We start from the raw sequence: 51,782 nt of genomic DNA on the forward strand, positions 1-51,782 counted from the left end.
AACCCCTGCCAGCGATGGCGGGGGTTTTTGCTTCATACGGCAGGTTGAAACACAGAGCAGATGAATGACTGTCCACGACGCTATACCCCACAAGAAAGCGGCTTAACGGTCAGCTTCAACTTTCTACAAAACCCCTGCCAGCGATGGCGGGGGTTTTTGCTTCATACGGCAGGTTGAAACACAGGGCAGATGAATGCCAGTCCACGACGCTATATCCCAAAAGAAAGCGGCTTAACGGTCAGCTTCCTCATTTAAAGAAAACCCTCGTCAGAAATGGCGAGGTTTTTTGCTTCATACGGCAGTTTAAAACACAGGACAGATGAATGACTGTCCACGACGCTGTACCCAAAAGAAAGCGGCTTAACGGTCAGCTTCAACTACTTCTAAAACAATACGTTGGTATGTCTCAGACCTTTAAAGGTGAAAATGCGACACAAACTGTGATACAGACGAGGCATACCAACGGCTGTTCCATCTCTAATATCCGTGGCGATTCATCGCATAGGTCTAATGCTTATTGAATATGTGGCTATTGTTTGTAAAATGACCAGTATGATTTTTTTCATAAAACATAGAGGGACTTATGCAGCAATATACCAACGAGATCGCCCCCGAAATCCCGGAAGGATTCCTGAACATACCAAGGAGCAAACGTTAATGGGGGTCAAAGGTAATTATCTGTTCAGGGGAGACAAAACTGCCTGTGGTGGCGTCATCATTGATGGATGTCCCGATCATCAGCATTTTGGTAAAGCCATGGCCTGCGAAGGCCACAGAGTAACCTGCGGCAAGCATGAAGGGCTTTACCGTATTGCGGGAGGGATTCGCGACACTATCCACGGTAAGAGAATTGCTGGTACGTTGCACAGCCGCAGTTCTTGCCCATGTAGATCGCGCCTTATACCCTCAAACTTCGATGATGATTACGAGCTTGATAATGAAGTCACTCCAACCAATATTGACTCACAGCAGATTGCCAATCTTCCTGAACCCGTCCAGCACTCACAATCTACAAAAAAAGAGCCAAAATCTGATAAACCCAAAGGTATCGACGCTGGTTTTACCATTATCCCGTATGGTGGCACGACAGAAGCCTGGCAACGTCTGTTATTCACAGAGAGCACGCCAGCAGGTGTGAAAGAACTCTTTGCCACGTTGAACGGCCCAGATGAAAGATACCCGGCCGGTTCTATTATGCTGGTAGTTGATCCTGATAAGCAGGACAACGAACAGATTGCCCACATGCAGGCCGCGAAAGCGCGGATTGATGCAGCATTAGCCCCTCTGTCTGTCAAACAGGCCAATTTTCTCTATAAGCATAAAGACACCATTGAGATGTTCGCCGCTGCCGCCAGTAAGGCGAGCGATGCCTATGGATATTCAGGACAGGCGACCGAAGCTGCGAAGGGATATTTTGAACAGGTAGAAAAAATCCTTGTCGAGATCGAGAAAACCTACAAGAACCAGTACATCACCAACGGCACACTCATTGGCGAACAATTCTTCGTTGAACGCCGTCGCCTGTTTGCTCAACTTGATAGTGTCCTCAAAATGTTTATGAAGCATCGGTTCATGTTCAACGAGTACACCGAACTTAAAAGGGCCCTTGGCCTCTCCAGCCGTTCAATTACTCATCGCTGGAACGAGACTGGCGTTAGCGATATTGAAGGTTACGCCACTCATATCGAAAAGCTGGCGAAATACGTAAAGCTGATGGAAACCGCAGGAAAGATAGGCCTTGGCTTGTCTGCCCTCGATACCGCGGCGAAAATTACAGAAGCCTGCACCGTTGGTCGCGATTGTGCCAAAACCTCGTTTACTTCCATTGGTGAGTTTGCGGGCAGCTTAGCTGGGGGCGCTTTAGCAAGTAGAATTCTTCAAGGCAGCGCTGCAAGTTCAATCTGCGCAGTAGTACTGGGAGCGGCAACCATAGAGGCTGGTGGTGCAGGTGCTTTGCTCTGCACGATCGGCGTAAGTGGTGGTATAGCATACGGGAGTGATAAAGCATTATCTGCCGTAGGAGAGTACTCCGGTGAACTTTTATACAAGGTAAGCAGCAATGATTAATACTCCAGATAAAGTATTCCTTGTGGCTACTTGCCTTGGTACTGTGTTCATCATTGCCAGTGTCATTGTCTCACTTCTGAACAGAAAGAGATTTAAGGAGATCTGCCAGCTATACAAAGAGAAGTTCGGCAGCCTTCCCGATGCCGTATTATTGTTCGAGAACGTTAACTCACTTTACTTCAAGGGCGCATACGGCATAAAAACGCAGTTTATATTTATGCCGCTATTGTGGAATAAAAGCTCAATACTGACCAAAAATGATGATAAAGATTTCATCCGGGGATTACCGAAACGGATTATCAGGCCATTTTATGTAGAGGCACTTCTTGGTCTGGTTAGTATAGTATTTTTTGTAATTGCAGGGATTTTGATGCTGGCGATAAAACACGGTTGGGTGTGAAAGACACGTACCTGGCGGGCTTTACCCTGCCATACAAAGTGAGATACGGTCTGCGACACAATCCCCAGCGCCGCAGATACCTGACGTATGGTTGAACGAAGCCGGCTGAGCGGTCCGTTTCAACTTATTAGACAACCCCTGCCAGCAATAGTGGGGCTTTTGCTTTGGGTTGTAGCAACGGCGCGGGTGTAGTCGATCAGGAAAGGCGTCAGCCGCCACCTGACAAGAAAGCGGCACAATGGGGGAAACAGGTCTGCCATCAACCGCATTATGATTCATACGGTTATGCGTCCTTCTCGCTTAATTAATATATTTAAAATAAATGAATTCAATTATGGCATTCATGTTTATTATGTATCTCCTGATTTAACTACATTTATGCGAACTATTTTTTACATTTCGTCATCGGCTTATGAAAAATAATAGCCAGCCACATCGGTGATAATTAATCAGGATAAAACAAAAAATGAAATTAATGACTCGCATTGCAGTGACAACCGTCCTCGCTACGGGCTTCTCAATGGCGGCACAGGCTGCGGATGTTAACGCTGCGCCAGCCCCGGCGCAGGATCCGATTGTCCAACACTTAAAACTGACCCAGGATCAGGTAACGAAAATTAAAAGCCTGCACCAGCAGCTGGAAAAAAACGTTCAGCAGATCTCCCAGAAAGATATTAAAGACGGCGTATTATTTGATGTGATTGATTCCGGAAAATGGAATGAAAAAGCGGTCAAAGATCAGCTGGCGGCGTTTAGTAAAGTCGAACAGCAGGTCCGCTATTATCGCGTGAAGTACTATTTTGATGTGAATCAGGTCCTGACGCCAGAACAGCGTAAGCAGGTCCAAAAAGATTTAGCTCAGGCGCTGAGTGAGTAAATCTATCGGCCCCGGCCGGGGCCGATATTGACGTCAGGCGACGCTTTCTTCTTCCTGGAGCCGTATCTCCGCTTCTGCGACGATCGCCTCCAGTTCGCTCAACATCTCTTCATAACCAAAGCTAACCGTTGTTATGGTTTCTGGCTGCGGCTGCGATGCTGCCAGCACCGCTTTTTTTGTTTTCTTCTTGCCCACTGACACACTCCCTTACTGCCGTTGTTACACAGGTAAATCTATCAGCAAAGCGCGCAGCGGCGTATCGGCAACGAGGGTAATGTTAGCTTCGTCACGAATAAACGCGCCATCACCGCAGGTCAAAGCCTGTTTCTCTTCTTCCTGCACTCGCGCATGTACCGTGCCGTGAATCGACTGCAGGTAGGCGCGCGGGCCGTGGAGCTGCACGTTAAGCTGCTCGCCTTTCGCCAGATTGATATGGTGGATCCATACCTGCTGGCGCAGCTGGAGACTGTTCTGGCTGCCGTCCGGCGAAGCCAGCAGCTGCTGCGCTCCCTCGGCGATAGCGATTTTTTGCACCAGCGGGTTTTCATGCTGCGGGCAGGCGTCCAGCCACAGCTGGATTCGCGTCAGCGAGCTCTCTTTGCTCAGGTTGTGCTCGCTGTAGCTCACGCCGGGCTGGGTGGATATCAGCAGCGCTTCGCCAGCTTTAGCCTGGATATGGTTGCCATCGCTGTCGCGGTATTCCGCTTCACCTTCCAGTATCAGGTTCAGAATGTCGACTTTCGGATAGGTACGCGGCTGGAACGACGCGCCGGGCGCCAGGACTTCTTGGTTGAGCACGCGCAGCGACGCGTAACCTAGCAATTTCGGGTCGAAGTAGTGGCCAAAGGAAAAGGTGTAGCGGGCCTGCAGCCAGCCGAAGTCGGCTTGACCGCACTGTTTGGCTGTTCGGGTTGTAATCATCTTCTTGACCTCTCTTTACACTAAATCAATGGTAAAGGTATGGACGCTGTATTGTTAGCCAGATATTCTGCCCGGTATGTTCAAATTTCCTGAATGAGAGAACGATGGCTAAAGAGAGAGCATTAACGCTGGAAGCGTTACGCGTTATGGATGCGATTGACCGGCGCGGAAGCTTTGCGGCGGCGGCTGATGAGCTTGGTCGGGTGCCTTCAGCGCTCAGCTATACCATGCAAAAGCTGGAAGAAGAGCTGGATGTCGTTCTGTTTGACCGTTCAGGTCATCGAACAAAATTCACCAACGTTGGCCGAATGCTGCTCGAGCGCGGGCGCGTTCTGCTGGAAGCGGCGGATAAGCTGACAACCGATGCTGAAGCGCTATCGCGCGGCTGGGAAACGCACCTGACCATCGTCACCGAGGCGCTGGTACCCACCACCGACCTGTTTCCGCTAATTGAAAAGCTCGCGACCAAATCGAACACCCAGCTGTCGATTATTACCGAAGTGCTGGCCGGGGCATGGGAGCGCCTTGAGCAGGGGCGGGCGGATATTGTCGTTGCGCCGGATATGCATTTTCGTTCCTCCTCGGAAATTAACTCCCGTAAGCTCTACTCGGTTATGAGCGTCTACGTTGCCGCCCCCGACCATCCCATTCACCTCGAGCCTGAGCCGCTTTCTGAAGTCACGCGCGTGAAGTATCGCGGCGTGGCGGTGGCGGACACCGCCCGCGAACGTCCGGTGCTGACGGTGCAGCTGCTTGATAAACAGCCGCGATTAACCGTGAGCTCGATCGAAGATAAACGCCAGGCGCTGCTGGCAGGGTTGGGCGTCGCCACGATGCCCTATCCGCTGGTTGAGCGGGATATTGCCGAAGGGCGCCTGCGGGTGGTCAGCCCGGAGTACAGCAACGAGATCGACATTATTATGGCCTGGCGCCGGGACAGCATGGGTGAGGCAAAATCATGGTGTCTGCGGGAAATCCCGAAGCTATTTATGGCAAGATAAAACAAAATGCGCCCCTTTTTGACGAGGGGCGCATAGTTAGTAAGAGGTCGGTTTCGGGTCCGGCCCGAAGCGGTTATTGCCGGGAGTGCCGTTCTGGCAATTGAAGACCAGGATCACCAGCCAGCCGATCACGGGGATCAGCAGCAATAACAGCCACCATGCCGAGCGGTCGGTGTCGTGCAATCGACGAAACTGCACCGCCCACCACGGTAAGAATATCAGCACGCCATAGATGGTCGTCAGAATGCCTTCCCCTCCGGCGCGCTGCCATCCGAGCATTTTATCAATAATGCTGAGTACGCCGGTCAGGATGATGTTGACCAGAATAAACATCCAGTACTCTTTGCGCCGGGCGCGGCCGCCAAATCCAATGTAGTTTTTTAATACTTTAAGATACCAGTCCATTTTTACGCCTCGATTAACCGTCAATCACTTGTTTTTAAAGCGATCGAAATAAGAATAGACGTGAATGAAATGCTGGTAAATATTTGTTTTGTGAATTATTGGGCGCGGTAAATGGCGCCCAACGGATTAGCGGAAGCGAAGATCGCGGCCGTGCGGTTCGTTAAGATCCTGCTGCGGGCCGACGGAGATAATCCCGGTTGGGTTGATCGTCTTATGGCTACGGTAGTAATGGTTGCGAATATGGGCAAAATCCACCGTTTCCGCGATGCCCGGCATCTGGTAGATATCGCGCAGGAAGCCATAAAGATTGAGATAATCGCTGATGCGGCGTTTGTCGCATTTAAAGTGGGTCACATACACCGGGTCGAAACGAACCAGGGTGGTCCACAGACGAATATCGGCCTCCGTCAGCTGGTTACCGGTCAGGAAGCGGTGTTGACCAAGGATTTGTTCCAGACGCTCCAGAGACGTAAATACCCCATCGACCGCTTCGTCATAGGCCTGCTGGCTGGTGGCGAATCCGGCTTTATAGACCCCGTTGTTGACGTTGTCATAGATCCAGCCGTTCAGCTCATCAATTTGCGCGCGCAGCTCAGGCGGATAGTAATCTCCAGCGCGGGCACCCAGTCCGTCAAATGCGGTATTCAACATGCGGATGATTTCCGCCGACTCATTGCTGACGATGGTTTGCTGCTTTTTGTCCCACAATACCGGCACCGTGACGCGCCCGCTATAGTGGGGATCGGCATGCAGATAAAGCTGATAAAGAAATTCGTGCTGGTAGAGGGTATCGCCCGTCGCTGCCGGGAAGCTATCGTCGAAAGTCCAGCCGTTCTCGAACATCAGGGGGTTGACCACGGAGACGGAAATAAACGGCTCCAGTCCTTTCAGGCTGCGCAGGATCAGGGTGCGATGCGCCCATGGGCAGGCCAGAGAAACGTACAGATGGTAACGGTCTTTTTCCGCAGCGAACCCGGCTTCGCCGCTTGGGCCCGGCGCGCCGTCGGCGGTTAGCCAGTTGCGAAAGGCGGACACAGAACGCTTAAATCGCCCTCCGGTGGATTTGGTGTCATACCAGGTATCGTGCCAGACGCCGTCAACTAATTGTCCCATTATTTCCTCCTTCAGATAGCAAAAGCGAGGAGAAGTCCCCTCGCTTTTTTATTTACTAGTATAGTGCGCTTACCACTTTTTATTCAGGACGCGGTCAATACTAAAGGCGCCTGGACCGGTGATAGCCAGCAGCAGGAAGCCGCCTGCGATGCTCAGGTTTTTCATGAACATCAGCGAGTTCACGCCCTCAGCAAAGTTGCTGTGGAACAGAAACGCGGTCAGCACGGTGAAGCCTGCGGTGAACAGCGCGGTGGTGCGGGTCAGGAAACCGAACAGAATCGCCAGACCGCCGCCGAATTCAAGCAGGATAACCAGCGGCAGCATAAACCCAGGGACGCCCATGGCTTCCATATATTGTTGAGTACCCGCATAACCGGTGATTTTTCCCCAACCTGCGGTGATAAACAGAATGGGCATCAGAATGCGCGCTACCAGTACACCAACATCTTCTAATTTTTTCATTTCTTACTCCAGAAAACCCAAAGGGCGGCGATTTTGTTTTTTGGTGCAATCCTGCGTAGTTACGCGGGATTGCTGTCGATGGAGAGGATATTAGCGAGGATGAGATGTGATTGTTAGCAAGGAAAACTGTAGATCTTCTTCAAAGTTTCTGAGTAATTATTGATAAAGGACATGAATGTAAGTGGGGCTGTAGCGGGTCGTACAGGCGGTGCTGCGCAAAATGACGGTAGACGCTGAAAGGCGAAAGCGGTCTGCTGGTGAGCAAGAAGAGGGGCAAACCTGACGGGGACAGTGGGGCGAGAGGGATGCCGGGCGGCGGCTGGCGCCGGACCCGGTCATTACCCTTAGCGCGATGCGGACTGCTGCAACAGCTTGCGGGCCATCCGCCAGGTGCTCCAGATACCGAGGCTGCGTTTTGCCCAGCGCATCAAAAAGCGCGGATGGCGAACGGACCATATTGCCACGATGCCGCTGCCGACCATTGCCCATGAACGCAGATTGAGGAAGGTGTTCCAGCCGCGATCAATGGGCGCGGTCGCTTCAATCCAGTGGCGGTGGCTGGCGCTAAGGTCCAGCCGCTGCTGTTGGATCAGGCGCAGCAAAAGCGCTTTTTGTCGTTCGCGTTCCTGCTGTTCGCGGCTCATGGCTTATCGTCCTCCAGCAATGCGCGGTCGTTAGCCAGCTCCTGACGCGTGAAGCGCAGGAACGTTGAACGTCGGGCTTTGCGTAAGGTCCAGATACCGCCAATGAGCGCTGCCAGCAGCAGGATAGCGGTGGTGGCGATCATCACGTTGAGCCGATACTGCGCATCGACGGCCCAGATGATGAGCACCAGCATGCTCATCAGCCCGAACGCGGCAAACAGCAGCGTCAGCCCGAGCATCAGGAACAGCTGGAAGAGATTGGCTTTCTCCTCTTCCAGCTCCACGACGACCAGGCGCAGGCGCGTTTCCACCATCTCGACCAGCAAAGTGACTATTCGCTGTCCGATGCCGAAAACGCTTTGCCCAGGCCCTTGCGTGCTTTTAGAGTTCGCCATAATTAACGACGCGTCAGCAGGACACCCAGTACCAGCCCGACGGCAGCACCAATTCCCACGCCGGTCCAGGGGTTTTCACGGACGTATTCATCTGCACGCGCAGCGGTTTCTCGCGTTTGCTTCAGGAGAGCATCGCTGGTTTCACCCAGGCGAACACGGCTTTCCTTCAGCGCGCTTTCGGCTTTACTGCGCAGCTTACCAATCTCTTCTTTCGACTTATCCGTGGAGGAGTTCAGCACTTCTTCCAGGGTATCAGCCAGCGTCTTCAGTTCCGCACGCAGGTCTTCTGCAACGTTATCTTTAGCCATGTTTATCTCCTGTTAAAGTGGTCCATATTGGTCTTGCTTAATCGATTAGTACTCGCGAGACTGCAGCTCTTTCAGTTCCTGCTGCGCTTCATCAAGTTTACGTTGACGCTTGCTGATTTTGTCAGCATCGCCTTTCTGTTCGGCTTCGCGCAGGTCGTTCCGACGTTCGGTAATTTCTTCCTGCTGTTTGGCGATTTTTTTCTGGTGATCGGCTTTGAGCTGGCTGTCGCTGCAGTGCGCTTTTACTTCGCTCAGCGCCTTTTTCAGACCGTCAATACGGTGCTGGTTATGATGCTTTTCTGCGTAGCTGATCTCCCGCTGGATATCCTGCTCTTTTTCCTGGCAAGGGGAGATGGCAAAGGCGCTGGCGCTCAGTGATGACAGAACCAGGATCAAAGCGATGCGGTGTTTCATGGATACGACCTTCCATTGTGTGGGGGAATATCTCAGGATATCCCCTATCCAGTTGAGTAACGTGAGTCTGGTGACGCCCGCAAACTTAATGATAGTAAGTAAACCGGGAAATCACCAAACAGGGTGAATATATTCGGAATTTTCGTGGATTACCCGAATCTGTGCGGCGTATCGCGCAGGCGCGAAATCCAGGCGGTAGGCGAATCATCGTCTTCCACTAAAGCGATAATATAACCATGCGGTAGAGCGCGGCCCAAAACTTCTTTTGCCGCAGCGCCCTGAGCGCTGGAGTCAAACTTGATAAGCAAACCGTCATTCTGCGGCGTAATGCTTTTAAAACCGATACCGTTAGCGTCGAGATGGTGCCAGACGGAAAAACCGTCCGGCATGCTGATACCCTGGCTAACGGGACGAATAGCCAGCGTGGATTCCTGCTGTTGCACGGTGAGCCAGAGCCAGAACAGGCCGCACAGGAGTAGCGAACCGCCCAGCACCCAGCTTATCTGACGCAGAGAGGAGCGTGTCATCTCCATTGTTAGCCCCGGCTTCTGTATTTTTTCTTCCACAGGACAATCAGCGAACCTATCAGGCCAAACACCAGCAGCGCGACGGGCAGCAGCATCAGGCAGGACATCAGCTGATCTTCATACTTCAGGAATACCGGCGTTTTCCCCAGCAGGTATCCCAGCGAGGTCAGGATCAGAACCCACAGCAGCCCGCTCATCCAGTTAAAAAACTGGAAGCGTGCGCTGCTCAGGCCTGATAGCCCGGCGATGGTCGGCAGCAGCGTACGAACGAAAGCGATAAAGCGGCCAATCAGCAGTGCGGAAAGCCCGTGCTTATGGAACAGGTGATGCGCGCGCTGATGATAGTGCGAAGGGAGGTGCGATAGCCAGTTTTGTACGATTCGCGTATTGCCAAGCCATCGGCCCTGAATATAGCTCAGCCAGCAGCCGAGACTTGCCGCCGCGGTGAGCAGCAGCAGCGTTTCCGGAAAGCCCATCGCGCCTTTGGCTATCAGGACGCCGACCAGCACAAGCAGGCTATCGCCGGGCAAAAAGGCGGCGGGCAGCAAACCGTTCTCAAGGAACAAAATCATAAATAAGACAAAGTACAGCATGCCAATCATGGAGGGATTAGCGAGAGTTTCGTAATCCTGAGCCCACAAGGCGTTCAATAATTGGGTTAATAGTTCCATTCACGATTCCTGGTACATCGGTTAACGGCACGTCTGAACGCGGTATATGCACGGCGACATAGCTTTTTATTAGATTATGGTCGCTACTGCGCTCTGAACGGTTCCCTGTTTAAAAGTGAAGTAAGCCAAAGCTAACTCTCAGAACGACAAAATGCATCTAATTGTAACAAACCCGCTGACTTTACGTCATAGAAATTGCAGTTTGTTGCATTCTGATTTTGCTGATTGCGAAGGAGGGTGGCGAGTGTATTTACACAGGCTGACACTATATATGCTTTGCTTACCCTGAGGCTTTACGGGCAGCGGAGGAATCGCTGCCCTGCAGAAGGAGAACGTCTATTTTACGCCGTTGGCGGCCGTATCGAGATGAACCACGGGATTATCGGCAAACAGGTAGCGATCGGCATTGAATTCAAAGTCGTCGCTGGTTTCGTTGAACAACATCAGCTTGGTATTTTCCAGATGCTGCCACATCGCCAGCTTAGCCGCATGCGGATCTTTGCGAATCAGCGCTTTAAGAATTTGGTCATGATCGTCGCACCAGTTATCGACGGTACGTGAGTCGATATGGTCGTGCAGTTTTTTCCAGTACGGGTTATGCACGCGCTGGGTCCACATTTTTTCGACGATAGCGGCTAACGCCGTATTTTGCGTCGCCAGCGCGACCTGGACATGGAACTGAAGATCCCATTCGGAATCGCGGAAGCACTTCTCTTTACGCGCTTTTTCCTGGATTTCCATCAGCTTCATGATGTCCTGCTTGGTCACCTGAGTCGCCGCGAATTCGGCAATATTGCTTTCTATCAGCTGACGGGCCTGCAACAGCTCAAAAGGACCATAATTGGCAAATTCCAGCGATTCGTCGGCAATTTGCTGATGTTTTGGATGATTAGAGATGACGTGGATGCCGGAGCCTTTGCGGACCTCAACGTAGCCTTCAACTTCCAGCATAATGATGGCTTCGCGAACCACGGTACGACTTACGCTTTTTTCATCAGCGATAAACCGCTCTGCGGGTAGCTTATCGCCCACAAGGTAGACACCTTGTTCAATGCGCGTTTTAAGCTCAGCAGCAAGCTGCTGATACAGACGACGCGATTCAGTGATTTCCATATTCGCTCCCGGGAGATGGCGACAATATTGGATTTGTTATACCACTTTTACGCGCTTCTCACCATAAGAAGAGACGAAAAAGCCGCCTTAATCAAGGCGGCTTTCGGAGGGGATAACTCGCGTGCCTCTAGCTTTGCGTGGCGGGTTTACTCGTTTCCAGCGGTGTCGTGTCGTCATCCGCCGATTTATTTTTCAGCACGGTCCAGATAACCACGGCGCCCAGCACATCGAAAACCGCCAGCACGGCGAACAGCGGGCTAAAGCCGATAGTGTCCGCCAGCGCGCCAACCACCAGGGCAAACATCGTGCTCGCCAGCCAGGCGGCCATACCGGTCATGCCGTTCGCCGTCGCTACTTCGTTACGCCCAAACACGTCGGAAGAGAGGGTAATTAACGCACCGGACAGCGCCTGGTGAGCAAAGCCGCCGACGCACAGCAGGGCGATAGCGACAAACGGGCTGGTGAACAGGCCGATCATCCCCGGGCCAATCATCAGCACCGCGCCCAGGGTGACGACCATTTTGCGCGAAACGATGAGGTTAACGCCAAACCAGCGCTGGAACAGCGGCGGCAGATAGCCCCCAACGATACAGCCAAGATCGGCAAACAGCATCGGCATCCACGCAAACATCGCGATCTCTTTCAGGTTAAAGCCGTAGACTTTAAACATGAACAGCGGGATCCAGGCGTTGAAGGTCCCCCACGCCGGCTCGGCGAGGAAACGCGGCAGGGCGATACCCCAGAACTGACGGTTGCGCAGAATCTGCCACGGCGACATTTTCTTGCCGTTGTTGGTCTGATGCTGAGATTCCTGGCCGCCGATAATGTAGTCGCGTTCTTCTTCAGTTAATTTTTTCTGATCGCGCGGGTGTTTGTAGAAAATCAGCCACGCCATCGCCCAGGCAAAGCTCAGAACGCCGGAGATAATAAACGCCATCTGCCAGCTGTGCATCACGATGGCCCAAACCACCAGCGGTGGGGCAATCATGGCGCCGATCGAGGAGCCGACGTTGAAGTAGCCAACGGCGATAGAACGCTCTTTTGCCGGGAACCATTCGGAGCTGGCTTTCAGGCCCGCAGGGATCATTGCCGCTTCGGCGGCACCCACCGCGCCGCGCGCCAGCGCCAGACCGCCCCAGCTTCCCGCCAGCGCCGTAGAGCCGCAGAACACCGCCCATGCGATAGCAAAGAAGGCATAGCCGATTTTAGTGCCTAAAACATCCAGCACGTAGCCGGCAACGGGTTGCATAACGGTATAGGCAGCGGAATAGGCCGCGATGATATAGGAATACTGTTGGGTGGAGATGTGTAACTCTTCCATCAGAGTCGGCGCAGCTGCCGCCACAGTGTTACGCGTCAGGTACCCCAGCACGGTACCTAACGTCACCAGTGCGATCATGTACCAACGTAACCCTTTAATTTTACGCATGTAAACCTCATCGTTTGTTATATATCCGCAGCGGGTGCGGCTATCTTCCAGCCCTGTAACTGAGGCGAAGAAGGTGAAACGGAGGGTTCAGGAGAGGAAACCTCGTATGGCCCGAACCTTGCCATTAACTGTTGTGTCTAATTCGGTGTCCATACCGGTAAATCCGACGTGATAGTTCGTCGGTAATGCATTCCGTCGGTTTATATGTTTCGACGGCAGCAAGATAACTTGTCATACAACTTCAAAAGTTGAGTGACGTCACAAAAGTGGGAAAGTTTGTGTGGGCATTCGTTCATGCGAAAAAGGCCAGAGCTGGCGCGCTCTGGCGGGGCGTTTACTCCTTTGATGGTACTTTTTTTGTCATCGTTTATTGATCTAACTCACGAAAAATACTTCGGCCTGTGGAAATTGGTGTGATAACTTTGTCAGCATTATAGTCAATCATCTGATGGGCTCCCCAGGGGGCGAAGAGGACACGAAAATGACACCGTTTATGACCGAAGATTTTCTGCTTGATACCGAGTTTTCCCGCCGCCTGTACCACGATTACGCGAAAGACCAACCGATTTTTGACTATCACTGCCACCTGCCGCCGCAGCAGATCGCGGAGAATTATCGTTTCAAAAATCTGTATGACATCTGGCTGAAAGGCGATCACTATAAATGGCGCGCGATGCGTACTAACGGCGTAGCCGAGCGTTTGTGCACCGGCGATGCTTCCGATCGCGAGAAATTTGACGCCTGGGCGGCCACCGTACCGCATACCATCGGTAACCCGTTATACCACTGGACGCATCTTGAGCTGCGCCGTCCTTTTGGTATTACAGGTAAGGTTCTCTCTCCGGCGACGGCGGATGAAATCTGGAATCAGTGCAACGATCTGCTGGCGCAGGATAGCTTTTCCGCTCGCGGCATCATGCAGCAGATGAACGTGAAAATGGTCGGCACCACCGACGATCCGGTCGATTCGCTGGAGCATCACGCCGCCGTCGCTAAAGACAGTTCATTCTCCGTGAAAGTACTGCCGAGCTGGCGCCCGGACAAAGCCTTCAACATCGAACAGGCCACCTTCAACGACTACATGGCGAAGCTGGGTGAAGTGTCTGACACCGACATTCGCCGCTTTGCCGACCTCCAGTCCGCGCTGACCAAACGTCTGGATCACTTCGCCGCTCACGGTTGTAAAGTGTCTGACCACGCGCTCGACGTGGTGCTGTTCGCCGAAGCCAACGAAAGCGAACTGGATAGCATCCTGGCGCGTCGTCTGGCGGGTGAAGCCCTCAGCGAGCATGAAGTCGCGCAGTTCAAAACGGCGGTTCTGGTCTTCCTCGGCGCGGAATACGCCCGTCGCGGCTGGGTGCAGCAGTACCACATCGGCGCGCTGCGCAACAACAACCTGCGCCAGTTCAAACTGTTAGGGCCGGATGTAGGGTTTGACTCCATTAATGACCGCCCGATGGCGGAAGAGCTGTCCAAACTGCTCAGCAAACAGAACGAAGAAAACCTGCTGCCGAAAACGATCCTCTACTGCCTGAACCCGCGCGACAACGAAGTGCTGGGTACCATGATCGGCAACTTCCAGGGCGAAGGCATGCCGGGCAAGATGCAGTTCGGTTCCGGCTGGTGGTTCAACGATCAGAAAGACGGTATGGAACGTCAGATGACCCAGCTGGCGCAGCTTGGCCTGCTGAGCCGCTTTGTCGGGATGCTGACCGATAGCCGCAGCTTCCTCTCCTACACCCGTCATGAATACTTCCGCCGCATCCTGTGCCAGATGATTGGCCGCTGGGTTGAAGCGGGAGAAGCGCCGGCGGATATTCAGCTGCTGGGCGAGATGGTGAAAAACATTTGCTTTAACAATGCGCGTGACTACTTCGCCATTGAACTGAACTAAGACCAGAGGTCGGTTGATATGCAATACATTAAAATCCATTCGCACGATAACGTCGCGGTAGCGTTGGCGGATATGGCGGCAGGCACGGTAGTCACCATTGACGGCGATACGGTCACGTTGGCGCAGGATATTGCGCGCGGGCATAAGTTTACGCTGCGCGGCATTGCGAAGGGAGACAACGTCATTAAGTATGGTCTGCCGATAGGGCATGCGCTGGCGGATATTGCGCCGGGGGAACATATACACTCCCATAATACGCGTACTAACTTAAGCGATCTCGACGCGTACAGCTATCAACCGGATCTGATCGAACCCGCCGCGCAGCCGGCGGATCGCGACATCCAGATTTATCGTCGCGCCAACGGTGAAGTCGGGGTGCGCAACGAGCTGTGGATCCTGCCGACCGTCGGCTGCGTTAACGCCATGGCGCGCCAGATGCAGAACCGTTTTCTGAAGGAAACCAACGACGCGGAAGGTATCGACGGCGTTCATCTCTTCAGCCATACCTACGGCTGCTCACAGCTCGGTGACGATCACATCAACACCCGTACCATGCTGCAAAATATGGTGCGCCACCCGAACGCCGGGGCGGTACTGGTGGTCGGCCTGGGCTGCGAAAACAATCAGGTTGATGCCTTCCGCGAAACGCTGGGCGAGTTCGACCCTGACCGCGTCCACTTTATGATCTGCCAGCACCAGGATGACGAAGTGGAAGCCGGGCTGGAGCATCTGCGCCAGCTATATGAAGTGATGCGCCACGACAAGCGCGAGCCGGGTAAGCTGAGCGAACTGAAGTTTGGTCTTGAGTGCGGCGGCTCTGACGGTTTGTCCGGCATCACCGCAAACCCGATGCTGGGCCGCTTCTCGGATTATCTGATTGCCAACGGCGGCACCACCGTGCTGACCGAAGTGCCGGAAATGTTCGGCGCCGAGCAGCTGCTGATGAGCCACTGTCGCGATGAAGAGACGTTTGGCAAGCTGGTGACGATGGTTAATGATTTTAAACAGTACTTTATCGCTCATGACCAGCCGATTTATGAGAATCCATCGCCGGGCAACAAAGCGGGCGGTATCACGACGCTGGAGGATAAGTCGCTGGGCTGCACGCAGAAAGCGGGCTCCAGCCAGGTGGTCGACGTCCTGCGCTATGGCGAGCGGCTAAAAGTGCACGGCCTGAACCTGCTGAGCGCCCCGGGCAACGATGCGGTTGCGACCAGTGCCCTGGCCGGCGCGGGCTGCCATATGGTGCTCTTCAGCACCGGTCGCGGCACGCCGTACGGCGGTTTTGTGCCAACGGTGAAAATTGCCACCAACAGCGAACTGGCGGCAAAGAAAAAACACTGGATCGACTTCGATGCCGGTCAGCTGATTCACGGTAAAGCGATGCCGCAGCTGCTGGAGGAGTTTGTCGATACCATTGTGGCTTTTGCGAACGGTAAGCAGACCTGCAATGAGCGTAATGATTTCCGCGAGCTGGCTATTTTCAAAAGCGGCGTCACCCTTTAATTACTCGTCATCTTTCGCACCACCGCTGTGTTGGCAGCATTTATCCACCCCGGTCACTTACTTCAGTAAGCTCCCGGGGATGTCTAAACTTGCCGCCTTGCTGTGGCGCGAAATCTTTAGAGTAATAAAAGGGCGGTATTCCGGAAGCGGCGTTTCAGATAATGATGCGCCGTTTTGTTTTATAAGGACTTTCCATGACCGCATACTGGCTTGCCCAGGGCGTCGGCGTTATCGCCTTTCTGATCGGGATTACGACCTTTTTCAACCGCGATGAGCGTCGCTTTAAGCTACAGCTGGCCGTCTATAGCGCCACCATTGGCGTGCATTTCTTTTTGATGGGCGCCTGGCCGGCGGGAATGAGCGCCGAGCTGAATACCGTCCGCACCCTGATCTCCATGCGCACCCGCAGGCTGCGGGTGATGGCCCTGTTTATCGTGCTCACCCTGGTGCTGGGGCTGGCGAAGCTGCAGCACGCCATGGAGCTGCTGCCGATTATTGGCACCCTGGCCAGTACCTGGGCGCTCTTTCGCTGCTCGGGTCTAACCGTCCGCTGCGTCATGTGGTGTTCGACCGCCTGCTGGGTGATCCACAACTTTTGGCTGGGCTCGATCGGCGGCACCCTGATTGAAGGCAGCTTCCTGTTGATGAACGGTCTGAATATCATCCGATTCCGGCGGATGCAAAAGCGCGGTATCGATCCGTTTAAAGCGGAAAAGGCGGGGCAGAAAGAGAACCCCTCCGCGCGTTAGCGGAGGGGAAAGGTGAGATTAACTGCGCAGGGCGTTTTTCGCCAGCTGTTCGTCTTCAGCGATACAGGCGGCGGCGGTGAACAGCGCATCGGTCGAGGAGTTCAGCGCGGTTTCGCAGGAGTCCTGCAGAACGCCGATAATGAAGCCCACGGCGACCACCTGCATGGCGATATCGTTCGGGATACCAAACATATTACAGGCCAGCGGGATCAGCAGCAGCGACCCGCCCGCCACGCCGGAGGCGCCGCAGGCGCACAGCGAGGCGACCACGCTCAGCAGCAGCGCGGTCGGCAGATCGACCGGAACATTAAGCGTGTGTACGGCCGCCAGGGTCAGAACCGTGATGGTAATCGCCGCGCCGGCCATGTTTATGGTCGCGCCCAGCGGAATAGAGACCGAATAGGTATCGCGATCCAGATTCAGCTTTTCGCACAGGGCCATATTCACCGGAATGTTGGCGGCGGAGCTGCGGGTAAAGAAGGCATATACGCCGCTTTCGCGCAGGCAGGTCATCACCAGCGGATACGGGTTGCGGCGGATTTTCCAGAACACCAGCAGCGGGTTAATCACCAGCGCCACCAGCAGCATACAGCCAACCAGCACCAGCAGCAGTTGGGCGTAGCCCCACAGGGTTTCAAAACCGGTCGTCGCCAGCGTTGATGCGACCAGACCGAAGATACCCAGCGGCGCAAAGCGAATCACCACTTTAACGATAAAGGTCACCGCGTGGGACATGTCGTTAATCAGATTTTTGGTGGTTTCATTGCCGTGGCGCAGCGCGAATCCTAAACCGACGGCCCAGACCAGAATCCCGATATAGTTGGCGTTCAGCAGCGCGTTAATGGGGTTAGAAACCATGCTCATCAGCAGCCCGCGCAGGACTTCGACGATACCCGACGGAGGGGTGATGCTCTCTGCCGCCGCGCTCAGGTGCAGCGTTGACGGAAAGAGGAAGCTGAACAGCACCGCGGTTAACGCGGCGGCAAAAGTCCCCAGCAGATAGAGGAACAGAATCGGGCGGATGCTGGTTTTTTGACCCTGCTGATGGTTGGCGATAGAGGCCATGACCAGCATCAGTACCAGCACCGGCGCCACCGCTTTCAGCGCGCCGACGAACAGCGTACCCAGCAGCCCAACCGCCACGGCGGCCGGTTTTGAGACCGTCGCCAGCAGCACGCCGAGTACCAGACCAATTAAAATTTGTTTGACCAGACTGCCCTGAGCCAGTCGCCGTAGCAGAGTCGATCGGGGTGATGGGGTTGCCATAATTCATTCCTTCCAGTGATGTCGCTGTTCGTCCCGGCTACGTGTTATTTGTAACGTTTATGTCCGGATGTAAATAGATGTTTGCCTGGTTGAGTATACGGAAAGAATGCTTCTGGGGAAGGGTAAAATGCTGTTTATCGCGCTGGGATCTTATTTTTTAACTATGTATTAACTATTTTGTGACATGAGTAAGAATAATGCGCGGCAAACGTTGCCGACCGGGTGAAACGGGTCTTCACCCGGCCGTTTACGTCTTACTGCAGCTGTTTTTTCCGATCGTTCTGCTTATTGACCCAGGCGTTGATCAGCAGCGTCAGCACCAGAATACCGCCGACCACGCCCAGCGAAATGCCGATGGGAATATGGTAAAAATCGACAATCAGCATCTTGATGCCGATAAACACCAGAATCACCGACAGGCCGTACTTCAGCATGGAGAAACGCTCCGCGACGCCCGCCAGCAGGAAATACATCGCACGCAGGCCGAGAATCGCGAACAGGTTTGAGGTCAGCACGATAAACGGATCGGTGGTCACGGCGAAGATGGCCGGAATGCTGTCGACGGCAAAGATAACGTCGCTTAGCTCGACCAGAATCAGCACCAGCAGCAGCGGCGTGGCGTAGATAACGCCGTTTTTGCGGGTAAAGAAGTGTTCACCTTCGATTTTATCCGTCATGCGCAGATGATTGCGGATCCAGCGCACCAGCGGTTTATCGCCGATCCCGGAATCGTCCTCTTTCGCCAGCGCCATCTTCACGCCGGTAAACAGCAGGAATGCGCCGAAGACGTAGAGCAGCCATTCAAACTGAGAAATCAGCCAGCTGCCGGCGAAGATCATGATCGTACGCAGCACGATCGCGCCCAGTACGCCGTAAACCAGCACTCTACGCTGTAGCGCAGGAGGAACGGCAAAGTAGCTGAACAGCATCAGCCAGACGAAGACGTTATCCACGGCCAGCGCTTTCTCGATCAGGTAGCCGGTGAGGAACGCCAGCGCTTGCGGGTCGGCCACGGCGCGACCTTCGGTCTGCACCAGATACCACCAGAAAGCGGCGTTAAACAGCAGCGAGAGGGTAACCCAGAGAATGGACCAGCCAGCGGCCTGCTTCATGGTCATGCTATGCGCACCACGCCGTCCCTGCAGCAGCAGATCGATAGCCAGCATGATGACCACGACCACTGCGAATCCGCCCCATAACAACGGTGTGCCGACAGTATTCATTACGATATTCCTTACATAAAAACAAAACGGCTGACGTCGGAAGACGGCAGCCGCTGCGCTTTTATGCATAGACCTCGCCTTCCGGCAAGGTCTCACTTACAACAAGAATCTGTTGCCCGGCGACCGGATGCGGTTTTTCACGCATCGTAATGACGATCGGCCGGCAAGGAAGTTACTCCCCTTTGCGCGTAACAAAGTATTACAGGTTATAAATGGCGTCAATGGAGGCCGACGGACCATTTACACAGCTTTACGCCACCGGTTGACTATCCGCCGGGAAGACCACGCCGGTCTGGCGACGAATTTCGCTCAGCAACTTCGCCGTGATGCGGCTCACTTCCAGACCCGGATGAGCCACCTCGTTGGCTTCGACCAGGCGAGCGAACTCCTCCGCTTCATACAGCATCGTATTGATATGCTGCGGCTGGGTGAGATCCTGAGGCTTGCCGCCGCGCGGCACGAAGCACACTTTCTGGCATTCGGAGATTTTTTCGATCACCAGCGCGCCGGCTTCGCCCTGAATTTCGCTGGGGATGGCGGAATCGCTGACCTTCGAGTGGTGCAGGGTGACATCAAAATCCCCGTAGCTGAGAACGACCGTGCCCTGGCCATCGACGCCGCTCTCCAGCAGACTGGCGGTTGCGTGCACCGCGCGAGGCTCGCCCCACAGCGCCACCGCGGAGGCCAGACAGTAAAAGCCGATGTCCATAATCGAGCCGTTAGAGAAGGCCGGATTGAAGGTATTGGGATTTTCGCCGTCGAGATAGCGCTGATAGCGGGAAGAGTACTGGCAGTAGTTAATAAAGGCTTTGCGCAGCTTGCCGATCTTGTCGAACGACTGTTTAAGCAGCTGGAAGTTTGGCAGGCTGGCGGTTTTGAACGCTTCGAAGAGCACCACGTTATTTTCCCGCGCCGTTTTGATCGCGGCTTCAACTTCCTGCAGGTTCGAGGCCAGCGGTTTTTCGCAAATCACGTGCTTTTTATGGCGCAGAAACAGGCGGGTTTGCGGGAAGTGCAGCGAGTTTGGGCTGGCGATATAGACCGCGTCAACGTCAGGGCTTTGCGCTAAATCTTCCAGCGAAGTGAACAGATGTTCGACGGGATAGTCGCTGGCGAAGGCCTGGGCTTGCTCAAGGCTGCGGGAGTAGATGGCGGTGAGTTTATATTTGCCGGTTTCATGGGCGGCATCGACAAACTGCTTGGTTATCCAGTTTGTGCCAACAACTGCGAAACGTATCATAAACGTTGACGAACTCCGTAAAAGGGACCTTTCGTCACTGTAGCACGCCATCATGACAAAACCAGTGCGCTATGGCGCAGAAGCTCGAAGAGTGGTGAGTTGTCTGATGTACGCATAAAGCGTACAATTAATGTGTACAATTCAAGCCGGGAGAAATTTATGCGCTCATACAGTACATCTGAAGCCAGACAGAATATTGCGGCCGTCATGGACGCCGCTGCCAGCGGAGAACCGATTGAAATTACACGGCGTGATGGAACGTCTAATGTTTTGATCAGTAAGGCGGAATATGAAACGTTTATGAATGCCAAACTTGATGCGGAGTTTGATTTTATTATGCAGCGACACGGCCGCACAGTTAAGGCGTTGACCGATCGATGAAATGGGTGAGCGCAAGCGAAGTCATTGCCTTTCATGATCGCATTTTACAACATCTCCCCGGCGTTAAAGGTATGTCCGATCCTGGTCGGGCGGAAGCCATAATTTATCGTGTACAGAACCGCTTTCACTATGAAGGGGTGAACGACATTTTTGAACTGGCTGCAACCTATTGGGTCGCTATCGCGCGTGGGCACATTTTTAATGATGGTAATAAGAGGACTGCTTTTTTTATCACCATGACGTTCCTGGCCCGCAATGGGTATCTTATCGCTGATGAAGATACCCGGTTGGAAGAACTCACTGTGCTGGCTGCGACAGGCGAAGCTACGGTAGTGGTTCTTGCTGATGCGTTACGGCAATTGGCGCTCTAACGAAAGCTGGGTCAGCCACAGGCGGGTATCAAACTCCAGCTGATGGTACTGCGGCTCCATATGGCAGCACAGCTGATAGAACGCTTTGTTGTGCTCTTTTTCCTTCAGGTGCGCCAGCTCGTGCACCACGATCATCCGCAGAAAATCCACCGGCGCATCGCGAAAGACGGTGGCGACGCGAATTTCGGCTTTGGCCTTCAGCTTGCCGCCCTGAACGCGGGAGATGGCGGTATGCAGGCCGAGCGCGTTGTTGAGCACGTGGATCTTGTTGTCGTACATCACCTTATTGATCGGCGCCGCGCCGCGCAGATAACGGGACTTCAGATCCTGGGTATACTGGTACAGCGCTTTATCGTTGTTGATATCGTGACCCTGCGGATAGCGCTTTTTCAGCACCTCGCCGAGACGGTTCTGTTCGATTAACGCGGTGACCTGCGCCAGCAGGGATTCAGGGTAGCCCTGGAGATAGGTTAAAGTGCTCATGCAGCCTGTTTGGGTCATTCAGCGACAACTGCCGGGGATTCTAGCACCCCGCGCGGGCAGGATGCCAGAAAGGCGGCGTTACTCGATTATCGCGTCTTCTACCGCCCGGTAGCTAAAGAAGTCAAACAGCGCCTCTTTACGATGCAGCATGCTATCCACGCAGGCCATGCCGACAAACGCGCCGGTAAACTCGCCGTAGCGGCTGTATTCATCGGAAAAACGCGAGGTGTCGTAGACCGCGCCGATGTTTTGGTATTTTTCGCCATCCGCGGACCACGAGCACCGTATCTCCCGGCCGTTAATCGCCATCGCCAGATAGACTTCTCCCTCCGCAAGGCGGATTTTCTGCGGGTCGTCGTGACGCTCGCCGTTATCCATATAAATGATGGCCAGCTGCGCTGCGCCGGAGGCTTCATCCCAGGTTTTATGCAAAAACAGATAGTTCATGTTGTCGTAGTAGAGCGTCAGGCCGGCGCTGTGCTGATAAATCTCCGGGCTGAAATCCATCTTCGTGACGATGGTGGCGTATACCGAGGTGAGCTTTTTCGCCAGCAGGCTGACTTTATTGAGCGAGCTCAGCGACTCCTGGCCACGTAAGGCAAGGTAGCCCGCTTTACGTTCAAGGCTGGTAAAGCGCTGAAAGCGGATCCGCGGCGCATAGAAGGCGTTATCCAGCGTCTGCCCATCAAAATCATCCCTGTCTGGTTTAGCCGGAAACGGCTGAGAAGGCAGATTAGACTCTTCCACCTGGTGCTGAGCGAGGTTTCCCCTGGCCGCCATGCGCAGCCAGCCATCGTCGCTCCATACCATCTTTTGTATCGCCGTCTCGCGGCCCAGCGGGCAGCGCAGCGCCTGGCGGAAGGGTCTGCTGCAAAGATGGGTTAACCAGACTTCGCCCGTCGGGGTCTCGACGTAGCTGCCGTGCCCGGCTTTTTGCAGATAGGTTTGCGGATTGAAGTAGTGTGGTTTGAGATGGTCTGCGTCGTGGCGCGCGTTAAAGTTCTCCGGCCAGGAGGTGACGATGGGGTTTTGCGGATCGCCTTCATAGGGGCCGGCGACCTGCGTTGCGCGCGCCATGGTGACCGCATGGCCGTAGCCGGTGCCGCCTTCGGCGACCATCAGGTAGTAATAGTCGCCGCGGCGCGTCAAATGCGGTGCTTCAATACAGCCGCGATCGGTACCGCCGCGCCAGATCCGCTGCGGATAGCCGACAACGCTTCGCGTTTGCGGCGAATACTCCACCAGGCAAATGGCGCCCGGTTTTTCGTAACCTTCGCGGGTTTCCCACTCCAGGGAAACGATCCATTTTTTTCCGTCGGTATCGTGCAAAATGGAGGCATCGAACCCGGCAGAGTGGAGATAAACCGGCTCACTCCACGGGCCGGTGATTTCACTGGCGGTAATAAGATAGTTATCTACATCGAAATAACGTGAATTCATGGAATTCATCACGCCATAAATAACGTAGAACAGCTTTTCCTCTTCACACCAGGTCAGGCTCGGTGCCCAAATGCCTTTGGCGGAGGGCAGCTTTTTTAAATCCGGATTATTATCATCGGTAAGAACGTGAGTAAGTAATTGCCAATGTTTTAAATCCCTCGAATGGTAAACCGGCAGACCGGGAAACCATTCAAAGGAAGAGACCGCCACATAATAATCATCGCCGCGCCGACAGATACTGGGGTCAGGATTAAAACCTTTAAAAACAGGATTCTGAATCATCGTATTTACCCTTAATGCGCAAAATATAGCGATGATTGTAAATAGGCGATGGCGACGGGGATATATAGACTCTGGCTATTTATATAATAAACGTCTACTTATCCGGTGATGCGGCTCACAAAAACGCGTTATTTCTCCGCCCGACGCCCTACGGCATCGGTGCTTCTGACTTTGTGACGGAAGGCCAGCGGGGTGTCGTTCATCATCTCTTTAAACTTGAGGCAGAAGTAGGCACTGTCGGTGAAGCCGGCGCTTTGCGAGATATCGCTAATCTTCAGGTCGGTGTTGGTCAGTAGATTGATAGCGATATTCAGTTTGCGCAGCAGCATAAATTTTTTGAAGCTGATGCCGAAGGCGGATTTAAAGGTGCGGGAAAACCAGGATTTCGACCACCGGCAGCGGCGGGCGGCTTCTTCGGTTGTCATCTCAAAATTTTCATTTTCATCAATAGATTGCAGAAGTTCGATCAGCTCGCTCAGATAGCGGTGGTTGGTGCGTTCGGTAATGGGGACGGAATCTTTCAGGCTATTAAAGGCGTGCAGCAGTACGCTCTGCATCAGGGAGCGAAACAGCGAATCGGTAAAGTCGCTGAACTCGCCGCACCAGCTCAGCAGCAGCTCCAGGCGCTCGGCTTCCTCGCCGGAAAGGTAAGCGACCGCGCCGCAGTGGGCGGCGGGGAGCGACAGGTCGTATCCCTCGAGCCACTCTTTTTCGAATTGCATAAGATAACGCTTGTGGCTGGCGGCGGCCGGGAGCGTCATTTCATGGATCAGTAAGGCGGGGACGAAAATCAGGGTATTGTTTTTTATCGTAAATTTCTCATCACCAATCGAATAGCTGCCCTCCGACTCTCGGAACCACATCAGTTCGTCCATCATATGAAAATGCGGGACTACGTTTATGCCATTGAAATCATTTATGTTATCTACCCGCAGGGTAAATAGCTCGCCGGCGCCCACGGGGATCTTTTCGAAAACGGGAGATTCATCACTCATCGGGTACACTCTTCTTATATTTAACAGGATGATTTATACATAATCGGTAAGCCCTAAGCAATAACGTACAGAGGACAAATATTAACGATCTTTCTGGCGGAGGCGCGATGAACACTGCCCGTATCAGTATTAAAGAAAAATTTAGCTATGGGTTAGGGGATACCGGCTGTAATTTAGTCTGGCAGACGGTGATGCTGTTTATGGCCTGGTTTTATACCGACGTATTTGGTTTAAGTCCGGCGCATATGGGGACCATGTTTCTCGCAGTCAGGGTATTAGATGCGGTCACCGATGTATTAATGGGGGCGGTGGCGGATCGTACCCGGACTAAATATGGGCAATTCCGCCCTTATATTTTATGGTTCGCGATTCCTTTTGGCGTACTTTGCTGCTTAACGTTTTATACGCCGGATTTTGGCTATACCGGCAAGCTGATTTACGCCTATGTTTCTTATACCTTATTATCGCTGGTCTATACGGCGATTAACGTTCCGTATTGCGCGATGATCAATAATATCTCTAACGATTCCCGCGAGCGCGTTTCGCTTCAGTCCTGGCGCTTTGCGCTCAGTACGCTCGGCGGTCTGATTGTCTCGCTGACCGCGCTGCCGCTGGTGGCCTGGCTGGGTCAGGGTAATGTGCAAAACGGCTATTTTTACACCATGATTGTGATGGGGTGCCTGAGCATCATTCTGTTCTTTATCTGCTTCGGCCTGACGAAAGAGCGCTACACCACGGATATCGCGGTCAACAATCAAAGCAGCATTCTTGACGATCTGAAAACCCTGCTCGCCAACAAGGACTGGCGCATTCTCTTCGCGCTCAACGTCGTTAACCTGATTGCGGTGCTGTTTAAAGGCGGGACCACGCTCTATTACGTCAACAACATTATGGGACGGGCGGATCTGGGCAGTCTGCTGCTGACCACCACCCTGGCTTCCGGCGTGCTGGGGGCGATGCTCTCCCCGTTTATCTTTAAAAATATTGATAAAGTGAAAGGGTTTAAAATCTCGATGGCCATCGAGGCGGCGCTGCTGATAGGCATGTACTTCGTCCCGGCGGGGAACGTGGCCGCTATCTTTGCGCTGGTGATTATCATCAATATTATTCAGCTGGCCGCCACGCCGCTGCAGTGGAGCATGCTGTCCGATATTATCGATGCGGAAGAGAAACGCAGCGGTAAAAAACTCAGCGGGATCGTTTTTTCAACAAACCTGTTTGCCATCAAGCTGGGGATCGCCATCGGCGGCGCGCTGGTGGGCTATATGCTGGCATGGGGCGACTACGTTGGCGGCGCAGCGCAGCAAACCGACTCCGCGCTGCAGATGATCGCGCTGCTGTTCACCGTCTTCCCCGGGGTACTGGTGGCGCTGCTGATTGTTATCATGAGCAAGTACAGCCTGGACGATAAACGCCTGTCGCGCCTGGCGCAGGACGACCTCCCGGCGTAACGGACTGTCGCCCGGCAGATGGAGATAATCGGCGCATCTCTATTCTACTGGGCGAAGTTTGCGTATAAACTCGCGGGTTTTAGAGTTCCGGAGGCACAAAGGCGATGAGCCAGGTAGAGTTAAACGGTGAGTTATTCACATTAGAGCGGTTCCCGCCGAATGCTGAAGAGGAAGCGCTTCAGGCGTGGGAAGCGGCGGATGAATATCTGCTGCAACAGGTGAATGACGTCGACGGCCTGACGCTCATTTTCAATGACAGCTTTGGCGCGCTGGGCTGCGCGCTGGCGGAACGCAACCCGGTAAGCATCAACGATTCCTACGTATCTGAGCTGGCGACCCGCTACAACCTGCGGATGAACGGCATTGATGAAGAGAGCGTACGTTTTCAGGATCCCCTGAGCGAACTGCCTGCCGCGCCGGCGCTGGTGCTCATTAAGGTTCCGAAGCAGCTGGCGCTGCTGGAGCAGCAGCTGCGCGCGCTGCGCGAGGTTGTCACGCCGGAAACCCGCATCATCGCCGCCGCGAAAGCGCGGGATGTCCACAATTCCACCCTGGCGCTGTTTGAGAAGATCCTCGGCACCACCACCACATCGCTGGCATGGAAAAAGGCGCGGCTGATTTTCTGTACCTTTACCGCGCCTGAGGTGGCCGATGCGCCGCAAACCTACAGCTGGCCGCTGGACGGTACGCCGTGGACGATTCACAACCACGCCAACGTGTTCGCCCGCAGCGGCCTGGATATTGGCGCGCGCTTCTTCCTGGAGCATCTGCCGGCAAATATTGAAGGCGAGATCGCCGATCTTGGCTGCGGCAACGGCGTGATTGGCCTGAAAGCGCTGGCTTTAAACCCGGACGCCCGGGTGATGTTTACCGATGAGTCCTATATGGCGGTCGCTTCCAGCCGGCTGAACGTCGAAACCAATATGCCGGATGACCTCGAGCGCTGCGAGTTTGTGGTGAATAACGCGCTGTCCGATATTGAGCCGGACCGCTTCGCCGCCATCCTCTGCAACCCGCCGTTTCATCAGCAGCATGCGATCACCGATCATATTGCCTGGCAGATGTTTAACGACGCCCGCCGCAGCCTGAAGTACGGCGGCGAGCTGTATGTCGTCGGCAACCGCCACCTCGATTATTTTCGCAAGCTGAAGCGCGCGTTCGGTAACTGCACGACGATCGCCACCAATAATAAATTTGTGGTGTTGAAAGCGACAAAGGTGCGCAAACAGCGCTGAGCGTTATCGGCTTTCCCGGTTTCCCCGGCTACCGGCCGGGTTTTCTTTCCCTAAATCGACAGCGCCAGCCGGGTGCCCTGAGCGATTGCCCGCCGGGCGTCCAGCTCCATCGCCACGTCGCAGCCGCCAATCAAATGCACCGTTTTACCCGCCGCCTGCAGCGGATCGGCCAGCTCGCGGCGGGGATCCTGACCGGCGCAGATAATCACATGATCAACGTTAAGCACCTGAGATTCGCCGCCGATCGTCACATGTAGGCCGGCATCATCGATCCGTTGATAGCTGACGCCGGGGATCATTTTGACGCCGCGGGCCAGCAGGGTGGCGCGGTGGATCCAGCCGGTGGTTTTCCCCAGCCCGTCGCCGGGCTTGCTGGTTTTGCGCTGCAGCATCACGATCTGGCGCGGGCTTTTAGCCAGCTGCATCCCCTCCGGGCGTAATCCGCCCGCGCTCTGCAGGCTGGTATCGATCCCCCATTCCGCACAGAACTCGTCGATATTCTGGCTGGTGGCGACGCCGGACTGGCTGAGGTACATGGCGGTATCAAAGCCGATCCCGCCGCAGCCGATAATCGCCACCTTCTCACCGACCGGCGCTTTATCACGCAGGACATCGAGGTAGCTCAGCACCTTCGGATGATCGATCCCGGCGATATCCGGCATCCGCGGGGCGATCCCGGTGGCGAGGATAATCTCATCAAATGCCCGCAGATCGTCGGCCGTCACCCGGGTTTCAAGCCGCAGCGCGACGCCGGTAAGATCCAGCATCCGGCGGTAATAACGCAGAGTTTCATGGAACTCCTCTTTGCCGGGGATCTGTTTGGCGATAGTAAACTGGCCGCCAATCTCATGGTGCCCGTCAAAGAGCGTCACCTGATGCCCGCGCGAGGCGGCGTTAACTGCAAAGGCCAGGCCGGCAGGACCGGCGCCGACTACCGCCAGCCGCTTCGGTGCGGTCGCGGGCGCTATCGGCATCAGGGTTTCATGGCAGGCGCGCGGGTTGACCAGACACGAGGTGACTTTACCGGCGAAGATCCGATCGAGGCAGGCCTGGTTGCAGCCAATACAGGTATTGATCTCATCCGCCCGCCCGCTCTGTGCTTTAGAGAGAAATTCGCTGTCGGCGAGGAAAGGGCGGGCCATCGATACCATGTCGGCGTCTCCGCGGGCCAGGATCGCCTCCGCCACGGCGGGATCGTTAATCCGGTTGGTGGTGACCAGCGGGATCGACACCGCGCCTTTCAGCTTGCGGGTGACCCAGCTAAATGCGCCGCGCGGTACCGGAGTGGCGATGGTGGGAATGCGCGCCTCGTGCCAGCCGATGCCGGTATTGATAATCGTGGCCCCGGCGGCCTCAATCGCTTTCGCCAGCGCGGTGACCTCCGCCAGGGTGCTGCCGCCGCTGACCAGGTCGAGCATCGACAGGCGGTAGACAATAATAAAATCGCTGCCCGCGCGCTCCCGCACGGCTCTGACCACCTCTACGGCAAAACGCATGCGTCGGGCGTAGTCGCCGCCCCACTGGTCGTCGCGCAGGTTGGTGCGCGCGGCAAGAAATTCGTTAATCAGATAGCCTTCCGAGCCCATCACTTCGACGCCGTCGTACCCGGCTTCCCGCGCCAGCTGGGCGCAGCGGGCAAAATCATCGATCAGCTGTAAGATCTCTTCGTGGCTCAGTTCGTGAGGCGTAAAGGGGTTGATCGGCGCCTGCAGCGCGGAAGGGGCCACCAGCTGCGGCTGGTAGCTGTAGCGCCCGGTATGCAGGATCTGCAGCGCGATTTTGCCGCCCTCTTCGTGTACCGCATCGGTGATATGGCGGTGATGAGCGAGATGGCTGGCGTCGTTAAGCACCGCGCCGCCCGCCATGGTGACGCCGGAAGGCGCCGGGGCAATCCCGCCGGTGACGATCAGCGCCACCCCGTGGCGGGCGCGCTCGGCGTAAAACGCCGCCAGCCGCTGTGCGCCGTCCGGCAGCTCCTCCAGGCCAGTGTGCATCGAGCCCATCAACACGCGGTTTTTGAGCGTTGTGAACCCCAGGTCAAGCGGGGCGAAAAGCGACGGGTAGCGGCTCATAATCTCTTCCAGTGTAAAATTATTGTTATGTGGTCGGATGAGTTACTAATTTAGCCGCCGCGGGCGAAAAGGGAAAAGGGGAGTGCGGCGATTGTGATGGGATTCAAAGAACGGCGGAAGGTTCTCCCTTACCCCGGCCCTCTCCCTCCGGGAGAGGGAGAAGGGCGGAATGGCGCTGGGGCCAGTTATGCCCGGACGGTTTCTTCTCCTGTAGGGGAGAGGCTTAGGGTGAGGGGGCAACAGGGGCACGGCGCGTCAGCCCCGGCGCCTGCCACATCGAGGTCGTTAATCCGCTGTCCACCAGACCGAGCTGCTCGGCGTACACCGACTGCCATTTGATCATCATCTCGTGATACAGCTCGCGATGCGCCTGATTGGGCGTAAATTCCCGGTGCCAGCTCACCAGCTTCTCGCCCGTCGCCGCCATATCGCCGTACAGCCCGGCACCGGCGCCGGCGGCGATCGCGCAGCCCAGCGCCGTCGCCTCGCGGACCTCCGGCACCCGCACCGGGAGGCCGGTGACATCGCTGAGGATCTGGCTCCACAGCGCGCCTTTTGAGCCCCCGCCCGCAAAGACCAGGCTGTCAAACTGCACGCCGGAAAACTGCGAAATTTGCGCCAGATTACAGGCAGAGACAATCGCCGCGTTCTCTTCCAGCGCGCGGAAGAGGGTGGCCTTATTGCATTTTTCCGGGTCGATGGAGAGGTTAATAAACGACGGCGCGGCGTGGTACCACTGCTTAAAGTGCATGGCGTCAGAGAAGATCGGCATCACCCCGTGGGAACCCGCCGGCACGCGGCTGGCCATCTCTTCGAGCAGGCTGTAGGCGTCGACGCCGAGGCGCCCGGCAATCAGCTTCTCCTCCGCGCAGAACGCGTCGCGGAACCAGCGCATGGTCAGGCCGGTGAAGAAGCTGATGGACTCCGCCTGCGCCATGCCGGGAATGACGTGCGGGTTAACGCGAATATTCATCTCCGGGTCAGTTCGGACTTCCGGCAGATTAACCACCTGCTGCCAGAAAGTGCCGCCGAGCACCGCCGTCTGCCCGGCGCGCACCACGCCGAGGCCCAGGCAGCCGAGCTGGACGTCGCCGCCGCCCATCACCACCGGAGTGCCCGCGCGCAGCCCGCTTTGCGCCGCCGCCGCGTCGGTCACCGCTCCCAGTACGCTGCCGGTCTCTTTGACCGGCGAGAGAATATCGGCCCGCAGCCCGGCCATATCCAGCAGCGCCGGGCGCCAGTCGCGGCTGAAGAGATCGAGCATGCCGGTCGTTCCGGCGTTAGAAGGGTCAACCGCCAGTTCGCCGGAAAGCTTTGCCGCCAGCCAGTCGCTGATCATGGTGATGGTCGCCGCTTTGCGGTAGATATCCGGGCGATGATGGGCCAGCCACAGCAGGCGCGGCATGGCGCTCAGTGCCAGGGTCTGCCCGGACACGCCGTACACTTCGGATTCAAAACGGTTGTCGTGGATCTCTTTGAGCTCCGCCACCTCGCGGCTGGCGCGGGCGTCAACGTTGGCGCAGGCCCAGATGGCCTCGCCGTTGCGGTCGTAAAGCACGATGCCTTCACGCATCGAGCAGCAGGCCACGGACTGAATATCCGCCGCAGAGAGATGGGCGGCGGCCAGCGCCTGACGGATACACTGGCAGGCCAGCTGCCAGTTGGTGCCAAGGTCGAACTCCATCGAGCCGGGGACATTGTCCACGCTCAGGTGCTTCCATTCGGCCTGGCCGACCGCTATCTGGCGGCCCTGGAGATCGAATACGACCGCCCGAATGCTGCCGGTCCCGGCATCTAACGCTAACAGGTAACTCATGACATGCGCCTCGCTCGTGTTGCGCGGCGCAGGGCCGTTATGAGGCCAGCGTCAGCACCGCGCGTGCTGTTGTCTCTTCCGTTACCAGGCCATTAATCCGCTTGCCGATAAGGGCCGCGTAAATCGCCTGCGCTTTTTCTGTGCCCCCGGCGACGCCCACGATGGTCGGCAGCTGCGCCAGCTCATCAAGGGTGACGCCGAGCAGTTCCCGATGGATCTCCAGCCCTTCAACCGGTTTGCCGTCGGCCTGCAGGAAATAACCTAAAATGTCGCCGACCGCGCCTTTGCGGGCGTACATCAGCTGTTCGCCTTCGCTGATATAGCCGGAGCGCAGGATGGTGGCGTCCCGGCGCTGGTCAATGGCGCCGATACCTACCACCGCCGCATCCGCCGCCGTCGCGGCCAGGATCACGTCGCGGACGCTCGATTCCCGGCGCAGGATCTCCGCCACATCCGCCGATGACACCCGCAGCGGCGCGGGGATCATGCTGACGCTACAGGCGGCATCCAGCTGGCCAATGCCGGTCATATACGGGCCCACGCCGCCGGAAAGCGTCACCAGCCGAACCTGCTGGGAGCCGATAAACCCGCTCAGGTGCTGTAGGCAGCTCATGGTGGCTTCGCCAAAGCCCACCGCCAGCAGCTGTCCCGGCTCCAGCACGCCCATTAACGATTGCGCCGCGCCAATCCCCAGGCGGGTGTTCATCGGCGGGGTATTCAGCGCCGGCAGCACGCGGGCAATTTTCAGACCGAAGCGCTGCTGAAGTTCGGTTTCCAGCGCCAGACAGCCCTCATAGCGCGAGTTAATCTGGACGCGGATCACCCCCGACTGGCGGCCTTTCTCCAGCAGGCGGGAGATCTTTAACCGCGGCAGCCCTAAACGCTCGCCGATGTCGTTCTGCGTCAGTCCGTCGTGGTAGTAACACCACGCCACCCGCGCCACCAGCTCCTCCTCGGCTAACGCCAGCCCGGCGTAGCGGCTCTCTTCCGTAATGCGTTTTTCGCTCATAAATTGAACTCTTATAAAAATTTAGATCATATGTTCGTTATTGCGCGGTCGGAAAATGTGAGCCGACTGGCAAAACGGATCTTTCGTTGTCCGCTGGTTTTCTTCAAACGATCGAAAGCATAAAACTGTGATCGTTGCACGGTTGTAAATATAGTTCACCGTCTACGCTTTTGAACATTATTAATTTAAAAAATCTTTTGTTCAAAATGAGGCGCGATGATGAAGCCACTGCTTGAAGCTCGCCAAATCGGCAAACAGTTCTCCGGCGTCACCGTGCTGAAGCAGATTGATTTCACGCTGCTTTCCGGCCAGGTGCACGCGCTGATGGGCGGTAACGGCGCCGGAAAATCGACGCTGATGAAGATTATCGCCGGGGTAGAGACCCCCGACAGCGGTGAGCTCATCCTCGGCGAACGTACATTTGCGCGCCTTACTCCCGCCCAGGCCCATCAGCAGGGCGTGTATCTGGTGCCGCAGGAACCGATGTTATTCCCCAATCTGACGGTGCGGGAAAATATTCTTTTTCGTCTGCCAAAGCGGGCGGATACCGAGGCCCGCCTGCAGGAAAAGCTTCAGCAGCTTAGCTGTCAGCTTAACCTTGAGGCGGCGGCCAGCACCCTGGAAGTCGCCGACCAACAAATGGTGGAGATCCTGCGCGGGCTGATGCGTGACGCGCAGATCCTGATCCTTGATGAACCCACCGCCTCATTGACGCCGGGGGAAACCGAGCGCCTGTTTCGCCAGATCCGCTCTTTGCAGGCGCTCGGCGTCGGGATCGTGTTTATCTCGCACAAGCTGCCGGAGATCCGCCAGGTCGCCAGCCACGTCTCGGTGATGCGCGACGGCGCGGTGGTGCTGAGCGGGGAAACCGCGCACTACGGCGACAACCAGCTGATCGGCGCAATGACGCCCGTCAGCCGCGATCGTGCGCTGAGCGACACGCAAAAGCTGTGGCTGGCGCTGCCGGGCAATCGCCGCACTCAGGCGCAGGATTTCCCGGTCCTTAGAGTAGAAGATCTGACCGGAGAAGGTTTTATCGATCTCAACCTGGAGATCCGCGCCGGGGAGATCGTCGGCCTCGCCGGGCTGGTCGGATCCGGGCGCACCGAATTTGCCGAAACGCTCTACGGTCTGCGACCGGCGCGCGCCGGGCGGGTATGGCTGGAAAACCGCGATATCAGCCGCGACAGTACGCGCGCCAGGCTGGCCTGCGGGCTGGTCTATCTGCCGGAGGACAGGCAGGTTTCCGGGCTGTTTCTCGATGCGCCGGTGCGCTGGAACACGGTGATGTTTAACCAGCCGTCGCTGTGGCAGCAGAACAGGCGCGAAGCGGCGGTGGTGGAGCGCTATCACCGGGCGCTGGGGATCAAAATGGCCGATGGCGATCGCCCGGTGCGCACGCTCTCCGGCGGTAACCAGCAGAAGGTACTGCTGGCGCGCTGCCTGGAGGCTAACCCGCTGCTGCTGATCGTCGATGAGCCGACCCGCGGCGTGGACGTTTCCGCCCGCGCCGACATCTATCAGCTGTTGAAAAGCGTCGCCGCGCAGAACGTGGCGGTATTGATGATCTCCAGCGATCTCGACGAGTTCGTTGGCCTGGCCGATCGGGTGCTGGTGATGCATCAGGGCAGGCAGAGCGGCGAGCTGGCGCAGCAGGCGGTCAGCGTTGACCGGATGATGACCCTGGCCTTCGGAGGACAGGCATGAAAACGTTATTAAAGAATCGTGAACTGAGCGCCTTTCTCGCCATCGTGGTGCTGTTTGCCGGGCTGGTGGCGCTCAACCCGGCTTATTTCAGTTTGCAAACCCTGGCTATGATCTTTGCCAGCGCGCAAATCCTTTGCCTGCTGGCGCTGGGGGCGACGCTGGTGATGCTGACCCGCAATATCGACGTTTCGGTAGGCTCCACCGTCGGCCTGAGCGCTATCGCGACAGGCGTGGCGCTAAATAGCGGGTATGGCCTGATGACCGCCATCGCCTTCGCGCTGGCGATCGGCGCGCTGGCCGGCGCCTTTAACGGCCTGCTGGTGGTGGGGCTGCGCATCCCGGCGATTGTCGCCACCCTCGGCACCCTCGGGCTTTATCGCGGGGTGATGCTGCTGTGGACCGGCGGTAAGTGGATTGAAGGCTTGCCGAACAGCCTGAAGGCGCTGTCGGAACCGGCGTTCATCGGTATTTCGCCGCTGGGCTGGCTGGTGCTGGCGCTGCTGCTGGCGGGCGGCTGGATACTGTCGCGCACCGCCTTTGGCCGTGATTTTTACGCCGTCGGCGATAACCTCGCCGCGGCCCGCCAGCTCGGGGTGGCGGTGAACCGCACGCGGATGCTGGCATTTACCCTTAACGGCATGCTGGCGGCCTGCGCCGGGATTGTGTTCGCCGCGCAGATTGGCTTTGTGCCCAATCAGACCGGCAGCGGCCTGGAGATGAAGGCCATCGCCGCCTGCGTGCTCGGCGGGATCTCGCTGCTTGGCGGTACCGGCACGCTGCTGGGCGCTTTTCTCGGCGCCTTCTTCCTCACCCAAATTGACACCGTGCTGGTGCTGTTCCGTCTCCCGGCGTGGTGGAACGACTTCATCGCCGGCCTGGTGCTGCTCGGCGTACTGGTGCTCGACGGGCGGCTGCGTCAGGCGCTGGCCCGCCATCAGCGGGCGCTGAAGTACAGCCGCTTTCAGCCCGGTAATAAAGGGGGCAAGCGCGTGGCCCCGTTTCCCGAACGCAAAAACAAAGAGGTGGCGTAAATGAAGCTCAACTGGGAAAGCGCGCTGCTGGCGCTACTGGTGCTGGAGATCCTGCTGTTTGGCGCCCTGAATCCGCGCATGCTGGATCTCAATATGCTGCTGTTCAGTACCAGCGACTTTATCTGCATTGGCATCGTGGCGCTGCCGCTGACGCTGGTAATTATCAGCGGCGGGATTGATATTTCGCTCGGTTCCACCATCGGCCTGTGCGCCATCGCGCTGGGGGTGATGATGCAGGCGGGCTGGCCCATGAGTCTCGCGATCCCCCTGACGCTGCTGCTCGGCCTGCTGTGCGGGTTGCTGAACGCGGCGCTGATTCATTACACCGGCATTAGCCCGCTGGTGATTACGCTTGGCACCCTGTACCTCTACGGCGGCGGCGCGCTGCTGCTTTCTGGCATGGCCGGGGCAACCGGCTACGAAGGCATCGGCGGATTCCCGGATAGCTTTACCGCCTTCGCCAACCTGACCCTGTTCGGCCTGCCGATACCGCTGGTGCTGTTCGCCGTTATCACCTTTTTCTTCTGGCTGCTGGCCCACCGCGGGCGCTTTGGGCGGCACCTTTTTCTGCTCGGGCAGAACCCGCGCGCCGCGCGCTACGCCGCGCTTTCCGTTAACGGGATGCCCTACGCGCTGTATGGCCTGGTGGGCGTGGCGTCGGCGGTAGCGGCGCTGGTGATGGTCTCCTATTTCGGCTCGGCGCGCTCGGACTTAGGCCGCGACCTGCTGATGCCGGCGCTGACCGCCGCGGTGCTCGGCGGGGCCAATATCTACGGCGGTTCCGGCTCGATCGTCGGCACGGCGCTGGCCGCGCTGCTGGTGGGCTATTTACAACAAGGTTTGCAAATGGTCGGCATCCCCAACCAGGTGTCGAGCGCGCTGTCAGGGGCGCTGTTGGTTGTGGTGGTGATGGGGCGTTCGCTGAGCCTGCACCGTGAATGGGTGCGGATGAGCTGGCGGCGTCTTTTCTCGCGTAAAACAATCGGAGCATAAAATGAAAACAAAACTGATCGTGCTGGCGATGGCGCTGGGTATGGCATCGGCCCAGGCGGCGGACCGTATCGCCTTTATTCCTAAGCTGGTTGGCGTCGGCTTCTTTACCAGCGGCGGTAACGGCGCGAAAGAGGCGGGCAAAGCGCTCGGCGTGGACGTCACCTACGACGGCCCGACCGAACCGAGCGTCTCCGGCCAGGTGCAGCTGATCAACAACTTCGTCAACCAGGGCTACAACGCAATTATCGTCTCCGCCGTATCGCCGGACGGGCTGTGCCCGGCGCTGAAGCGGGCGATGCAGCGCGGGGTGAAGGTCCTGACCTGGGACTCCGATACCAAACCAGAGTGCCGCAGCATCTATATCAACCAGGGGACGCCGCAGCAGCTCGGCGGCCTGCTGGTGGAGATGGCGGAAAAGCAGGTGACGAAGCCTGGCGCCAAAGTGGCGTTTTTCTACTCCAGCCCGACGGTGACCGACCAGAACCAGTGGGTAAAAGAGGCGAAGGCCAAAATCGAAAAAGCGCATCCGCAGTGGGAAGTGGTGACCACGCAGTTTGGCTATAACGACGCCACTAAATCGCTGCAAACCGCCGAGGGGATCTTAAAAGCGTACCCGGATCTCGACGCCATTATCGCCCCGGACGCCAACGCGCTTCCGGCGGCCGCCCAGGCGGCAGAGAACCTCAAGCGCCAGGGCGTGGCGATTGTCGGCTTTAGTACCCCGAACGTGATGCGCCCCTACGTGGAGCGCGGCACGGTAAAAGCCTTCGGCCTGTGGGACGTGGTGCAGCAGGGCAAGATCGCGGTTAACGTCGCCGATCGTCTGCTGAAAAAGGGCGATCTTAACGTCGGCGACAGCGTTGATGTGAAAGATCTCGGCGCCCTGAAAGTCGAGCCCAACAGCGTGCAGGGCTATCAGTATGAAGCGAAAGGCAACGGCATCGTGCTGTTGCCGGAGCGGGTGGTGTTCACCAAAGAGAATATCAATAACTACGATTTCTGATGGAGGATGAGATGGCTGATTTAGACGATATCAAAGAGGGAAAAAACTTCGGCTTAGACCGTCCGCAGCAGAATACGCTCTATACGCTGAAGGGCTGCGGGTCGCTGGAGTGGGGGATGCAGTCGCGGCTGGCGCGTATCTTCAACCCGCAGAGCAACCGTACGGTGATGCTGGCGTTCGACCACGGCTATTTTCAGGGGCCGACCACCGGGCTGGAGCGTATCGATCTCTCTATTGCGCCGCTGTTCGAAGAGACCGACGTGCTGATGTGCACCCGCGGCGTGCTGCGCAGTCAGGTGCCGGCGGCGACCAACAAACCGGTGGTGCTGCGCGCTTCCGGCGGCAACTCGATCCTCAGCGAACTTTCCAACGAGTGCGTGGCGGTGGCGATGGAGGACGCGCTGCGCCTGAACGTCTGCGCGGTGGCGGCGCAGGTCTATATCGGCAGCGAGCATGAGCATCAGTCGATCAACAACATTATCAAGCTGGTGGACGCCGGCAACCGCTACGGTATGCCGGTGCTGGCGGTAACCGGCGTGGGCAAAGAGATGACGCGCGACGCCCGCTACTTCTCGCTGGCCAGCCGCATTGCCGCCGAAATGGGGGCGCAGTTCGTGAAAACCTACTTTGTTGAGGAAGGCTTTGAGAAAGTCACCGCCAGCTGCCCGGTGCCGATCGTCATCGCCGGGGGCAAAAAGCTGCCGGAGCAGGAGGCGCTGGAGATGTGCTGGCGGGCGATCGACCAGGGGGCTTCCGGCGTGGATATGGGGCGGAATATCTTCCAGTCCAGCGCGCCGCGCGCGATGCTGAAGGCGGTGAAAAAAGTGGTGCATGAGAACCTGAGCGCCCGCGAGGCGTATCAATTCTGGCAGGAGGAAAAACAGGGAGAGCTGCAATGAACGTAACGCTGGTGGAAATCAATATCAAACCGGAACGGGTCGACGAGTTTCTTGAGGTGTTCCGCGCCAACCACGAAGGGGCGCTGCAGGAGCCGGGCAATCTGCGCTTTGACGTCCTGCAGGACCCGGAGGTGAAGACGCGCTTTTTTATCTATGAAGCCTATATCGACGATGACGCGGTGCTGGCGCACAAGAAAACTCCGCACTATCTGGCCTGCGTGGCGAAGCTGGAGGCGTTGATGTCGCAGCCGCGGCAGAAGCGCAGCTTTATCGGCCTGCTGCCGGAGGTGTAAGACGAGCCCTCACCCCGGCCCTTTCCTGAAGGGCTGAGGTACCCCAGAAAAATTAAAAGCACGGTGAAGTGCGAGCTGCTGGTTGCGCTAACAAAACAGCAGAGACTTCATCGTGCATTTATTACAGTCTGCCAGAAGCGCTTTTCCACATCTCTACACGGTATCCATTCCTTCCGTACTAATGTGCTTACTGATATGGCTACGGCTTGTTGTCATGTCGACTTTTTGACATACGGCCACAGGATGGACAGGCACGTTTACGGCCATCGATCCGGCTATCGTTATTCTCGGTAACAGGCCGCATTCGCCAGTGGCGACATATAGATGGATTGTCGAACAGATTTATGGTGCACTGAAATAACAACGAAAAAATGAAAAGGGACTCAACAGAGTCCCTTTTTTTAATTATAAACTGCTTGCAATATAAACCCTACTATCATTGTCGGTATGGAAATAATCCATAAAACTGCTTCTATTTTAAAACCAATAGTCAATTTTTTTGGTAAATTGTTTATATAATCATATTGTTCTTTTGTCATATCATGATTGGATATTTTATTATATGGCAATGTTAATGTTTCTATAATGAATCCAATTTTTGCAAAATATGCACCTGGCGTGACTATTAAACTAGCCTCTTTTGCTAATGCTGCTGTTATTGGTAGCCGTGAATATTTATTAATATAAAGCGAAACGATTTTTCTGTAGGCAATCTTATTAATAAATGAAATTATCATAATTAATAACATGCCAAGCATAGAAAATGCCACCAGATAAACAATGAAATTCGGATTGCTATTTAAAAAGTTTCTCATAAAGAATATCCCCTCCAAAAGATTCACCTAAATCTTCTGCTCCTCCTTCAACTAGCTTTGCTGCTCCTAGCGAAGCTCCCACTCCTGTAACTAAACATAAGCCAGCGCCTAATGCGCCAACTTCAGAAGTTACTATTCCCAGTATCCACATACAGGCTCCACGGGCAGCCCATCCACTTGCACTACCAACAGCAGCACTTCCAATTTGCTTAAACCCAAATTTACTATATTCAGTAATAGCTGCCTTACGGCATTCACTTTCTCGCCCCTTCGAACATGCATCATAAACATTTGAAGTATAACTTGCAAAATCTAAACCTATGCCCACATACCCTACTGTTTTCATAATCTTCATAAGTTTAGCTGACTGTTCAATATATGTTGCATATCCTTCTATATTATCAACACCTGTTCTATCCCAGCGGTGCATAATAGATCTTGTTGACAAGCCTAACGCTCTTTTAATGCTCTGATATTCGCCTAAGTTTAACTGTGCTTTTGAGAATTTAGTTAAAACCAAATCAAGTTGTTTGAATAACCTTGTCCTTTGACCAAAAAACTCTTGACCTGAAATAATACCTCTGTTGCGATTGTAAGTGTTTTTATATAAATCTTCAATCTCAACCAAAATTCTATTGATTTCATCATAATAACTTTTTCCTATTTCACTGATATAGCCTAATCCATCACCAGCTTTACCTAAATTATCGGCAAAAAGCTGATATGAAAATGCATCTACCGCCCCTCTGTTATCATGCAATAACTTTGCTTCCTGAACTGTCAGAGGTGCCAATGCTGCATCAATTCTGTCTCTTGCTCGCTGTAGCGTCTCAACCTGTTCTGGTTCCTGCTTTTCAGGATCCACCACGATTAATATCGAACCAGGCTTTTTCTTCATTTCTGGATTCAGTTGATAATAGAGTTCTCGTGTTCCCGCTGGAGGCGTAGTGAAAAGATACGGTTCATATGATGCGGGAGTCGCGCCATAGGGCAGTACGCAAAAGCCTGCATCTACGGGGTCACGCTTTTCCTGCGGTTTTGTAGGCGCTTCAGCAAGTTCTACCACGGGTGTAACGGGTTTTGGTGCTGGTGATGATTCTGATAATGATTGTGAGTGTATGGGTGAAGTGGGCCGGGTAGCACTCGCAGTACTTTTAATAGCTTCAGATTCATATCCATAAATACAATCAGTAAAAGAATTTATAAAATAGCATTTGCAAGCACATGTCCCTCTGCTATGTGCAGTTCCAGCTGCTGCAACGCCATGTATAAAATAATTAGGTATGCCTCCCGCAATATGATATATTTTTTTATCAACTCCACATATATATTTATCACCATTACGTGCTGTGGCCTGACCGTGTATAGAATGATTATCACATCCTTCTATAATACTACCACCACAGGTTGTTCTATCACCACGCACTAAAAAATAGCCAATGCCCATAATGACCTCATTTAATCAAAGTTAAATCTTCTGGATTATTAAAAATCCAGTTGTTTTTCCATGTGGTAATATATTGGCAGTCTTCTATACTGTTAGATTCAATTAAGCTTAAATTATTGTATGCAAGTAAGGCTTGTTCCTGAATGATTTCATTATTCGAACCTGCAAGGAATTCAGTATAATCTTTAAAATCTGCAAATCTTGATTTCCAGTATTTTTCAAAGTGTTCTATGACGTTTGATGGTATTCTTAATATGGCATGACCATTTTCATTTGCTACAGCATTGGAGTTATAAGTAATCGGAATCGTAACCTGTACAAGATGATGTCCTGAATACATTAATTGATTATCTTTATTAGCCCAAAAACCTGCACTCAGCAATACATTATAATCTTCACTTTTTTTAACACGCTGATTATGAATCATCATTTCTTTAATGTTAAATTCATTCAGGGAATAAACTGCCCATTTTTCACTGAATTTTTTCTCCAGATGTATACTGTATATTGTAGCTTCTATTCTGGATAAAAATACCATTACCCCCTCTAAATTTGCATTGTATTTTCTCCAAAGTGGCTCTAACGTTTTTTCTTTTTTGTTTGTATTGCTGTTATATAGATCAACAACGCGCCCTGGAACCCATAATTCGTGCTGACATATATACTGATGGATGTTTTTATCTTCCTGGAGAAAGTACATGCGTGATTCACCACTCTAATGAAAGACTGAACATCACACATTTTTATAATTAAATAATGCGGTCGTGATCACATAAATAATAAAAGGAATCTGAATTTCTTCAATGAAATTCAGACCAGGAATTCATATTTAGTTAATAATTATCTGGTGAATGATTCAGCGAAACTTTTGATGCTTAACTAGCATTTCAATTTCTTTAAGCCCATTAACTGATAACAATAAATTTAAAGCTTATCTTTTTACTCAGTGAGTTATAACAAGTCCGCGATTAAATTATAGTCAATGATTTTGAATACCCCTCTCCCTGGGGGAGAGGGGTAGGGTGAGGGCAATATTCTATGGCTTACGGAAAAACTCGTTATACAGCATGTACAGATGCGCCGCGCTCCAGGAGAAGTTCGGCGCGCCCTGCTGAGCGCCGGTGAGCGGATTGTAGTTCTCCTGAATCGGGCCATCGGAGGTTAACCCCCGGGCGTGCCTGAAGAAGGCGTCCGCCAGCTGCAGCGCCTCTTCGCGGTGGCCGTAGCGCTCCATCCCTTTCAGGCCGAACCAGAACTGGTCCACCCACACGCGGCCGCGCCAGTAAATATCCGCGCCAAACGCCGGATTCGTTAATGCGGCGGTACCCAGCGGTACGAAAGTATTGAACTCTTTGTTGTCCAGCATCACCGAAATGACGTCATCGGCATGCGCCTGAGTGGCCGCGCCGTTGAACAGCGGTGACCAGCCCTCCGGCCCTTTGCCGCGCTCGACGATCGGCTTACCGGCACAGCCGTTTGCCAGCGGCTGTGCTTCAATGCGAATGTCGTAATAGAATTTGCTCTGCGGGTCGAACATGCAGGTGTTGATATAGTCGGCGAGCTTTTGCGCCAGCGCCCGGTAGCGTTTTGCCTCCTCCGGCTTGCCGAGAAGGGTCGCCATCTCCGCCAGATAGTGGTTGTCGCTGTACATATAGCTGGCCTGATCGACCGATTCCTGCAGCAGCGAATAGCCGAGCAGATTGCCGCTTTTATCCCGGTTTTCAGCAAATTTCACCGTCCAGTCGCTGCGTTTGCCGCCGTCGGCGATGTATTTATCCAGCTGATCTTTATCGATAAAGCCGAAGACCGCCGAGTCGTCGCGCCCCGACTCCCAGGAGGCGGCCACCTGTGCCGGGATCTCCAGGCTGTCGTAATCGCCCTTCGCCGTCACCTGCTCGTAGGTTTTCAGGCCGGAAAGCGTCCGTTCTTTATCGCCCTTTTTCACGGTAAACAGCATCGCGCCATCGGCGGTGTTGTGCGCTTTATCGCGGGTCGCGCCGTACTCCGGCACGCCGTTGCCGTTGTGGTCGCGGTTGCGCAGCCACCAGTCATGGTAGGCCACCAGCTTCGGGTACATTTCCGCCAGCCAGGCTTTATCTTTCGTGACGTTATAGACTTCCATCACCGACCAGGCCGCCAGGCTCGGTTTGGTATTTCGCTCGTTCCAGTTGCTGCCGTCGCCGCCGCGCTCCGGGCTCAGGTTCCAGGCGATCAGATCCGGAATGAACCCGGCATCCTGCGGCCGCACTTTATCGTCGGCGGCAATCTGCCAGGAGAAGACGGCACGGATGTTCTCTTTCGCGATCTCCGGGTTGAAGTGGGCCATGGCGTAGGCCTGCTTCCAGGTATCCCACGGCCAGGTCTGGTTGCCGGAGAACCAGCGCCCGGTTACCGAAGGCGTGACGGTGTTGTGCTTTACGGCGCCGCCCGGCGCGCGCCAGTTGCCGTTAAGGGTTTCGATCGCTTTCACCGCCACCCGGGTTTGCTGCGCCGTGGCATCAGGATTGGTCAGCCCCTTTTGCAGATAGCCGTTCCAGCGCGCCTCGGAAGCGCGCAGATAGTGCGCCGGTCGCGCCAGAATATCGCGGATTTGCGCTTTCTCAAGGCGCACCTGCTCGGCGTTCAGCAGGTGCGAATAGGTGGTATAGAGCGTGGTCGAGCCGTTGATTTGCGCGCTGCTGGTGAATCGATGGCCATCGATTTGGGTGACCGTCGGCAGGGAGCGATGGATCTGATACTGCGATTCGCCGGAGGTCATTAAATCCGATGCGGAACGGACTTTACCGAAGCTGACCGTCAGTCCGTCGTGGGTCGCGCTCAGGCGGCGCTGATAGTCCGGGAAGGCCTGGTCGATGGTTTGCGTTGACTGCGGTTTCCCTTCTTTGGCGGAGAGCGTCTCCAGCAGCTCGCCGTCCCAGACCAGCTTAAGCGGACCGCTGCTGGTGATTTTAGTCTCCAGTAAAGACGTGTGCGCGCTGGCAAAGCGCAGGGTCATCTCGATCTGTACGCCGGGCGCGGAGAGCGTTTGCACCAGCGCCCCGGGCAGGCTCCAGGCCTGCATGGTGAAGGCCACTTTTTTGCCGTTCTGGTACACCGTCAGGCGATCGAAATGGGTCGCCATAAAGTTGATGTACTCCTCGGTGAGCAGCGCGGGCCCCGGAAGGCTGCCCATGGTGGCTGGACCGTCCGGCAGCAGATGCCCATGCCATGCGCCCAAATCGAAAAACGGGTTGAAACGCTGGTGGTCGTCGCCATCGAAATCCTGCATCGCCTGCGGCGCGCCGCTGCGGTTGATAACATTTTTAAAGTCATCCGCGGTCAGCGCGTGAGCGGAAAAGCTTAGCAGCAGGGCGCAGGCCAGCGGCGTCAGAGTGGTGATGATTTTCACGGTATTGATATCCCTTTTTACCAATAGAAATATTGCATCAGGAAAACCTGGTCGCTCGGGTCTCCGGAGGCGTTTTTCATGTAGAAGCGGCTGTCCGCGGCGGTCGCGAACCGTCCGCCGCCATATTCGTACCAGATGCCGAACTGCATAAACGAGGTGGTTTCCTCGGCGGCGCGATCCGGGCGGTGTTTGGCGTAGCTATAGGCGGTAGAGAGATACACGCCCTTGAGCGCTTCATACATGGCGCTGGCCATAAAGCCGGTCTCCGTTCCCGGCACGTTTTGCCCCCTGGCGCGCCCGGTATGGTGCCAGGCGCGGGCGGCGAGGTTGGGGGTGAGAATACCGGTTAACAAGAGCTGACCGGTACCGTCGGTCAGCTCAAGACCGTTCATCCAGGTGACCTTTTCGGCAATATCGTACTGGACGTAGCCGTTGATCATCGCCGGGTAGGTATATTTATCGTCGTAGCGGTCGTATTTGCCGAAATGGAGCCACGCTTTGCTTTCATCGTGGTGCCCGGCGGGCGTGGCGGTCACGCTGTAGCGAAAATCTCCCGCCAGGTTCTGCACCTTGAGCGCGTACATAATATCGCGCGTATTGGGGATCACGTAGCCGAGGTCGGGTGTGAAATCGCCCCACCACTGCAGATCGTCGAGCGATGAATCCTGGCGCAGGCTGAGCATAATCTCGGTGCTGCTATCGGTTTTATATCCGCCGTAGAGGCGGTTTATTCCACCTTCAAATCCGCCCCAGCCGTGGTCCGGTACCCAGGCATTCCCCTGACGATCGGCCTGGACCGTCCAGCCTTCGCCATAAATTAAGCCAAACCAGCTGCCGTGCTTTATTTCCAGCCCGCCTTCAATATAGGTGCCATCGCTATATTTATGTTTATCCTCGCCTTCTAAATCCATATATCCGCCGACCCCCAGTTCACCGTAAAAACGATAGGAAGTGGCGCTCAGTTGAGGCGTTTTCATATCATCATGTTCCGCCGGGTGAGCAACATCAGCCGCTATGGCAGGTGTGCAGAAGGCCAGGGCGGCAAGCGCCCCGTAAATCAAGTTATTCTTTTTCATCGCATTATTAAGAGATATTGTAATTTATTATTTTAGGGAAAATGGCTTATGACGCGTCCGAAGCCGGCGCCGCTTCAATTCTTTTTTCTTCTGCCGTTAATCCCTTCACGTATTTGCTGTATTTCCACCATGCAAATCCGAGGAAGATAACAATGCCGCCGACGTTATAGAAAATAATGGTCAGAATATTGCCGCCGGTGGGAAAGGTTGAGGCGACGAAGCCGATAGCGAAAATAACAATCAGCATCGAGACCACCGTAATACCGGTGGTGCGTGAGCCCATTTTAAAATCGCGCGGCAGATGATCGAGCCTGCGGCGCAGGTTGAGATACGCCAGCATGATAAACAGCGGCGGCAGCATCGAGGCGGCGGCGGTCATGTTGATGATGGTGTTCATTAAATCCTGCACGGTACTGGAGCCCATCATCGGGATAATCATCAGCGGAATCACAATCAGGAACTGGATCCACGCCGCGCGCGCCGGTACGCCGTTTTGATTGAGCTCGACGGTTTTTTTACCAAATATGCCGGCCGGGATTTCGGAGAAAAAGATTTTGACCGGCGTCGCGGTCCACATTAATAACGAACCAAACATGGCGGTAAAGGAGACCAGGCCGACAAAACGGTTGACCACGATTTCCGGCAGGCCAAACCAGACCGCCATGCCGTGGAAGACCTGTACCGATCCGCCGGTATATTTCAGCTCTTTACTGCTGATAAACACGTTAATCAGCACCGAGGAAATGGAGTACAGCACGCCAATCACGATCCCGGCGAGGATAATGACCTTAACAAATGATTTCGAGCCGCCTTTCACGTCATTGACGTACACCGCGACGGACTCCGCCCCGCCGGCCGCCATAAAGATCCATGTGGTGATGCCGAGGAACGCCCAGTTAAAGTTCGGGATCATTGCATCCACGGTAATCGGATCCGCTGGCTGAATACCGCCCACCAGCGCGCTGCCGGAAAGCAGAATGTAGGAGAGCGTCAGCAGCAGCATTAACGACGAGGTCACCGAGGTAATAGGACCCAGCATTTTTGCGCCGTTGGTGGACACCCAGGTCGACAGGGCGAACAGTGCCATGCTCAACATCGTGGTGGCCACGGGCGTCAGAATGTACTCGTAGCCGAGGAAGGCGTAGGAGGCATACGCGATGACCCTCGGCAGCAGCGAGGTGAAAAAGAAAAGATTCACGAACCAGTAGGTGTAGGCGGTAATAAAGGCCCAGCGCCCGCCGAGGGAGCTTTTTACCCACGCATAAACCCCCGCTTCGGAGTTTTTATTCAGCGAAACGAATTCCGCGATGATCAGGCAGAAAGGAACGAAGTAGAGCAGGGTCGCGAGGAAGAACATCGGTGCCGACGCCAGCCCCAGCTCAATATTGTTATTGATCACGTTGTTAAAACTGAAGACGGCGGCGAAGGTCAGCGACAGCAGGCCGAACTTGCCGATGGTATTACGTTTGATATCAGACATAACACATCTCCACACATTGTCCTTCAGAGAATGGCCGAAGGGAATTGTGTTGTTTGTAGGGTAGAGGTAGTTAAGTATTGCGGTTAATTTTAGTAAAAATTTTAGTAAATAAAAGCGGTAAAAATGAATTGCTTTAACTCGATCACGAAAATGGTTGAGCGCGAGATCCCGGCTGGCGGGTAAAAAAAACCGCCAGACGATTTAACGCTGGCGGGAGGAACGGTCGCTTATTTCACCGGATTTACCGCTGATTTCAGCACCGATGGTTGGCTCTTGCGCTGTTTTTTCTCAAAGCGGGTTATCCACCACCACGCGAGTCCGGAGAAGACTGCGGTCATAAAGACGTTAATGAAGAAGGCATTCACCAGATCGACCCCCGGCGGGAAAGCCGAGGCGGTCATGCTGACCAGGAAAATCACCATCAGCATCGACACCACGGCCATCCCAACCTTTCGTGACCCCATGCGGAAGTCGCGCGGCGTGTCGTCGTGTTTCCAGCGGAAAACAAAGTAGGCGGCCATGATAAACAGCGGCGGTAGCATCGCGGTACCCGCGGTCAGGTTGATAGCGGTGTTCATCATTTGCTGAACGCTGGCGGAGCCGAAACCGTTCACGATGAGCATCAGAAAGACGAAGACAAATTGCCACCAGGCGGCGCGCACCGGCACGCCGTGGACGTTCAGCTCGGTGGTTTTTTTGCCATAGATGCCGGCAGGAATTTCAGAGAAGTGAATTTTTACCGGTGCGGCGGTCCACATCATCATGCTGCCGAAAATGGCGATAAACAGAATGATGCCGACGAAGCGGCCCATCAGCGCTTCTGAAATATGGAAATAGGCGCCGAGGCCGGTGAAGATTTCCACCATGCCGGCCGCATAGGTCAGATCTTCACGTGCCACAAAGACGTTGACCAGCAAAGAGCCCAGCGCGTACATGCCGCCAATCAGGATCCCGGCGGTGATGATGACTTTAATAAACGATTTCTGCCCACCTTTGGTGTCGTTCAGGTACGCGGCGACGGTTTCAGCCCCGCCTGCCGCCTGGAAAATCCAGCACATGATCCCCAGCGTCGCCCAGTTGATGGTAGGCGCCATGGCGTGCAGCGTAATCGGCTGCGCGGGGACATGGCCCGCGCCCAGCGCGGTAAAAGCGCCGACCACGTAAATCGCAAAGAGCGCGAAGACGCCATACGCCACGCATTCGGAGATTTTCCCCAGCCAGGTCGCGCCTTTAGTGGAAATGTGGGTGGCCATGGCGAACAGGACGATAGAGATCAGCGATGTGACCATCGGCGAGAAAGGAATGGCGTAACCCATAATGGCGTACGAGGCGTAGGCCACCACGTTCGGCAGCAGCGACAGGAAAAAGAACAGGTTCACAAACCAGTACAGGAACGAGCCGAGATAGGCCGCGCGGGTACCTAAAGGCTGCTTCAGCCAGGCGTACATACCTGATTCGGAATTCTTATTCGCTGACACGAATTCGGCGATGATAAACACAAACGGAATAAAATAGACCACCGTCGCAAACAGAAAGATAGGGGCGGAGCTGAGCCCTAACTCGATGTTGTTATTAACAATATTTCGTACGTTAAATACGGCGGCAAACGCCATCGACAGCAGGGCGAATTTACCTATTTTGGCACGAACTGATTCGGACATAAGTCCTCCGAAAAATTATCTGGCCCGCATTGAGGGTTAGGGCCGGGAAGGCCAGCGAGTCGATCCGCTGGCCTCATCTTGCTTCACGCGGGCTTACTTATTCAGGAAGTAGCCGTCTTCGATAGTTACTCTGAGCACCACCTTTTTGACCGGCGAGTCGCAGATAAAGCGATAGGCTTCATGGGTGTCGCAAATCACCATTTGTCCTTCGTGAACCTGCACGGTTTCACCAATGCCTTTCAAATATTCACGGTCGGTTTCATCGCGATAGCAGGCCACGGTCTGCAGCTGCTCTTTGGCGGCAAACTCAATTTTTTGCTGACCCTGAAGGTAGTAATGCACCTCGAAATAGCGGCGGTTGCCAACGAACAGCGCATCCGTGGTGCTGTCGCTTGCCACGCGATAGGAGAGCGAATCGCCGATAGAGTGGGCCACCCCGGGCCGAATATTGTCGATGTTATTAATCGCTTCTACGCAGCGCTGCCATTTACGCCCACTGTGATAAATTTGCTTAAACTGTTCTAAGTTATCGAGAATTCTCATTTTTCAGCCTCGCTGTGTGAATCGGAGGAAAAGAAACCGGCGCCAAAGCTATGATTCGCCAGCGTCTGCGAGGAAGCGCTCCCGCCTTCCAGCGGCAGCAGCGTAAAGCCATAGTTGAACGGTTTGAGCCACACCCGCCAGCTATCCAGCACCTCGCTCCCCCAGGAGTTAGAGCCCAGGCCGAGCAGTTGGGCGTCGATATTCAGGGTGATGTCATCGCTGCGACGCAGTTCGTTACAGTGCTGCGCGGCGTGCAGATTCTCCGCCGTATAGTGCCAGGCGCTGATGTTGAGCGGATCGCGCGGCACCACCATCAGACCGCTGCCGTGACGGTCGGTAAACGCGGCCCAGCGGACGTGCTGGCGGTTGCCGTTGTTCTGCGGGAACGGATAGTTCACGAACATGTCGTCCACGGTGGTTCGCCAAAGGTCAATGATGTTGCTCTGCTGGCTGTCGGCGTAGTTTTCGCCGGGACCGCGACCGTAGTAATTCACCTGTTCAAACTGGCCGTTAATGCCCAGCATAAAACCGATGCACGGCACGATGTGCGGATAGTCGCCGTAACGTTCGCCCGCAAGCTCAACGTTAATATGCCCCTGCGGGGTAATCTGCCAGCGATAGGTGCAGCGCATGCCGAAATCGAAAACCGGCGGGGCGATGATGCTGCGGGCGGTGATAATCACCGTATCGTCGCGCTGCTCGGCGCTGAATTCGCGCAGATGCTCCTGCATGATTTGCAGATGATTGGGCTGCCACAGCCCTTCGTATTCCTGCTTGTGGTTATCAATCATTGGCTTGAAGAAGTTAATCTTCGGCTCACGGGTCACCTGGTCTACGCCGTTCACCTGCCATTCGCTCAGTTTGCCGCTGACTTTAGAGAAGACCACGCGGAAGTTATGCCCGGTGATGCTGTAGCTCAGTCGTTCATCAACTATCCGTAGCGGGGTTGCGCTGGCATTTATCAGCGGCGCTTTCGCTGTGGTCTGCTCCTTAAGCCGAAACTGGTAAACGGCGATCGGATGGTTGGCCTCGCTGTACGGCGTACGGGAATCTTTGGTTACCATGATGTTGACGAAGGTTTCGCGACCGTCCAGCTCCGGCAGGTCGATAGTGATATCGCGGCCGCTGTTTGGCGCAAGATCGCGCACCTTAAGCTGCTGGCTGGCAAGCGTAGCCCCCTCGGCGCGCACTTCCACGCGCAGGGTGTAGTCATCGAGGGTCGAGAACCAGAGCTTATTATCGATGCGCAGCTCGCCGCGGGCGATGTCGGTCGCCTGAACTTTTACCGGGGCGATAACCTGCTTGTACTCTCTGAGCCCGGGTCCAGGCGTCTGGTCGGAGAAAATCAGCCCGTCGAGGCAGAAGTTGTAGTTATTGGGATAGTCGCCGTAGTCGCCGCCGAATTTGTACCATACCGCGCCGCTGTCGTCGGTGGCCTGGATTCCGTGATCGCACCACTCCCATACGTAGTGACCCTGAATACTGTCATGTTGATAGAACACGTTCTGGTATTCGCTCAGCCCGCCGGGACCGTTGCCCATCGCATGGGCGTATTCGCAGATAATCCGCGGCTTGGCATGCGGATATTCCCCAAATTCGTTCATCAGCGGTACGCGGGTATACATGGTGGAGATGATATCCACCACCTCCGCGTCGCGATCCTCTTCGTAATGCACCAGCCGGGTATCATCGATCGCCTTAGCGGCGTGATACATCGCGCGAATGTTGCAGCCGTAGCCGGACTCGTTGCCCAGCGACCAGATGACGATCGACGGATGGTTTTTCTGCGCGTGGACGTGGCGCACGATCCGCTCAACGTAAATATGCTCCCATGCCGGGTCATCGGTGATGGCGCTCAGGTTGCCGACGTTGGCGAAGCCGTGGGATTCGACATCGGTTTCCGCCATCACGAACAGGCCGTAAATGTCGCACATCTCATAGAAACGCGGGTCGTTGGGGTAGTGGGCGGTACGTACCGAGTTGATATTGTGCTGCTTCATCAGCAGCAGATCTTTCTCAACGCGATCCATCCCTACGGCGCGGCCCTTCAGATGGTCGTTGTCGTGACGGTTAACGCCGTGGAGCATCACGTAGCGGTTATTGATATAGAACAGGCCGTTGCGCACTTTGATATCGCGAAAACCGACGCGCTGCGGGATAACTTCGATAATCTCCCCGGCGGCGTTTTTCAGCGTCATCACCAGGTGATAGAGCCAGGGATTTTCTGCCGACCACTGCTGCGGCGCCTTCACGTCGATCGCAAAGTCGACGTTCAGCAGCTGGCTGACGCTCAGGCGCGGCGTTGCACCTTCATACAGTACCTTTTCGCCGTCGAACAGCGCGTATTCCAGCGTCGCTGCGTCCGGCTGCGCGGCGAGATTTTCCAGCACCAGCTGGCAGGAGAGCGTGGCGTCGACGTAGTCATCGTTAAAATCGGTGCGCAGAGTGAAGTCCTGGACGTGAAGCGGGTTTTTGCCCATCAGATACACGTCGCGGAAGATACCCGCCGACCACCACATATCCTGATCTTCTATATAGGTGGAGTCCGCCCACTGCATGACGCGCACGCAAAGCAGGTTGTCGCCGATTTTTACCGCGTGACTAATATCAAACTCCGCCGTCAGGCGGCTGCCTTTGCTGAAACCGATGTACTGACCGTTAACGTACACTTCAAAATAGGTTTCGACGCCATCAAATTTAATCAGGGTCTGCTGGCCCTGCCAGCCCTCGCTGAGGGTAAAGATGCGCTGATAGGCGCCGGTAGGGTTGTCGGTCGGCACGTAGGGAACGTCAATCGGGAAAGGAAAGCCTTCGTCGGTGTACTGTAGCTGGCCGTGGCCTTCCATCTGCCACATTCCCGGTACGGTAATCGGCCCCCAGTCGCTCATGTATTGCGAGGTGAACGCTTCCGGCACCCGCAGCGGGTTGTTAAAGAAGCAGAAGTTCCACTGTCCGCTAAGGGACAAAAAGCGGCTGCTGGTTTCACGGGCGAAGGTTCGCGCCTGGGCCTGCGAATCGTAAGAGAAGAAATAGGCGCGCGGAGGCAGCCGGTTTTCATGAGTGAGTTGAAGATTTTCCCAGCGATTCATATCGCCTCCCTGAACGGACTAAACGGATAGAGGTTATTTTAGTAAAATTTTTACTAAATAAAATCACCGGGAGCAATTTACTTTAACTCGATCACAAAATGAGCGTTACCGGGCGCCTGCGGTTGGCGTCGGGAAGGGGACATTCCCGGAGGCGATGCTGGCGCATCTGTCCGGGCTACCGTTTGGCAGACGGCGGT

General features: G+C 55.2%; 48 protein-coding genes and 1 pseudogene. 18 read left to right on the forward strand and 31 right to left on the reverse strand.

The annotated features are described in order from the left end of the window. The first annotated feature begins 510 nt into the window (after positions 1–510). From SIK97_RS27755 to SIK97_RS27765, 3 genes are all read left to right on the forward strand, one after another. Complete coding sequence (locus SIK97_RS27755) at positions 511–2,067, forward strand: PAAR domain-containing protein (RefSeq protein WP_234625439.1); 1,557 nt, start codon at positions 511–513, stop codon at positions 2,065–2,067. Continuing rightward, entirely contained in the window at positions 2,060–2,467 is a 408-nt protein-coding gene (locus SIK97_RS27760; RefSeq protein ID WP_032751389.1) for a hypothetical protein, read from the forward strand. Before SIK97_RS27755 ends, SIK97_RS27760 begins: the two co-directional genes overlap by 8 nt. Before the next feature lie 466 nt (positions 2,468–2,933). Then, entirely contained in the window at positions 2,934–3,344 is a 411-nt protein-coding gene (locus SIK97_RS27765) for a Spy/CpxP family protein refolding chaperone (protein ID WP_014226947.1), read from the forward strand. A gap of 33 nt (positions 3,345–3,377) precedes the next feature. On the opposite strand, the gene SIK97_RS27770 is transcribed toward SIK97_RS27765, so the two are convergent. Beyond that, entirely contained in the window at positions 3,378–3,539 is a 162-nt protein-coding gene (locus tag SIK97_RS27770; RefSeq protein ID WP_162934508.1) for a hypothetical protein, read from the reverse strand. Between the two features lie 24 nt (positions 3,540–3,563). Next, positions 3,564–4,265, reverse strand: a complete 702-nt coding sequence (locus SIK97_RS27775) for a pirin family protein (protein WP_014226945.1) — start codon at positions 4,263–4,265, stop codon at positions 3,564–3,566. 104 nt (positions 4,266–4,369) lie between these two features. Here SIK97_RS27775 and SIK97_RS27780 point away from each other — a divergent pair, with 104 nt between their 5' ends. After that, entirely contained in the window at positions 4,370–5,266 is an 897-nt protein-coding gene (locus SIK97_RS27780) for a LysR family transcriptional regulator (protein WP_014226944.1), read from the forward strand. A gap of 36 nt (positions 5,267–5,302) precedes the next feature. On the opposite strand, the gene SIK97_RS27785 is transcribed toward SIK97_RS27780, so the two are convergent. From SIK97_RS27785 to SIK97_RS27835, 11 genes are all read right to left on the reverse strand, one after another. Then, the gene (locus SIK97_RS27785; RefSeq protein WP_004105984.1) at positions 5,303–5,671 is read right to left on the reverse strand and encodes a DUF805 domain-containing protein; all 369 of its coding nucleotides are present in this window, start codon (positions 5,669–5,671) and stop codon (positions 5,303–5,305) included. Between the two features lie 126 nt (positions 5,672–5,797). Continuing rightward, positions 5,798–6,784: a glutathione S-transferase family protein gene (locus SIK97_RS27790; protein WP_032693245.1), complete on the reverse strand. Its 987-nt coding sequence runs from the start codon at positions 6,782–6,784 to the stop codon at positions 5,798–5,800. A 69-nt stretch (positions 6,785–6,853) separates the two neighbouring features. After that, positions 6,854–7,246 carry a DoxX family protein gene (locus SIK97_RS27795; RefSeq protein ID WP_004125512.1) on the reverse strand — a complete coding sequence of 131 codons (393 nt, stop codon included), beginning with the start codon at positions 7,244–7,246 and terminating at the stop codon, positions 6,854–6,856. A 344-nt stretch (positions 7,247–7,590) separates the two neighbouring features. Next, entirely contained in the window at positions 7,591–7,890 is a 300-nt protein-coding gene (locus SIK97_RS27800; RefSeq protein WP_032693244.1) for a YqjK-like family protein, read from the reverse strand. Then, positions 7,887–8,285 (reverse strand): phage holin family protein, encoded by a 399-nt coding sequence (locus SIK97_RS27805; protein WP_004854455.1) that lies wholly within the window; start codon positions 8,283–8,285, stop codon positions 7,887–7,889. The genes SIK97_RS27800 and SIK97_RS27805 overlap by 4 nt, the downstream gene beginning before the upstream one ends. Before the next feature lie 2 nt (positions 8,286–8,287). Next, positions 8,288–8,593 carry a DUF883 family protein gene (locus SIK97_RS27810; RefSeq protein ID WP_004854453.1) on the reverse strand — a complete coding sequence of 102 codons (306 nt, stop codon included), beginning with the start codon at positions 8,591–8,593 and terminating at the stop codon, positions 8,288–8,290. 45 nt (positions 8,594–8,638) lie between these two features. Next, on the reverse strand, positions 8,639–9,007 hold the full coding sequence (locus tag SIK97_RS27815; RefSeq protein WP_014226939.1) for a DUF1090 domain-containing protein: 369 nt from the start codon (positions 9,005–9,007) through the stop codon (positions 8,639–8,641). Positions 9,008–9,156: 149 nt separating this feature from the next. Then, entirely contained in the window at positions 9,157–9,534 is a 378-nt protein-coding gene (gene mzrA, locus SIK97_RS27820) for an EnvZ/OmpR regulon moderator MzrA (RefSeq protein ID WP_192845379.1), read from the reverse strand. 8 nt (positions 9,535–9,542) lie between these two features. Further along, a complete protein-coding gene (gene yqjA, locus SIK97_RS27825) occupies positions 9,543–10,205 on the reverse strand; it encodes a DedA family general envelope maintenance protein YqjA (RefSeq protein ID WP_004125499.1) in 663 nt (220 codons plus the stop codon). A gap of 336 nt (positions 10,206–10,541) precedes the next feature. Further along, positions 10,542–11,318, reverse strand: coding sequence for a transcriptional regulator ExuR (gene exuR / locus SIK97_RS27830; protein ID WP_004854448.1), 777 nt, complete (start codon positions 11,316–11,318; stop codon positions 10,542–10,544). A gap of 127 nt (positions 11,319–11,445) precedes the next feature. Beyond that, positions 11,446–12,747, reverse strand: coding sequence for an MFS transporter (locus SIK97_RS27835; protein WP_004854445.1), 1,302 nt, complete (start codon positions 12,745–12,747; stop codon positions 11,446–11,448). 481 nt (positions 12,748–13,228) lie between these two features. On the opposite strand from SIK97_RS27835, the gene uxaC reads away from it, so the two are divergent. The 3 genes from uxaC (at position 13,229) to SIK97_RS27850 (ending at position 16,896) form a co-directional block, all read left to right on the forward strand. Then, on the forward strand, positions 13,229–14,641 hold the full coding sequence (uxaC, locus tag SIK97_RS27840; RefSeq protein WP_025108313.1) for a glucuronate isomerase: 1,413 nt from the start codon (positions 13,229–13,231) through the stop codon (positions 14,639–14,641). Between the two features lie 18 nt (positions 14,642–14,659). Then, positions 14,660–16,147 carry a UxaA family hydrolase gene (locus SIK97_RS27845; protein WP_014226935.1) on the forward strand — a complete coding sequence of 496 codons (1,488 nt, stop codon included), beginning with the start codon at positions 14,660–14,662 and terminating at the stop codon, positions 16,145–16,147. Positions 16,148–16,341: 194 nt separating this feature from the next. Next, positions 16,342–16,896 (forward strand): YgjV family protein, encoded by a 555-nt coding sequence (locus SIK97_RS27850; RefSeq protein ID WP_057173193.1) that lies wholly within the window; start codon positions 16,342–16,344, stop codon positions 16,894–16,896. Between the two features lie 18 nt (positions 16,897–16,914). Here the strand turns inward: SIK97_RS27850 and sstT are convergent, their stop codons facing one another. From sstT to SIK97_RS27865, 3 genes are all read right to left on the reverse strand, one after another. Beyond that, on the reverse strand, positions 16,915–18,162 hold the full coding sequence (sstT, locus tag SIK97_RS27855; RefSeq protein WP_032751376.1) for a serine/threonine transporter SstT: 1,248 nt from the start codon (positions 18,160–18,162) through the stop codon (positions 16,915–16,917). A gap of 254 nt (positions 18,163–18,416) precedes the next feature. Then, a complete protein-coding gene (locus SIK97_RS27860; RefSeq protein ID WP_032751374.1) occupies positions 18,417–19,385 on the reverse strand; it encodes a TerC family protein in 969 nt (322 codons plus the stop codon). Positions 19,386–19,635: 250 nt separating this feature from the next. Beyond that, positions 19,636–20,625 (reverse strand): Gfo/Idh/MocA family protein, encoded by a 990-nt coding sequence (locus SIK97_RS27865; protein WP_057173194.1) that lies wholly within the window; start codon positions 20,623–20,625, stop codon positions 19,636–19,638. A 159-nt stretch (positions 20,626–20,784) separates the two neighbouring features. On the opposite strand from SIK97_RS27865, the gene SIK97_RS27870 reads away from it, so the two are divergent. Together SIK97_RS27870 and SIK97_RS27875 are read left to right on the forward strand one after the other, a co-directional pair. Beyond that, complete coding sequence (locus SIK97_RS27870) at positions 20,785–21,006, forward strand: type II toxin-antitoxin system Phd/YefM family antitoxin (protein WP_004105957.1); 222 nt, start codon at positions 20,785–20,787, stop codon at positions 21,004–21,006. Then, positions 21,003–21,377, forward strand: a complete 375-nt coding sequence (locus SIK97_RS27875; RefSeq protein WP_004105955.1) for a type II toxin-antitoxin system death-on-curing family toxin — start codon at positions 21,003–21,005, stop codon at positions 21,375–21,377. The genes SIK97_RS27870 and SIK97_RS27875 overlap by 4 nt, the downstream gene beginning before the upstream one ends. Here the strand turns inward: SIK97_RS27875 and SIK97_RS27880 are convergent. The 3 genes from SIK97_RS27880 to SIK97_RS27890 all read right to left on the reverse strand — a co-directional run bounded on the left by SIK97_RS27880 (position 21,357) and on the right by SIK97_RS27890 (position 24,577). Continuing rightward, positions 21,357–21,860 (reverse strand): M48 family metallopeptidase, encoded by a 504-nt coding sequence (locus SIK97_RS27880; protein WP_025108311.1) that lies wholly within the window; start codon positions 21,858–21,860, stop codon positions 21,357–21,359. The two genes, SIK97_RS27875 and SIK97_RS27880, sit on opposite strands and share 21 nt — an antisense overlap. A gap of 78 nt (positions 21,861–21,938) precedes the next feature. Next, positions 21,939–23,582, reverse strand: coding sequence for a glycoside hydrolase family 43 protein (locus SIK97_RS27885; RefSeq protein ID WP_057173195.1), 1,644 nt, complete (start codon positions 23,580–23,582; stop codon positions 21,939–21,941). Between the two features lie 128 nt (positions 23,583–23,710). Further along, positions 23,711–24,577: a helix-turn-helix domain-containing protein gene (locus SIK97_RS27890; RefSeq protein WP_038423701.1), complete on the reverse strand. Its 867-nt coding sequence runs from the start codon at positions 24,575–24,577 to the stop codon at positions 23,711–23,713. Between the two features lie 107 nt (positions 24,578–24,684). Between SIK97_RS27890 and SIK97_RS27895 the strand changes: the two genes are divergently transcribed. Continuing rightward, a complete protein-coding gene (locus SIK97_RS27895; RefSeq protein ID WP_004854424.1) occupies positions 24,685–26,028 on the forward strand; it encodes a glycoside-pentoside-hexuronide (GPH):cation symporter in 1,344 nt (447 codons plus the stop codon). Positions 26,029–26,132: 104 nt separating this feature from the next. After that, positions 26,133–27,263 carry a 23S rRNA (guanine(1835)-N(2))-methyltransferase RlmG gene (rlmG, locus tag SIK97_RS27900; protein WP_014839608.1) on the forward strand — a complete coding sequence of 377 codons (1,131 nt, stop codon included), beginning with the start codon at positions 26,133–26,135 and terminating at the stop codon, positions 27,261–27,263. Positions 27,264–27,313: 50 nt separating this feature from the next. Here the strand turns inward: rlmG and SIK97_RS27905 are convergent, their stop codons facing one another. From SIK97_RS27905 to lsrR, 3 genes are all read right to left on the reverse strand, one after another. Beyond that, positions 27,314–29,335 carry an NADPH-dependent 2,4-dienoyl-CoA reductase gene (locus SIK97_RS27905; protein ID WP_047722892.1) on the reverse strand — a complete coding sequence of 674 codons (2,022 nt, stop codon included), beginning with the start codon at positions 29,333–29,335 and terminating at the stop codon, positions 27,314–27,316. 223 nt (positions 29,336–29,558) lie between these two features. Further along, positions 29,559–31,151 carry an autoinducer-2 kinase gene (lsrK, locus tag SIK97_RS27910; protein WP_032751364.1) on the reverse strand — a complete coding sequence of 531 codons (1,593 nt, stop codon included), beginning with the start codon at positions 31,149–31,151 and terminating at the stop codon, positions 29,559–29,561. Between the two features lie 37 nt (positions 31,152–31,188). After that, a complete protein-coding gene (gene lsrR, locus SIK97_RS27915; RefSeq protein WP_004105944.1) occupies positions 31,189–32,160 on the reverse strand; it encodes a transcriptional regulator LsrR in 972 nt (323 codons plus the stop codon). A gap of 219 nt (positions 32,161–32,379) precedes the next feature. On the opposite strand from lsrR, the gene lsrA reads away from it, so the two are divergent. The 7 genes and pseudogenes from lsrA to SIK97_RS27950 form a co-directional block, all read left to right on the forward strand. Then, entirely contained in the window at positions 32,380–33,867 is a 1,488-nt protein-coding gene (gene lsrA / locus SIK97_RS27920) for an autoinducer 2 ABC transporter ATP-binding protein LsrA (protein ID WP_014226925.1), read from the forward strand. Beyond that, positions 33,864–34,898, forward strand: a complete 1,035-nt coding sequence (lsrC, locus tag SIK97_RS27925; RefSeq protein WP_014226924.1) for an autoinducer 2 ABC transporter permease LsrC — start codon at positions 33,864–33,866, stop codon at positions 34,896–34,898. The genes lsrA and lsrC overlap by 4 nt, the downstream gene beginning before the upstream one ends. Beyond that, positions 34,899–35,891 carry an autoinducer 2 ABC transporter permease LsrD gene (gene lsrD, locus SIK97_RS27930; RefSeq protein ID WP_014226923.1) on the forward strand — a complete coding sequence of 331 codons (993 nt, stop codon included), beginning with the start codon at positions 34,899–34,901 and terminating at the stop codon, positions 35,889–35,891. A 1-nt stretch (position 35,892) separates the two neighbouring features. Continuing rightward, positions 35,893–36,894, forward strand: a complete 1,002-nt coding sequence (gene lsrB / locus SIK97_RS27935; protein WP_014839604.1) for an autoinducer 2 ABC transporter substrate-binding protein LsrB — start codon at positions 35,893–35,895, stop codon at positions 36,892–36,894. A gap of 11 nt (positions 36,895–36,905) precedes the next feature. Further along, complete coding sequence (lsrF, locus tag SIK97_RS27940; protein WP_004125444.1) at positions 36,906–37,793, forward strand: 3-hydroxy-5-phosphonooxypentane-2,4-dione thiolase; 888 nt, start codon at positions 36,906–36,908, stop codon at positions 37,791–37,793. Continuing rightward, complete coding sequence (gene lsrG / locus SIK97_RS27945; protein WP_004854408.1) at positions 37,790–38,086, forward strand: (4S)-4-hydroxy-5-phosphonooxypentane-2,3-dione isomerase; 297 nt, start codon at positions 37,790–37,792, stop codon at positions 38,084–38,086. The genes lsrF and lsrG overlap by 4 nt, the downstream gene beginning before the upstream one ends. A 238-nt stretch (positions 38,087–38,324) precedes the next feature. Next, positions 38,325–38,447 (forward strand): annotated as a pseudogene (locus SIK97_RS27950) (hypothetical protein); the annotation flags it as partial. A gap of 40 nt (positions 38,448–38,487) precedes the next feature. Here the strand turns inward: SIK97_RS27950 and SIK97_RS27955 are convergent. The 9 genes from SIK97_RS27955 to ebgA all read right to left on the reverse strand — a co-directional run bounded on the left by SIK97_RS27955 (position 38,488) and on the right by ebgA (position 51,585). After that, a complete protein-coding gene (locus SIK97_RS27955; RefSeq protein ID WP_014226920.1) occupies positions 38,488–38,901 on the reverse strand; it encodes a hypothetical protein in 414 nt (137 codons plus the stop codon). Then, on the reverse strand, positions 38,882–40,348 hold the full coding sequence (locus SIK97_RS27960) for a PAAR domain-containing protein (RefSeq protein WP_047722894.1): 1,467 nt from the start codon (positions 40,346–40,348) through the stop codon (positions 38,882–38,884). The genes SIK97_RS27955 and SIK97_RS27960 overlap by 20 nt, the downstream gene beginning before the upstream one ends. Positions 40,349–40,355: 7 nt before the next feature. After that, on the reverse strand, positions 40,356–41,048 hold the full coding sequence (locus tag SIK97_RS27965) for a hypothetical protein (protein WP_223852514.1): 693 nt from the start codon (positions 41,046–41,048) through the stop codon (positions 40,356–40,358). A gap of 336 nt (positions 41,049–41,384) precedes the next feature. After that, positions 41,385–43,736 (reverse strand): alpha-glucosidase, encoded by a 2,352-nt coding sequence (ygjK, locus tag SIK97_RS27970; protein WP_057173296.1) that lies wholly within the window; start codon positions 43,734–43,736, stop codon positions 41,385–41,387. A gap of 17 nt (positions 43,737–43,753) precedes the next feature. Next, entirely contained in the window at positions 43,754–44,812 is a 1,059-nt protein-coding gene (gene ygjJ, locus SIK97_RS27975; protein ID WP_057173294.1) for a protein YgjJ, read from the reverse strand. Between the two features lie 46 nt (positions 44,813–44,858). Continuing rightward, entirely contained in the window at positions 44,859–46,292 is a 1,434-nt protein-coding gene (locus tag SIK97_RS27980; RefSeq protein WP_057173293.1) for an amino acid permease, read from the reverse strand. 227 nt (positions 46,293–46,519) lie between these two features. Next, positions 46,520–47,953 (reverse strand): amino acid permease, encoded by a 1,434-nt coding sequence (locus tag SIK97_RS27985; RefSeq protein ID WP_014226913.1) that lies wholly within the window; start codon positions 47,951–47,953, stop codon positions 46,520–46,522. Positions 47,954–48,046: 93 nt separating this feature from the next. Next, positions 48,047–48,496: a beta-galactosidase subunit beta gene (locus tag SIK97_RS27990; RefSeq protein WP_014226912.1), complete on the reverse strand. Its 450-nt coding sequence runs from the start codon at positions 48,494–48,496 to the stop codon at positions 48,047–48,049. Further along, positions 48,493–51,585 (reverse strand): beta-galactosidase subunit alpha, encoded by a 3,093-nt coding sequence (gene ebgA / locus SIK97_RS27995; protein WP_057173292.1) that lies wholly within the window; start codon positions 51,583–51,585, stop codon positions 48,493–48,495. Before ebgA ends, SIK97_RS27990 begins: the two co-directional genes overlap by 4 nt. Positions 51,586–51,782 lie beyond the last annotated feature (197 nt).

Source organism: Klebsiella sp. JN_Kp126, from assembly GCF_033843325.1.
Lineage (GTDB): Bacteria > Pseudomonadota > Gammaproteobacteria > Enterobacterales > Enterobacteriaceae > Klebsiella > Klebsiella michiganensis.

What these genes read in the sequence shown, in the direction of transcription:
- SIK97_RS27755 (WP_234625439.1), top strand. Translation starts at nt 511, where the DNA reads ATGCTTATTGAATATGTGGCTATTGTTTGTAAAATGACCAGTATGATT.
- SIK97_RS27760 (WP_032751389.1), top strand. Translation starts at nt 2,060, where the DNA reads ATGATTAATACTCCAGATAAAGTATTCCTTGTGGCTACTTGCCTTGGT.
- SIK97_RS27765 (WP_014226947.1), top strand. Translation starts at nt 2,934, where the DNA reads ATGAAATTAATGACTCGCATTGCAGTGACAACCGTCCTCGCTACGGGC.
- SIK97_RS27775 (WP_014226945.1), bottom strand. Translation starts at nt 4,265, where the DNA reads ATGATTACAACCCGAACAGCCAAACAGTGCGGTCAAGCCGACTTCGGC.
- SIK97_RS27780 (WP_014226944.1), top strand. Translation starts at nt 4,370, where the DNA reads ATGGCTAAAGAGAGAGCATTAACGCTGGAAGCGTTACGCGTTATGGAT.
- SIK97_RS27785 (WP_004105984.1), bottom strand. Translation starts at nt 5,671, where the DNA reads ATGGACTGGTATCTTAAAGTATTAAAAAACTACATTGGATTTGGCGGC.
- SIK97_RS27790 (WP_032693245.1), bottom strand. Translation starts at nt 6,784, where the DNA reads ATGGGACAATTAGTTGACGGCGTCTGGCACGATACCTGGTATGACACC.
- SIK97_RS27795 (WP_004125512.1), bottom strand. Translation starts at nt 7,246, where the DNA reads ATGAAAAAATTAGAAGATGTTGGTGTACTGGTAGCGCGCATTCTGATG.
- SIK97_RS27800 (WP_032693244.1), bottom strand. Translation starts at nt 7,890, where the DNA reads ATGAGCCGCGAACAGCAGGAACGCGAACGACAAAAAGCGCTTTTGCTG.
- SIK97_RS27805 (WP_004854455.1), bottom strand. Translation starts at nt 8,285, where the DNA reads ATGGCGAACTCTAAAAGCACGCAAGGGCCTGGGCAAAGCGTTTTCGGC.
- SIK97_RS27810 (WP_004854453.1), bottom strand. Translation starts at nt 8,593, where the DNA reads ATGGCTAAAGATAACGTTGCAGAAGACCTGCGTGCGGAACTGAAGACG.
- SIK97_RS27815 (WP_014226939.1), bottom strand. Translation starts at nt 9,007, where the DNA reads ATGAAACACCGCATCGCTTTGATCCTGGTTCTGTCATCACTGAGCGCC.
- mzrA (WP_192845379.1), bottom strand. Translation starts at nt 9,534, where the DNA reads ATGACACGCTCCTCTCTGCGTCAGATAAGCTGGGTGCTGGGCGGTTCG.
- yqjA (WP_004125499.1), bottom strand. Translation starts at nt 10,205, where the DNA reads ATGGAACTATTAACCCAATTATTGAACGCCTTGTGGGCTCAGGATTAC.
- exuR (WP_004854448.1), bottom strand. Translation starts at nt 11,318, where the DNA reads ATGGAAATCACTGAATCGCGTCGTCTGTATCAGCAGCTTGCTGCTGAG.
- SIK97_RS27835 (WP_004854445.1), bottom strand. Translation starts at nt 12,747, where the DNA reads ATGCGTAAAATTAAAGGGTTACGTTGGTACATGATCGCACTGGTGACG.
- uxaC (WP_025108313.1), top strand. Translation starts at nt 13,229, where the DNA reads ATGACACCGTTTATGACCGAAGATTTTCTGCTTGATACCGAGTTTTCC.
- SIK97_RS27845 (WP_014226935.1), top strand. Translation starts at nt 14,660, where the DNA reads ATGCAATACATTAAAATCCATTCGCACGATAACGTCGCGGTAGCGTTG.
- SIK97_RS27850 (WP_057173193.1), top strand. Translation starts at nt 16,342, where the DNA reads ATGACCGCATACTGGCTTGCCCAGGGCGTCGGCGTTATCGCCTTTCTG.
- sstT (WP_032751376.1), bottom strand. Translation starts at nt 18,162, where the DNA reads ATGGCAACCCCATCACCCCGATCGACTCTGCTACGGCGACTGGCTCAG.
- SIK97_RS27860 (WP_032751374.1), bottom strand. Translation starts at nt 19,385, where the DNA reads ATGAATACTGTCGGCACACCGTTGTTATGGGGCGGATTCGCAGTGGTC.
- SIK97_RS27865 (WP_057173194.1), bottom strand. Translation starts at nt 20,625, where the DNA reads ATGATACGTTTCGCAGTTGTTGGCACAAACTGGATAACCAAGCAGTTT.
- SIK97_RS27870 (WP_004105957.1), top strand. Translation starts at nt 20,785, where the DNA reads ATGCGCTCATACAGTACATCTGAAGCCAGACAGAATATTGCGGCCGTC.
- SIK97_RS27875 (WP_004105955.1), top strand. Translation starts at nt 21,003, where the DNA reads ATGAAATGGGTGAGCGCAAGCGAAGTCATTGCCTTTCATGATCGCATT.
- SIK97_RS27880 (WP_025108311.1), bottom strand. Translation starts at nt 21,860, where the DNA reads ATGAGCACTTTAACCTATCTCCAGGGCTACCCTGAATCCCTGCTGGCG.
- SIK97_RS27885 (WP_057173195.1), bottom strand. Translation starts at nt 23,582, where the DNA reads ATGATTCAGAATCCTGTTTTTAAAGGTTTTAATCCTGACCCCAGTATC.
- SIK97_RS27890 (WP_038423701.1), bottom strand. Translation starts at nt 24,577, where the DNA reads ATGAGTGATGAATCTCCCGTTTTCGAAAAGATCCCCGTGGGCGCCGGC.
- SIK97_RS27895 (WP_004854424.1), top strand. Translation starts at nt 24,685, where the DNA reads ATGAACACTGCCCGTATCAGTATTAAAGAAAAATTTAGCTATGGGTTA.
- rlmG (WP_014839608.1), top strand. Translation starts at nt 26,133, where the DNA reads ATGAGCCAGGTAGAGTTAAACGGTGAGTTATTCACATTAGAGCGGTTC.
- SIK97_RS27905 (WP_047722892.1), bottom strand. Translation starts at nt 29,335, where the DNA reads ATGAGCCGCTACCCGTCGCTTTTCGCCCCGCTTGACCTGGGGTTCACA.
- lsrK (WP_032751364.1), bottom strand. Translation starts at nt 31,151, where the DNA reads ATGAGTTACCTGTTAGCGTTAGATGCCGGGACCGGCAGCATTCGGGCG.
- lsrR (WP_004105944.1), bottom strand. Translation starts at nt 32,160, where the DNA reads ATGAGCGAAAAACGCATTACGGAAGAGAGCCGCTACGCCGGGCTGGCG.
- lsrA (WP_014226925.1), top strand. Translation starts at nt 32,380, where the DNA reads ATGAAGCCACTGCTTGAAGCTCGCCAAATCGGCAAACAGTTCTCCGGC.
- lsrC (WP_014226924.1), top strand. Translation starts at nt 33,864, where the DNA reads ATGAAAACGTTATTAAAGAATCGTGAACTGAGCGCCTTTCTCGCCATC.
- lsrD (WP_014226923.1), top strand. Translation starts at nt 34,899, where the DNA reads ATGAAGCTCAACTGGGAAAGCGCGCTGCTGGCGCTACTGGTGCTGGAG.
- lsrB (WP_014839604.1), top strand. Translation starts at nt 35,893, where the DNA reads ATGAAAACAAAACTGATCGTGCTGGCGATGGCGCTGGGTATGGCATCG.
- lsrF (WP_004125444.1), top strand. Translation starts at nt 36,906, where the DNA reads ATGGCTGATTTAGACGATATCAAAGAGGGAAAAAACTTCGGCTTAGAC.
- lsrG (WP_004854408.1), top strand. Translation starts at nt 37,790, where the DNA reads ATGAACGTAACGCTGGTGGAAATCAATATCAAACCGGAACGGGTCGAC.
- SIK97_RS27955 (WP_014226920.1), bottom strand. Translation starts at nt 38,901, where the DNA reads ATGAGAAACTTTTTAAATAGCAATCCGAATTTCATTGTTTATCTGGTG.
- SIK97_RS27960 (WP_047722894.1), bottom strand. Translation starts at nt 40,348, where the DNA reads ATGGGCATTGGCTATTTTTTAGTGCGTGGTGATAGAACAACCTGTGGT.
- SIK97_RS27965 (WP_223852514.1), bottom strand. Translation starts at nt 41,048, where the DNA reads ATGTACTTTCTCCAGGAAGATAAAAACATCCATCAGTATATATGTCAG.
- ygjJ (WP_057173294.1), bottom strand. Translation starts at nt 44,812, where the DNA reads ATGAAAAAGAATAACTTGATTTACGGGGCGCTTGCCGCCCTGGCCTTC.
- SIK97_RS27980 (WP_057173293.1), bottom strand. Translation starts at nt 46,292, where the DNA reads ATGTCTGATATCAAACGTAATACCATCGGCAAGTTCGGCCTGCTGTCG.
- SIK97_RS27985 (WP_014226913.1), bottom strand. Translation starts at nt 47,953, where the DNA reads ATGTCCGAATCAGTTCGTGCCAAAATAGGTAAATTCGCCCTGCTGTCG.
- SIK97_RS27990 (WP_014226912.1), bottom strand. Translation starts at nt 48,496, where the DNA reads ATGAGAATTCTCGATAACTTAGAACAGTTTAAGCAAATTTATCACAGT.
- ebgA (WP_057173292.1), bottom strand. Translation starts at nt 51,585, where the DNA reads ATGAATCGCTGGGAAAATCTTCAACTCACTCATGAAAACCGGCTGCCT.